Raw genomic sequence first — 57,671 nt, forward strand, 5'->3', positions numbered from 1 at the left:
GGTTGCTACTCCAAACCTCTCATCATAAGGTTTGGAGTGTTGTATCTATTATTTCATCGCTTCTTCTAGCAATTTGATTGTTTCTGTATAATCTGTTCCTGCATAATATTTTTTGTTTGCAAAATCTAGTGCTGTTTCTCCAGATGCAGATTGAATCGTTGTATCAGCACCTGCTTCTAATAAGATTTTCACTATATCCTCATCACCAGAACGTGCAGCGTGTATGAGTCTCGTCCATCCGTCATTATCTTGTGTATCAACAGTTGCACCTGCATTAATGAGCATCGTTAATGTATCTGCATCATATGTTTTAAAAATAGCTGTTTCTCCATTTACATCTTTTATATTTACATTTGCCTTCGCAGCGATCAATGATGGAATGATTTCTTCATTTTCCATCATTATTGCATAGGTTAATGCTGTTTCACCTTGCACGTCCTGTAGATCCATATTTACGCCTTGCTCAATCAAGTATGATATGATTTCCTCATCTTCATCTTGTAGAGCCAAAATCAGAGGAGTCTCTTTATCATTATTTTGTAGATCTTTGTTTGCTCCACCTTCAACCAATATTTTTACAATGTCAACATTCACATCCATTGCGGCACTATGGAGAGCACTGTTATTAGATCCATTTTGCAAGTCAAGATTGACTCCTTGTGTTACTAAATACTGTACTACTTCCAACTCTGAGCGATCAGTGGCTTCTATTAAAGGTGTGATGCCTTTAGCATTTTGTATATTTTTGTCTGCTCCAGATTGTAACAATACTTTTACCGCTTCTAACGCTCCGTCACCCGCAGCATGATGTAGCGCCGTATTTCCTTTTTTATCTGTTGCATTGACGTCGGAACCTTTTTCTATTAACAGCTTCGTTGTTTCCATAGAGGTAGCAAGATGTAATGCATAAACGCCATTATTATTTGCGATATCCACTTTCGCTCCAGCCTTTACTAGTGCTAGTGCGATGTCCTCACTTTCTTGATTTAATGCTACATGTAGTGCGGTATCACCATCATTATTTTGAAGGTTTATATTCGCTTTTTTCGTCATTAGAGCTTGTACTGCTTCTATGTTGCCGCTGCTTGCAGCACTCATTAAAGGTGTTACTCCTTTATCATTTTGTAAATCTATTTCCGCTCCCTTTTCAATGAAAACTTCCATAGCTTCTTTATCCCATCTAGCGGCGATATTCAATAAGGTTTCACCATATTTATTTTTAGCGTTAACATCATCATTGTTATTCAAGAACTTTAACAATGCTTGCTTATCCTGATCTAAGATAGCTTTTGCTCCAACATAAAACAAAGCATCTTCTTCATCAAATGTTGGATTGGAAGCAAAGATGATATCTACAATTTCTTTATTTCCGATTGAAATTGCTTGGTCTAATGCCGTCATCCCTTGTATCGATCTAGCATTCACATCTGCATCTGCATCTAATAACACTTTTACTATTTCAATATTCTCATTTAAAATTGCACTCAGTAATATCGGACTAGCATTGAATGGATTATGCATATCTGCACTTTGACCTTGTGCTAACAATTGCTTAAATGTAATCACATCATTGTTATATAAAGCATCAAACAAAGCAGGAATTCCATCAGTTAGAAAGATATTTTCATCTTCCCATGAAATTTGTGGAACGTGTCTAATGTTCTGTAACATTTTGATCGAAACATAAATTTTATCATCTAATCGTTGCAGCTTCTCTTCCTTGTTTCTGTAGCCTTGTGCATTAGGATCAGCTGGATAGTTTGACATCAGCAACGTTTCGTCTTTCAACGTTGCTTCAATGATGCCCCCATCCGCTCTTTCATATTTGAGCGTTTGTGTTTGTTCATTCCATTCTGCGTTATCCCCTAATAAAAGGATAAAATCTGAAAATGAAAAAAGTTCAATTTCTGAGTTTTGTTCGAAATATATTGGATCATTGAGTTCTACTTTATAACCATTATCGTAAACCGTAATATCTTTTTTAACCATTTTCTGCTCTGAGGTTGTAATTTCTGTGCGTTGTAAAGTGTTTTCATTAGCGTTACTTGGCACACCTGCCAATACTCCTCCAGATAAAGTAGTAGTTATTAGGAGTGAACCCATAATCACAACCCCTGCTTTTTTCTTTTTTACGTTCATAATCGATACTAATCGCTTCTTCATCTCTTTTTTTCCTCCGTAAAAATTCGTCGTTAAAGTCGTTTGAATTTTTCTATGTTGATCTCTCGCTGTTTTTAATATCATTTCTCCGTATTCTCTTCGTCCGTTCTGATCTATTCTTTTCACCACGGCTTCATCGCAAGAGATCTCACATTGCGAAGAAATCGCTTTGGAAATCATGTAGAGTAATGGGTTGAACCAGTGCATCGCCGTTGCTACCATCGTTAGTGCTTTTACCCACATGTCTTTTCGCTTATAGTGCACGAGTTCATGAGTTAGTACAAAGCGCAGCTCATTTAACTGATAGTTCGTACGCGGTAAGACAATCGTAGGGTTTACGTATCCAATCAGCATTGGTGTATCGATGATGGCAGAATACTTCAACGGTATATTTTTTGTAATCCCCATGTCTTTTTGTAACTGTCTATACACGTAGGTGATCGCTACATCTTCGATGAGCACACTCCAGCGGCGAACGGTTCTACTAAAACTACGGTACGTATGCAATTGGTAAATAAGGTAAGATAGCGCTCCCGTTAGCCATATCGCAAAAACAATAGCAGTCCATCCTACTATGGATGTAATTAGCTTGTTTTGCTCTTCCGTGTTGGAAGTAAGTACGCTGTGGTCTGTAGTAGCTTCACCCGCTCCATTATCCTGTAACGCTGTCGTATAGAATGGTACTTCTCCGTATACATTTGTACCCTCAACATCTTCATCTACGCTATTAGCATCTATTGCTCCTTGCTCCATTGCTTCTCCGTTATGAAAAATGGACTGCTGCTCTTCTCCATTCCTTGCTTGTTGAAATTCCATACTTTGAAAGGAATCATCTCCTGGCGCTACCATTTGCGCTCCATTCTCAGTGGAGGCAAAAGGTAGATTCACCTCGATCAAGGACATATTAATTTCCGGTCTAAACGGAATAATCAAGCCAATAATGATGATGAGCCATGCGTAATACGTCCACTTTGCAGCATATCTTTTTAGTAGAAATGGAGTGATAAATAAGTACATTATCCCTAGTACTGACATCGTGACAGAGCAAAATAGTAGCGTATATAAAAAGTTCTGCATCATGTATCCATTCTCCCTACGTGATTAGAATGTCTAGTAAAAAATATGACCAACATATTTTTATACCGAAGACTTTCATTCGTTCGTATTATCTAGCTATTCTTTCATCGCTTCTTCTAGCAATTTGATTGTTTCATCATAGTTTTTATTCCTATTCATCTGCTGACCTTCCTTCGCCAAATCCAATGCCGTTTTCTCCGGTTCATTATAGTCTGCATTGGCATCTTTCTTCGCTGTTACATCGGCATCAGCATCCAACAACACTTTGACCACTTCAGCATTTGCCGATTCCGCTGCTGCCATTAGTGCTGTCAAACCATAACTATTGGACGCGTTCACTTCTGCACCTGCTTCTATCAATAGTTTTGCTACATCCCCGTTGGATGCTGCCATCAGTACTGTATTTCCATACTTATTTTTTAGTTTTACATCCGCTCCTTTGTTTAATAACATGTTGACCACTTCAGTTTGCCTTTTTTGTTCTTGTGGATCATTTTCGTATATCGGGCTGTTCAATATTTCCTTTAATGGTGTTTCTCCGTCTTCATTCTGTTTATTTACGTCCGCACCTTTATCTAGTAAAAATTTCACCATATTGAAGTTTTTCAAGAACTCTTCTTCATCTTCCAATAAGTTTCTTCCTAAATTTACTACTGCTCTATGAAGTGCTGTATCTCCATACTCTGTTTGACTATTGACATCTGCACCTTGCTCTAGTAAGAATGTAACAAATGCTTGTTCACCATCAAAACCGAAAGCAGCATTGTGTAAAGCATCATTCAAACCTTCTTTATTTGCTCCTTGCTGTATTAAATAAGTCATGATATCCATATCTCGGACTACAGCTAGTGGACTGCTTCCTTCATCATCTTTTTCATCCAAATTTGCCCCGGCGTCTACTAATGCTTTTGCTACTGCAACAGATGGTGCGTGATGTAATGCTGTTTTTCCTAAACGATCTTTTAGATTAACGTCTGCGTTGGCATTAATTAAAGCGAAAAATACTTTCTCTGCATTTTCATTCCATCCTGATCCCCACTCTCTCATTAATTTTAAAAGAGCAGTAACCTTATCATCAGCTTGTATGTTAACATCCGCACCTGCTTCAATAAGTGCTAATGCTGTATCTACTTTTTCAGCTGTAAATTCATCATTTCCTGTAAAATATAAAGAGAACATCAGTGCCGTATTTTGATACTCATTCTGCAAATCCAAATTCGCATCTTTCTCTATAAGTAGTTTCACCGCATCCACATTACTATTTAAAGCAGCATACATTAGAGCCGTTTTTCCTTCTGCATTTTTCGCATCAACGTCTGCACCTGCATCTAATACCACTTTCAAAGCTGCGTTATCCCAGTTTACTGCTGTAGTAAGTAACGTTAATCCCGCTTTGTTTTGCTCATTCATCTTCAATCCTTTTTGTATCGTTTGTTGTAGGGAAGATGAATTATTTGTTAGTATCGCCTCTACTGCTTCATAAAATAGTTGATCTTGTTCTTCTATGGCTGGATTTTTGGCCAATATGAGTTGTGCAATTTCTTTATTTCCACGTTTCACTGCATAATCTAGTGGTGTGACAGGTTCAGGCTCTTCCCAGTTAGATATAAGCGTGTTAGGATCAGCACCTGCATCCAACAATAATTTCACATTGTCCACGTTATTTCTTGCTATCGCTAGTTGTAATAGTGTATCCCCCATTCCACTTCTGACAGTTACATCTGCACCGTCAGCAAGGAGTTGTTTCACTTTGTTGTTATCATTGGATTTCAGCGCTTCCGCTAACGGTACTTCCTCTGTCATAAAATAAGAATGATGGGTGATAGGATTACTATGCTTCAACCCACCTCCATTTTCAATCATGACTAGCTGATCAATTGGTACATAGATCTCATCTTCTTTTGATTGCATAGGAATAAGGATTGGAACTGCTGCACCTTTGAAGTCCGTCAGCGTCACATTTTCCTCTCCAATGACGATGTTTACCGTCATATCATCATAGGTATAAGCAAATGCTTTGTCTCCATTCCACTCTATCGTGCCCCCAACGGTTTGCAACATTTCAATAAAGGGAATATATACTTCTTCTCCCACATAAAATGCAGCATGTTCAAACGCTGATTCTTTTCCGTTAATAAACACGATAGGATCTTGATTGACATTTTGCTGCGCATTGGCTAATATGCCTTCATTCGCTTCGTTGGTGTAAGCTGTTTCTCCTAATATTGCTGGTTTCGTTACTTCCGCTACAGCAAAAATTCCGCCCGTTAAGCTTGTCACCAACAGCATGCTACTTGCAATGACAACCCCTGCTTTTTTCTTTTTTACGTTCATAATCGATACTAATCGCTTCTTCATTTCCCTTTTTCCTCCGTAAAAGTTAGTCGTCAATGTCGTTTGAATTTTTCTATGTTGATCTCTTGCTGTTTTTAATATCATTTCTCCGTATTCTCTTCGTCCGTTCTGATCTATCCTTTTCACTACAGCTTCATCGCAAGAGATCTCACATTGCGAAGAAATCGCTTTGGAAATCACATAAAGTAATGGATTGAACCAGTGCATCGCGGTCGCTACCATCGTTAGTGCTTTCACCCACATATCTTTTCGCTTATAGTGTACGAGTTCATGGGTCAGTACAAAACGCAGCTCATGTGAGTTGTAGTTACGATGCGGCAACACGATAGTGGACTTCGTCATCCCTATTAACATCGGTGTATCTATAACATACGATTGTTTCAACGATACATTTGTTTTAATATCCATGGTTTTTTTAATGTTTTCAAACGTGTACTTGATATTGGTGTCGAGAATGTCGTCACTCCATCGATATAGTGTCTTTTTAAATCTATAGTAAGTGTGAATCTGATACATGAAATACGCCATGACTCCTGTAAGCCAAATCGCAAAGATCATGTAACTCCACAAGACATTGGATGTAAAAAGTTTGCCTTGCTCTTCCGTATACACCGATGCTACGCTACCATCAGCTAACTCACTAGCCGTTTCATTTTGTGTCACTACTTGGGTATTTAGATCGCTTGCAAGATCTAAACTGCTGTCGGTAGCACGTCCTTCTTCAAATGAAACTGCTTGAAAGCTTTCTTCCTGCTTATCTGCATTGGGTTGCATCATTTGCTGTTCATTCATACTGGAGAGGGTGTTGTCGTTCCTTGCTTCTTCTGTAAGCAACGCTTCATCTCCATTTGCAAATGGCAATGTTACTTCGATCAAGGACATATTCATCTCTGGTCTAAATGGAATGATCAAACCTATAATGACAATAAGCCAAGCATAGTATGTCCATTTTGCAGCATATCTTTTTAACAAAAAAGGAGTGATGAATAAATAGATCATGCCTAATGCCGACATCGTGATGGAGCAAAATAATAGCGTATATAAAAAGTTCTGCATCATGTATCCGTTCTCCCTACGTGAATATACTAATGTATCCGTACTATTTTTAGTAAAAATAACTGGGGCGTGAACTTGTATTTCATTATTTCTTCATCCGGTACTGTTTATGTTCTATTCGTCTCTATCTTTCAACCAAGAGGACAAATCATCTAAATCTGCGTCTCTTAATTTCTTTCCACGGTGCAGGGTATTAATTAAACTCATAAAAGAGTTCTCATGAAATCGTTCCATAAAATTTCCTGTTTCAAATTTGATGTATGTTTCCTCTGTAATCAGTGGGTAATACGTTCGTTCTTTTCCTTTTTTCTCTGTACGTAAAAATTCACGTTCTACTAACCTTTTCAATAGCGAGATCAATGTCTGCGCTTCCCATTCTTTATCTTCACCTAGTTGTTTCATAAGCAAACTTGTTGTGATAGGGGGATCGTGTTTCCAGATAACTTTCATGATTTCAAATTCAGCATCTGGCAATCTTTTCATTTTACTCATTTCAACATCTCCAATATTCACTTCTATTTTCTACGTTTGTCTATTATATGAGTATAATATATCTTGTTCTTTTTGTCACGCATCACTCCTCAACCATTTTCTACATTTGCCTATATTCATATTCTACGATTGTCTAAAATGATTGTCAACCCTTTTTATGGAATGTCACTATTTTTCTGCTCACTCCATAATTCCATCAGCTCACCAAATAATACCGTCGCTTCATGCGTAGACGTTTGCACCGTGTCTCTGACCATAACAGCAATCGCATACTTAGGGTTATTCACCGGGCCATAACCGATAAACCATTCATTCACTTCGTTCGTTTCTGCCACTTGTGCTGTACCAGACTTGCCCGCTACATCCCAATTTAAATACTGTAATGCACTTCCCGTCCCATTCGTCACCACAGCCTGCATCGCCTGTTGCATAAATTGAACTGTTTTGGGGGAAAGGGTTGAATCATACAACATTTCATCTTCTTCCTGAACCGTACTGCCATTTTTAAACGTTATTTTCTTTATGATTTGAGGTTGTTTTACGTTCCCCTCATGCAGAAATGTGACCATTAAGTTAGCCGCTTGCAATGGGGTCATCAGCACATCTCGCTGTCCTATAGCCGTTTGAATTTTTACTCCTTCATCGTCCCCATTTGTTCCTGCTGCGAATACTTGCCCGTTCTCTTCTTCGTCCACATCATTCCCAACTTTGGATAGCACACCAAGTTTCTGGGCAAATCCCTCTATCTCTGTTGCAGTCAATCGGTTTGCCATTTCTGCAAAGGCAATATTGCAAGATTGAGCTATGGCTTGCTCTACATCGATTACACCATGCCCATCTCGCTTCCAGCAAACAAAACCATACTTTCCGTATGCTCCATCACACTGGAACGTATCTTCTTCGTTCACCACCCCATTTTCCAATGCTGCCGCGGCGACAATGAGTTTGAAAATAGAACCTGGGATCTCTGCTTTTACGGCGTGGTTACTCCACGTGTCTCCTGTAATATGTTCGGGGTTAAAAGATGGCCGACTGACCATCGCAACGATTTCTTGTTCTTCTACATCCATCACGACAGCCGCAGTCTTTGTAATGAACGGACGATGTTGCAAGTATAGATCGATGACAGCTTCCACTTCCGCTTGTACATCGTACTGAACGCTCATGGTCAATTCTACAGGATAATATTTATGATTTGGCATGCTTAATGTCATGCCTATCTCTTCCATGGGGTTACCTCTTCCATCTACAAACGTAGAAATTTCCGTCGCACCAACACTTTTCAAATATGTATTCATACTTTTCTCCAGCCCCGAAGCTCCTATCTCACTATATACATCGATGTGATGGTGTTGCTGTCCATGAGCGTACGTATCCAATACGGCTTCAGGATGTTCACTAACAAAACCAACGAGATGTGAAGCAATATAAGGAGGACGATACCTTTTTTCATACGGAACGACCAGGAGGCCAGGGAAATAAATCCCTTCCAGTTGCTGCACTTGCTCACTGCTTAAGCTTACCGGGTCCCCATGTTCATCTGACCACAAAAAAGGATACACTTCACCGCTCCACTCTTCTTTTAATGACTGTGTTGACGACTGTAAAATGGACGCTAGTGTATCCCATTGTAGCACTTCCTCTGTTGTGGATTGTGTGTTTATATGAGCCATATGAGCAGGAAAAACAGCAAGACTTTGTATCGTTTCTCCTGTAAAAGGAACACCGTTAGGGTCTACAATATGACCTCTTCCAGACATAATTTGCACACTTTGCTTACGCTGTGCAACAGCTTGCTTTGTCAATGAATCCCCACTAAACATCGGCATGACTTGCAGCCAAAATAATCTCGTTATCAAAATGGATATAAGAAAAGTAATACTGATGAGAACAATAAAAATACGGTGCTTCACGTTAAAACTCCTTTATGTAAAGATTTCTATTCTTATCATCCCCTTTTCTGACATGATTTAACACTAAAAACACTCCTCTCATCATAAACAGTTTTCGTATTTACACTGTTTATCATTTGGGGAGCGTCACATTGCTTGTAAGCGCAAAACTACTTCTTAAGCATAGGGATAAAAAAGGCTTTACACAAAGTGTAAAGCTCTTGTTTATCGTATTCAACCTAGTTTTTTCCTCATTATATCCATCGGCTTTAGTGGCTGATTGACTTTAAATTTAACGACTTGCAGCGGATGTCTTGCTGCGTCTAGTTCATTACCTTTATCATCCCATATCGTCTCTACTTTTTGATGGAACAGGGTATGATTCGGGCCGAAAAATTCTACTTCATACTCGGGCTTAAAGTAGTTTCTTTGTTGTATCGTTGCTATTTTCGTATCTGCATCATAATCCAACACTAATCCTGCAAAGTCATACGATACCAGCTTGTCTTCTGGACCAAAGATATGGTCTTTTGCCGCTGGTGAATCAAAGAAAAAGCCATCGTTCAACGGGCGGTTCGCTGCCTTGTAAATTTCTTCTAACCATTCTTGTTTTAGTACATAACGATCTGGATTATCTAAATACGAATCAATAGCTTGACGATACGCATTGACGACCGTCGCCACATAATGGACCGTTTTCATACGTCCTTCAATTTTAAAACTATCGACTCCAGATTCAATGAGTGCAGGTACGTTCTGAATCATGAATAAATCTTTTGCACTCATGGAAAAAGCAGGATCGTCCTCTGCGAACAACGGAATGTCAGCCGCAACAGGGTTTCCATTTTTCTGATAGAGATCATACTGCCAACGACAGGATTGACAACATCCACCGCGATTAGAATCCCGATCTGTAAAGTGATTGGATAATACGCAACGACCAGAATAAGAAGAGCACATCGCACCATGGATAAACACTTCGATTTCAACGTCCACACGTTTTTTTATTTCTATAATTTCTTGCATCGATGTCTCTCTGCCAAGTACGACACGTGGGGCTCCTTCTTCTTTCCAGTACTGAACGGTTCTCCAGTTCACAGAAGATTGCTGTGTGCTGACGTGCACTTCCACTTTCGGTGCCACTTGTTTCGCTGTTTCCATAATAATCGGATCTGCGGCAATGATTGCGGATATACCTGCTTCTTGCAATTGTTCCAAGTAAGCCGCTATGCCTTCTATATCTTCATTATGTGCAAAAATATTGGTCGCTACAAACACTTTTGCATCGTATCTACTTGCATATTCCACCGCTTGCTTCATTTCATCAAAGGAGAAATTATCTGCATTGGAGCGAAGACCATATTTTTGTCCGCCAATGTACACTGCATCCGCACCGTAGTGCACCGCCATTTTCAACTTTTCCAGATTACCGGCAGGAGCAAGCAATTCGGGTTTATGCAGTTTTCTTCGATGTGCAGCAGATTTGTCTATGCTTTGCTGTAAAGTCATATGTTAGATTCCCTCCTATTCTTATCATTTAATACACTTGTTCCTTAAATAGGAAACCAAATGTTAATTCTCTATGCTCGTCTTGCACTTTTTTTATTCGTTCTAACCATGCTGGATTACATTCGTATTCCTCTGGGTTAGCATAATATTGATCTATCGCTTCACGATAACAAGCAATAACGACTTCGTTATACGCAGCAGATTTCATTATACCTTCAATTTTCAAACTATCAAGATCTACTTCCAGCAATTCGTCCAACACTTCGATGAGACAAATATCTTCCGCACTCATGACATGTGTGCCATTATCGTCTTCAAAAATAGGGAATTGCAATCCTTCACGTTCTTCTTCCACTAAATACATCTCTTTTTCCATCGAAAAGTCATCTTGTTTCACAGATGATTTACCTTGATGAGCAGCATAGTTTTGCAATAACTCTCTTCTGGAGTGATAAATATTGGTCATGCCGTGCACTTGCACTTGTACTTCCATGCTTTGCAAGTTGCGTTTCGTATCATGAATTTCTTCCAAATTCAATTCTCTTGCCAACACGACGCGATTCGCACCTTTACGCTCCCAATACGTTGCTGTCGCATAATTCGTAGATAGCATTTCCGCATTCCAATGAAGTGGAATCTGAATATTTAGCTCTTTCATTAACATGATAATAGCTGGATCACCAAAAACGACAGCATCTACTTTCCATTCACTTAGTTGCTGTAAATAAACAGACAGCGCTTCTAGATCATCATTGTGATACAGGTTATTAATCGAAACATATACTTTCGCATGAAGTCTGTGCGCCGTTTCTATCGCTTCTTTTATATCTAAAGTCGTAAAGTTACCGGGCATGCGAACGCCGAAGTTATTTTCTCCTATGTTAACGGCATCTGCGCCAGCTTTTACGTACATTTGTATTTCTTCTAATGAACCTGCTGTAACAAGCAATTCTGGTTTGTTACGATTCAATTACATTTCACTCCTCTTTCATTCTTTAATACACTCACCGCTACCCCATCACCAATAGGTAATATATTTGTTTCTAGCTGTGGGTGTTCTATAAGAAATTGGTTATACTGTTTTAATTTTTGTACCATGCGACGATAACGTTTTGGGACATTTTCCAATGGTTCAGGCTCAGCCACATAACCACGGAATAAGACGTTATCTGTTACGATAACCGCTCCGTCATTTAATTTTGGAAAAGATAAATCGAAGAAAGAACGATATTGTCCTTTCGCGGCATCGATAAACACAAAATCAAATGTCCCTTCTACGGAAGCAATGAGATCCAATGCGTCCCCTTGTATACAAGTTACCGTATGAGAGACATCCCCCGCTATGAAATTTTGCTTGGCTTGTTCTGCCCGTCCTTCATCCAATTCTAGCGTGATGATGTTTGCCTCTGGTAGTACACTAGCCATTTGCAAAGCCGAATAACCAATAGCAGAACCAATCTCCAGTATACGCTTTGGTCTGTGTACAGACAATAGCATTTTTAGACAGGAGATGCCATCCCACTGCATAATAGGGATATGTTCTTGCTCTGCTTGTGCTTCTAATTGAGATAGAAGTGTTTTAGTTTTATTTGATGTAGATGTAGATAAAGTAGAAAGTGTAGATACATACTCCATCACTTCTGGTTGATTCATATTTAATACTTCTCTTTGCTTCATTCCATACTCCTTATTGCTGCTTACTAATGGCGATGTTGTTTAAGTGGTCATTATACGTTTCAGCGAATAAATGCTCTTGCGTGCCATCTTTCTTCGTCACGTAAAATAAATAGTTCGTTTCATCCGGGTACAGTGCTGCCTCTATGGACGCATAACCTGGTGCAGCAATGGGTCCTGGTGGTATACCATCAATGGCATACGTATTATAAGGGCTATCGATTTGCAAATCCACTTCAAACAATCTTTCCTTTTGTTCTCCAAGCGCATACTGTACGGTTGCATCAATTTGCAGACGCATCGGAATAGCCAAACGATTGTATATCACACTTGCAACGATAGGACGTTCTGCATCCACAATCACTTCACGCTCAATGAGTGAAGCGATCGTCATCATTTCATGAAAGGTTATACCGAGTTTGTCCAATTGTTGTTCCCAATCTGCTGGCAATGTATTTAATTTATTGTTTAATTCCTCCAGCATACGTAAAACAATATCTTGTTCATTGCTTGTAGCTAGCAATGCATACGTCTCTGGAAATAAATATCCTTCCAAGTCGTAACTGTAGTACTCACTTTGTGGGATGTTTTCAATCCATTTCAACGTAGATATATACGCTGTAGGATCTTGCAATGCTTCGACAAATGCTGCTGTATCAATGAGTCCATCTTCCCCTAAAGCAGTCATCATTTGGTCGATGGTCCATCCTTCAGGTATCGTAAATTCGATCATATCTTCCTGTACGACGTCACCGCTATTTAACTTATATATAATGTTATCCAGCGTGATACCTGGTTTCATTGCATATGTTCCCGCTTGGAACTGACTGCCAATCCCTTTATATTTCAAATAATAATTAAATATGGTTGCATTTTTCACGAGCCCTGCTTCTTCCAGCGTGGTTGTCATTTGCGCAACAGACATTCCAGGCAATATTTCTACTTCCACTATCTCATCTTTCGCTTCTACAGGCTGCAACCCTTGTGCCACATATAGTAATGCACTTCCAGCTAAACCTACGATTAAAAAGAAAGCGATCAACATCGTTATCCCTATTTTTTTCTTCCCTGATTTTTTTGCTGACATCTAAAAAAGTCCCCCCGCATGTCACTTATTTTTATCTATGGCATGATTAAATCACAAAAAGTACTATTTTTGCAAACTTAATTTTATATACAATATAGAAGAAGATGATAATATGCAGGAAATGCTCTGAGATGACAACAAAAAAATAAGGACAAACAAGGTTGTCCTTTTCATCATTTCTTCATCTTAAAAATGCTTTATTTCAGTTTTACTTACGCTTCGTCCTCTTCGTCAAACTCTGCTAAAATAGTGTTGAATGTTTCTTCGACGATTTCCCATTCTTTCTCATCGTCAATCGTAAACAATTTCAACTCTTCTCCTTCGTCTTCAGAGCGGAATACGAATACTTCTTCTTGCTCTTCTTCATCTGTATCTTCTTGATCTAGTGGAACCAGCATAATGTAGTTCTTCCCTGTTTGATCCACTTCGAATTCCATAATGACTTCGTAATGCTCTTCGTTTCCATTTTCATCTGGAATAATAATTACTTCAGTTTCTTGTTCTGTTTGATTGTTGTTAGTCATTTCTACACCTCATTTTTTAGAATCCAAGTAACCTTGGAGTATAAACGTTGCAGCAATTTTGTCTACAACTTTTTTTCTTTTTTTACGACTCATATCCGCCTCAATGAGCGTCTTTTCCGCAGATACTGTTGTTAATCGCTCATCCCACATGTGAACAGGCAATTGTAACTTTTGCTTCAATCTATCTGCGAATGCAATACATAATTCAGCACGCTCTCCTATTGTACCATTCATGTTCTTCGGTAATCCAACCACGATTTCTTCAATAGTATATGCAAGCACAAGTTCTCTCAACCGTTTCATCTCTTGTTTTTGGCCCAATCGCTGAATGACTTCGATTCCTTGTGCAGTAAACCCTAGTTCGTCACAGATTGCAACTCCTATGGTTTTATCTCCTACATCTAGTCCCATAATCCGCATGCTTATTCTCCTACTAACGCCGGGTTTGTTTTACGTTTGCCGATGTTGTTTTAAATATGATTTTACGAGCTCTTCAATCAATTCGTCACGTTCTCTTTTTCCAATGAGCGCACGTGCATTGTTGTGTCTTGGAATATAGGCAGGATCTCCAGAAAGCAAGTACCCTACAATTTGATTGATCGGATTATATCCTTTTTGTTCCAGTGCTTCATATACCGATAATATAATGTCTTGTGGCGATGTGTCTATACTATCATTTTTAAAATTGAATTTCATCGTCTTGTCAAATGAACTCATCCGCCAAAACCTCCCATATTATGGCAATGTGATGGTTGCCATACATTATACGCTGAAACTTTTATACGCTTGCGCTACTTTATTTTTCTTCCCGTTATATCCACTGCTGAACGGCTTGCAATGCTTCTTGCATTTTAGCAGGATCTTTCCCTCCGGCTTGCGCCATATCTGGGCGACCACCACCGCCACCTCCGCAAATTTGCGCGGTTGCTTTTACCAATTTACCAGCGTGATATCCTTTCTGTACTAAATCAGGCGTCACCGCAGCAACGAAGTTGACTTTTTCCCCTTGTACAGCACCTAGAACAATGATAGCCGATTGCAACTTCACTTTTAGCTCATCTGCCATCTGTCTCAGTCCGTCCATATCTTGCCCATCAATTTCCGCTGTTAACAAAGGTATGTCGTTGACCTTAGTTACTTTTTCGTGCAGGGATGCACCTTCTATGCTGCTCAATTTTGATTTCAAAGACTCATTTTCTCTTGTTAATTCTTTCAGCTGTGCTTGTAAAAGTTCCACTCGCTGCATAACGTCCTGACTTGATTTGGTCTTTAACTGATGTCCTACTTGTCCCAGTATATTAAGCTGCTGTTCATTATATTCATACGCATGCTGTCCCGTAGCCGCTTCTATTCTTCTTACACCAGAACCAATACCAGCTTCACTTAAAATTTTAAACGTACCTATTTCTCCCGTGCTAGTGACATGACATCCACCACATAATTCCAGACTGTAGTCACCAATTTGAACGACTCTTACGATATCACCATATTTTTCACCGAAAAGTGCCATCGCCCCCATCTCTTTTGCTTCGTCTATATTTTTATACGAAATAGAAAGGGTTGTGTTGCTCCAAATTTGCTCATTTACTTTTCTTTCAATCTGTTTAAGCTGCTCTGGCTCGATTCCACCAAAATGAGAGAAGTCAAAGCGAAGTCTATCTACTGCGACTAAAGAGCCCGCTTGATTCACATGATCACCTAACGTCTCCTTTAATGCTTGATGCAGCAAATGAGTCGCCGTATGATTTTTAATAATGCCTTCTCTGTTGCTACGATCTACTTCTGCATGCAATGTGTCCCCAACTGTAATACTGCCATGTTCCAGTGAAACATGATGCACATGCTGTCCTTTTGGAGCTTTAAATACGTCGGAAACCGTTGCTTGCACGCCCTCCGCACTTAACGTACCGTGATCGCTAACCTGCCCTCCACTTTCTGCATAGAACGGAGTCTGATCTAGAATCACGTAGACGTTCATACCTTCTTTCGCTTCTTCCAATAACTGATCATCATGCAATATAGCCAATACTTTTGCAGATGTCGTTAAGGTCTCGTATCCAGTAAACTTGCTTTCTTCACTAAAGTCTGCAAGGGGTCCACCTTGTATTTTCATGCTGCCCGTATCTTGCCTTGCTGCCCGTGCTCTTTCACGTTGTTTGTCCATTGCTTTGTCAAAGCCATCACGGTCCACTGTCATTTCATTTTCTACAGCATAATCTTCCGTTAAATCAAGTGGAAAACCATACGTATCATACAATTTAAACGCTTCTTCTCCTGTAATTTGAGTGCGTCCTTCTTGTTTTGCTTTTAATTCTATTTGAGATAAGATGTCCAATCCATCGGATAATGTCTCATGAAAACGTTCTTCCTCTGTTTTAATGACTTTCTCAATGATTTCAACCTTTTCTTTTACGTTCGTATAGTAAACGCCCATAATATCTGCAACCACATCTACTAATTCAAACATAAACGGTCTATCAATGCCTAATATTTTTCCGTACCTTACTGCTCTGCGCAATAAGCGACGAATGACATAACCGCGACCTTCATTCGAAGGCAACACATCATCCGCAACGGCAAAAATTACTGTACGAACATGATCGGCAATTACTTTCAGGGCTGTATCGACCTGTACATCTTTTCCATATGTAACATCTGCAATACGACAAGTTTTTTGTATAATCGGTTGAAACAAATCCGTATCAAAATTAGATTCAACATGCTGCAATATGGAGGCAAATCTTTCAAGTCCCGCACCTGTATCAATATTTTTCTTCGGCAAAGGCGTGTAAGAGCCATCTTTATTTTTATTATATTGCGTAAATACCAAGTTCCACACTTCTAAATATCGTTCGTTCTCTCCACCTGGATAACATTCAGGATCACTAGTATCTCCGAAAGCTTCGCCACGGTCATAAAAAATTTCTGAGCAAGGGCCACATGGACCTTCTCCTATTTCCCAGAAGTTACCTTCTCTTAGGCGAACAATTCTTTCTTTCGGTAGACCTATCTTTTCATTCCAGATCGCAAATGCTTCATCATCCTCTTCATGAATAGTTACAGATAATAAGTCCTTATCGAATCCTATCCACTTTTTATCCGTTAAAAATTCCCACGCCCATGAAATGGTTTCTTCTTTAAAATAATCTCCAATAGAGAAATTACCTAGCATCTCAAAAAAAGTTTGATGTCTTTTTGTTTTACCCACATTTTCAATATCATTCGTACGAATACATTTTTGTGCATTGGCAATGCGTGGATTATCTGGTATGATACTTCCATCAAAATACAATTTCAGTGGTGCCATCCCAGCGTTAATCCATAGTAAAGATGGGTCATTATGTGGAACTAATGGTGCACTAGGCTCAATTTTGTGGCCTTTCGTCGCAAAAAATTCTAGCCATTTCTGGCGAATTTCACTAGATTTCATTTATCATTTCCTCCATGTATAGCACGATAGTTTGTCCGTAGTATCTCGTTTACTGTTCACGTATTTCATTCTCACAATGCAAGCTATGTGAGGGAGTAAACGCACACTCTTTTTTCATCCAATATCATGAAAATTATAACGGTACAATGCTTGCTATGTCAAGGCAAGAGGGCTTCTGAAGCTAACACATTTTCATGCATCACACCTGCTATGTTCGCATCATGTTCTGCGATGAATAATATAGATAGCAAAGTGATGAACGACAACTTTCATTGCGGCGAAGAATGGTACAGCTAAGATGAGACCAACGATACCAGCAAGTTGTCCTCCGACAAGAAGGGCAAAAATGATAAGCAATGGATGCATATGTAAACTTTTACCTACAATTTGTGGGGATATCACGTTGCCTTCGAGCGTTTGTATGATCGTATTGACCAAAACAACAAACAGCACCATTTTCAGCGATACAGTGGATGCCATAATGACCGCAGGCGCTGCGCCAAAAAAAGGACCTAAATACGGTATGATATTAAACACAGCCACAATGCTAGACATGAGTAGAGGATAAGGCATACCAATCAACCAGTATCCTACATAAGCTAAAAAACCGATAACGATACACACGAGAAATTGACCTCTTACGTAATTCCCAAGTGCAGCATCGATTTCACTCCATAACTTGGTCAATCCTTTGCGTTTCGTTTTAGGTACGACTGGTAAAAAAGCCCGTTGTAACAGCTTCACGTCCTTTAACATATAGAAAGCTAAAAAAGGGATAATAAAGGCGATAAACAGCTTATTTATCGTATTTCCGATGTCATTAATAAAATTGGAAATCGTATTTTGAATCGACTGTTCAAGCCGAATAAGGGATTGGTGTAAAGCTTCTCTAATCGTACCGGGTACATTTTTATTATTATCTAAGATGCGAAAATATTGCTGTGCTTTTGATGACATTTCAGGAAATTGCTCATTTAACTGCTTCAACTGCTCCATAAACATCGGAATCACATTCATGACGATCACGATGAGCGAAAAAATAAATACAGCATAAATGAGAAGTACCGAAATGGTTCTAGGCACTTTTCGTTGTTGTAGTAAATTCACCACTGGATTGAGGACATAAGAAATAATAACAGCAAATAAAAACGGGGCTAATATGGCCTTTGAAAAGTCATATATCCCTTTGAGCATCGGTGAAATTTGTTGCAGGAAATATAAAATTAAAATAATGAGCAATGTATAAATAAAAAAAAGCAACCATTTGTGGTTGAGCCACTTCTCCATATTAACCACCTTATTGTTATCCATTGTTCAAGAAAAAATTTCAATGTAAATATGGCAAAACTATTGTCTGATACAGTATATGTACAACCCTGTGAAAATATAAAAGCTTTTCGAAGAAAAGCTATCTTCGTAAGGATAAAGGGGAAAAAGCTAAACAAAGTTTAGCTGGACCCTACAAGCTTTTCGAAGAAAACCCTCATCGTAAGCATAAAGCACAAAAACACAAAAAAAAGGTCAGTTGAGAAAGCAATATACTTTCTCAGCTGACCTTTTTGACATACCATTTATGTTGCTTGGTGAAAATGCACCACTTCTTCATCCATAAATAAATCATCCAAAGAACTTAATGTCCCGTCTTCTTCCACTTGAAAAACGGACATTTTCTCTCCTTGTACCGTTAATTCTATAAAACATCCCCAACAATAAAATTGAGTTGAACCGATTTTACCAATATCTTTTGAATTACAATTTGGACATCGTATCACTTCCAGCTCACCCTTACCTACAATGTAGTAACGACTTCCTTCACAGTATGTTCACTCCCAGCTGGAACGATAACTGCTTCCTCACCAACATTAATTTCATCCATTAGCGGTAGAAATTTGCGTCCATCTTGAAGATCTGAAAGAAAACCGTCCGATAATTCAAATCCTGTTACTTTTTTTCCCATGTTTTTTTCTAAATATACATCTTCGATCGTCCCTAAGCTGCGACCGTTTGTTGTTAATACCTGCATACCAGCTAAACGTGCTTGTTCATTTTTTATCCATATATACGAATTTTCTTCTATTTGTTCTTCTACATGTTCCATAACCTCTTCACTTGGGATTGTTAGCGCATCATCACCTATTGCGACAATGTGTTTCCAAGCTATCCATTTAGAATGAGTAAACCAGCGTTTACTATCTAATATGACACCCTCAGCATACCATTGCTGATTGATGATTATATCTTGGACTTGTCCAATGTGCTTACCGGTATCGATGGCTACAACACTTAAACCGACAACGTGATTAGATTTCAAGCGAAGTCAATCCCCTTTCCTATTATTTACGTATTCTTTGAACAATGGTTGCAGTTTTTTTTGCGGCTTTTGAAATTTGTTCAATATTTAGTCCGTAACCAAAACTAAATCGGACGGCAGAATGCATTACATTTGTAGGTAAATTCATCGCTTGGAGAACATGGGAAACTTCAAGCGAGCCAGAAGTACAAGCAGAACCACCGGAAGCGGCAATGCCTGCTAAATCTAAGTTCATCAACAATGTCTCTGTATCACATGATAAAAAACTGACGTTAAGAATGTGTGGAAGAACGAACGTTGGATGACCATTAAGAACAACGTTATTTTCACCACATTGTTGATAGAATATTTCAAGCATCGTATTTCGCATGTCGGTGCACATCTTATTTTTCTCATCTAATCTGTTTATGGTCATTTCTAACGACTGAACAAACCCTGCGATAGCTGGAATGTTTTCCGTCCCTGGACGTTTTTTCGCTTCTTGATTACCTCCATAAAGGAGAGGCGTAAGCTTACTGTTGTCAGCAGCATAAAGCAAACCAACACCTTTGGGACCATTTATTTTATGAGAAGAAAAGCTTACAAGGTCAGCAGGAATGCTTTTTAAATGAAAAGGAATTACGCCTAATGCTTGTACAGCATCAATATGAAAAAGAATGCCTCTCTCCTTGGCAAATTGTCCGACTTGTTCAAACGGATGAAGCGTACCCGTCTCGTTATTTCCTGCCATTAATGTAATGAGAAAAGTATCTTCCGTTATACTTGCTTTTAACGATTCCAATGAAATACGTCCATCATGATCCACAGGCAAATAAGTAACAGAAAACCCTTCATCTTCTAGATGTTGAAGGGTTTCAAGTACTGCTTTATGTTCCGTTTTACAAGATATAATATGACGTTTCTTATTATTAGCATGAAGTGCTGTCCCTAAAATAGCTACATTATCGCTCTCGGTTCCACCGCTCGTAAACAACAGTTGCTGTGGTGAACAACCTAACAACGCGGCTGCCTGCTCTCTTGCATCATCTAGTGCGTGCTTTGCTTTTCGACCAGCATAATGCAAGCTCGAAGCGTTACCATAATCAGAATGAAAATAAGGCAGCATACTCTCTAATGATTCAGGGAATATAGGGGTAGATGCAGCATGATCTAAATAAATATTTTCCATTTCATCACCTTTATCAAATATAGAACATATAGTCATCTTGCATGTCATCATCTTTATACTCAATAAGATGACGTAAGGTTGTAGAATTTAACACTTCTGAAATACTATCGCGTATCCGTATCCAAAGATCCCGTTTAGCTGGATCATCTTCTTCCGTAAAATCCACTGGGCTTAACGGACCTTCTAACACTCTGATGACATCACCACAAGTAATCAGTTCCGGCTCCTTGGATAAAATATATCCTCCATACGCCCCTCGTATACTTTTCACTAAGCCTTGATTACGCAATGGAGATACAAGTTGTTCTAAATAATGTTCGGAAAGCTGATGCTTTTCCGCTATACTCTTTAAAGAGGTTGGACCCTCGCCGAATTTTTTCGCTAATTCCATCATAATGGTTAAGCCATAACGCCCTTTTGTTGATATTTTCACCAAATTTCACCTTCTCAATCAATTTTCTAATCTGAATAGTATGTATCATTACATATTCAACATCTGTATTATTTCCTCAATTTATGTTAACATATAAGAACTTTTTTGCTAAGTCATAATTTATAATAATTATTCTTTGTAGATTTGTTCATTAATGTATACTATATACTATGGAGAAATAATGCGTTTCAAGTTTACGTTTGCTAGGCGTAAAGATGAGTATAGAAATTTCTCCATCTTATGCTTAGTGGTAATCAGTAGTATTAACAAGTTAATTCAACTTATATAGATTAAATTAAATTTTAACAATAGATAGGATGAGAAGGATGGACAATTCAAATACACGTGTTGTCGTCGGCATGTCGGGAGGCGTAGACTCTTCCGTTACCGCTTTGCTATTAAAACAGCAAGGATACGAAGTCATCGGTATTTTTATGAAAAATTGGGATGACACCGATGAAGATGGCGTTTGTACCGCAGAGGAAGATGCAAAAGATGTAAGAAGAGTGTGTCAACAACTCGATATCCCTTATTACACTGTAAATTTTGAGAAAGAATATAGTGAAAAAGTATTCCAATACTTTTTAGATGAATATAAAAGTGGCAGAACGCCTAATCCGGATGTAATGTGCAACCGTGAAATTAAGTTTGGGGAGTTTTTGGATAAAGCACTCTCACTAGGAGCAGAAAAAATTGCAACGGGTCATTATGCTCGCGTCGTTGAAGAAGATGGCAAATATCAGTTGCTCAGAGGTGTAGATGACAACAAAGATCAAACGTATTTTCTTAGCAAATTAAATCAATACCAGTTGTCGAAAGCGATGTTTCCGATTGGCCACTTGCCTAAAAAAGAAGTACGAAAGATAGCAGAAGAAGCAGGCTTGTACACAGCGAAGAAGAAAGACAGTACAGGCGTATGTTTCATTGGAGAGCGAAACTTCAAGGAGTTTCTTAGTCAGTTTTTACCCGCACAATCTGGCGAAATTCAAACGTTAGATGGGGAAGTAAAAGGGCGCCACGATGGACTCATGTACTACACTTTAGGGCAAAGACAAGGACTTGGCATCGGTGGCTCGGGTTCTGGTGAACCTTGGTTTGTAGCAGGAAAAGATCTGAAAAACAATGTATTACATGTCGTGCAAGGCGGCAAACATCCCGCACTCTTTTCCAATCATTTGTTAGCGGAAGATTTCGTTTGGATTAGCGATGAGGCGCCTACAACGACATTCACATGTACGGCTAAGTTCCGTTATCGTCAAAAAGATCAACAAGTTACCGTCATTCCAAATGAAGACGGCACATGTAGAATTGAATTTGCAGAGCCACAGAAAGCCATAACACCCGGACAAGCTGTCGTATTGTACGATGGGGACATCTGTCTAGGCGGCGGTACAATTGACAAAGTGGATTATTGATATTTTAAAATGAAGGAAAGTTGAATACGTACTGCATGGATGCTATGCCCATGCAGTACTTTTTTTGTTATTTTACAGCATTTGTGAAAAGATGAGTTCCGATTGTACTGTCATGTCATGTTCTTCAGCATATTGCTCAATATCGGTAACGAACTGTTGTAATAGTTGTTTTCCATTATTCGAATTTTGGTGCAACTGTTGGATTTCAGCAGTCAATTGTGAAACGTCAGTGTCCTCTGTAATGGGTTGATTCATCAACGTGAATATCCCTTCTATGGAAGAAAAGCACATGTTCATACTCTCGGAAAGCAATGAATGGATGTCATTTAGCTTTGTTTGTCCGCCAAGTATGCTGCTATCTACTTGCACTTCATTCAGTGCTGTCAGCAAAGCTGTCTTTTCTTCTGAAAACTGCTGTAATAATGCGGTATCTTCAAAGTTCTCATCTAGTTGATCCAACAGTAGCATTAACTGCTCCGTTTGTTCACTCCACGCATAAACGTATTCTAGATAAGCTTTGATTTCATTCCGTTTTATGACATAGTCCCTTAACTTACTCGTCGCAGATTGTACATTCATTACGTGTTCTTCTATCGCACTTATCGATGATTGTATACTTTTAGAAGGTATTTCATATGTAGTCGTTATTTCGTTCATATCATTTGAAAAAACTATTAATGCATTAACCCCTTCTCCTAGTTCATCTTGCGCTTCCTGTATCATAGTTGGATCTTCTTTCTCCAAACCATCCAACAAAGACAAGAAGGAAACACTTAATCCTTGGACTGCTCCATGATACTGATCTTGTAACGTCTTCACTTCCTCTGTGATCCAAGTAGAAGAAGACGCTTCTTCCTCTACTTGCTCTAACATATATTGCATTTCCTGCTGGATTTCACTTCGTTGTTCTTCCTCTATAATTGTCTCCTCCATGGCTGCTACTTCCTCCAAAATGTGCTCAAGTTCCATCATAGATACGTGTAAAAACTGATCCTGCTGTAATGCTTCCTGTACTTCTTCTTCTACTGGATCAGAACATGCCGCTACAAATAGCAACATTCCTAAAAAAATGACAATAAAACCTTTTCTATTCATGCTTTACTCCCCTTGTTGTGATAGTAAATGACTTATTTATGGTTTATTTTTCAGTCATTGTTTATTTTTACATCGTTAACAAAGGAAAGTTGTGGTGTGGAGTAGGAATCAACAAAAAATACAGCGAACAACACTATTTCTAAAGCAATAGCAAATCAAGCCTGTCTTCTTCTGCAAACAATTTAATGTGGTATATTTTAACATATTATGTTACGATTTTACTTATTCAGACTATTATGATTTATTAAAAGATAGAGTTAAGAAACTATGATTGGAGATGTACATAATGAAAAAAGTGGTGCACATCATCGTTGTTTTCACAATTGCTATGTCCATGTTGGCAGCTTGTAATAATACGCTTGAAGAAGCAGAAGAAAATAAAATTACACTAAAAGTTTTATTTAGATCAGAGGAATCATTTTTTCAGCAATATGGTGGATATTACTCAGCGGCAAATTCAAATGTTGATTTCGAAGTGATAGAGACAGATCATTTGAGCGAATACGATGAAGAAAATGATGGTATGCACGTACTAAACTATGACGAAAAAATAAAAAAACTAATAGAAGATGAAAAACCAGATATTATGATTTTAGATGAAATCATATTCAAGCAGTTCATTGAGGAGAATCGTTTATACAGTTTAGATGAATTAATGGTGAAAGATAACTTCGATATTGATAATATAGAAGATTCAGTGTTAGAATCTCTCAGATATTTAGGAGACGGTATGCTGTACGGATTAGCTCCACATTTTATAAGCCAAGCCTTGTTTTACAATAAAGATCTTTTCGATGAAAAGGATGTACAATATCCAACTGACTTCATGACATGGGAAGAAGTGTTTGATGTAGCCAAACTTTTCAGTACTGAACATGAAAAAGGAGCTGGTTTACTTCCATATTCAAATATGTCCATATCTGAGCTTATTATGATGATGGGTAATGTAAATGAGTTATATATTGTCGATGAAGACTCACTTGAAGTGACAATGAATACCGAACCATGGACAGAAATATTTGAAACTGTAATCAAAGCGTATCAATCAGGAGCAGTCTATACAAAAGATCAGGTGGACGACGATGAGCATGAACAATCAACCCATAGCATAGAGGGCGATTTCGCAAAGGGTAATATTGCAATGACCATAGGTGATTACTGGATGGTAGATGATTTAAAACGTGCTGATTACAATCCAGAAGTTGAAAGATTTAATTGGGATATCGTTACTGCACCTGTGGATGCAGAACAGAGAAAAAGCGGAGGAAGCATACACATATATGACATCTTTTCTATTAACTCTCAAACAGAGCATATTGACGCAGCTTGGGACTTCATACAATATGTGAATGGAAATGAACAAGCTCAAATTATGGCAAAGGCAAATAGTTCTAACCTATTATCTAGAAAGACAAATAGCTTTATTGAATCTAGTGATGTTAATTTAGATGCTTTTTACAAAGTATCTGCTGGCCCTACTTTATCTTACGATTTCAATAAATTTCCCGGCATGTTTCTAATAACATTCGATGAAATTTTCGAACAAGAGGTTCAATTAGCCTACGAAGGAGAAAAGACAATAGAAGAAGCTTTACAATCTATCCAAGAACGAGGACAAGAGGCATTGGATCAGGAAAAAAGGAATGAAAATCAGTAATATGAAGTCCATCTGTAATACATTCCTAAGCAGACTATACGAACGATATCGTTTCATTTAAAATAAATTGTTGCATTTTTCCCGCAAGTTCAATCGCCTTGCGGTCTTTTCTATGTTCTGAATCCAATTTATTGACGATGGCATTCGCCTTAGTTTTATAAGTCCAGTAAAACAAAAAAAGAAGTAGGGCAGTACTGTGAAACAGACAAGTTGATGTTAAACAATTTTAAAATTTGACATACTTAACCTAAGTGATATAAAATAAATATTTGATATTATTTAAGTAATACATTGCTCTACCTTCCACATTGTATTGTAGAGATTTCAGCACACGAGAGACGCATGTAAACAGTTTTATATCCATATCTATACTAAAGTTTTTTCCGTACAATTCAGTTTCTAAGCAAAAAAGATCCTCATCCATCTAAAGATCTTTTTTGCTTATTTTTTATATATGTTCTTTCTTTTCTTTTGATTAAGCTTTATTTTTTGTTCCATCCCCTGTTCTGTTGCCTCATAAAATATTTCGTGCTGTATTGCACTCGGTAAATATTGCTGATGCACATAGTGTCCTGGAAAATCATGCGGATATTGATACCCTGTGTGGTTTAACTTTTCCGCTCCGCTATAATGTGTGTCTCTTAAGTGGTGAGGAACATCTGCCTCTTTTATGGCATTCATACTATCCATGGCTTTATGAATGGCTTTAGGTATGGCATTAGATTTCGGGCTTTCCACAGCAAACAAAATAGCTTGGGCAATAACATATTTGGATTCAGGCCAACCAATTTTTTCATACGCTTGTTGTGCACTCACCGCCTGCACCATCGCTTGTGGATTAGCAAGTCCAATATCCTCACTACATGCCACGATAAGGCGACGAATGAACGTCATGGGGTCCATGCCTAGTTTCTCTACTGCATATAAAAACCAAAACAGAGCAGCATCACTAGATCCCCTCACGCTTTTATGAAATGCAGATAACACATCGTATTGTGTGGACTTATCTCCTTTACGTGCGGGCTGTCTGATAGACTGCTCTACTTCTCTGTATGTGATTTTTATGATTCCATCGCTACCATAAGCAGTTGTATTGACCGCTACTTCTAATGCATGTAATGCTCTACGAATGTCCCCATTAGACATATCCGCAAGGTGCTGCAACGCTTCCTCTTCCATTTCAATTGGCAGTTGCCCTAGTCCCTTGTCTTTGTCTGTTAAAGCTCTTTGCAAAGCAATCAAACTGTGTTCTGATGTCAATTTATATAATTCAAATAACGTTGATCTAGACATTAAAGCACCATTAACATGATGAAATGGATTTTCTGTTGTGGCACCAATGAATACAATCGTCCCTTTTTCCACGGCCGGCAACAACGCATCTTGCCTTGCACTATTAAAACGATGCACCTCATCCAAAAACAACGTCGTTTTCGTCCCATACATAGACTGTTTCATTTCCGCTTGTTCAATGACGTTACGCACATCTTTGACAGAAGCATCCACTGCATTTAACTTTACAAATTCACCACTTGTTTGCTTGGAAATAATATGTGCCAATGTTGTTTTGCCACAACCAGGAGGGCCATATAAAATGATAGAAGTAACTTGATCTGTTTCAATCGCTTTCCTTAATAATTGCCCTTCACCTACAATATGTGTTTGTCCGATGTATTCATCCAGACTTTCGGGTCGCATACGATCTGCTAACAACTTCTTTTTTTGTGGTTGTACGTCTTCATATGAAAACAAATCCATTGGGTTTATTCCGTCCTAATCATTTAATTTTAACCGTGCTTTTTTTCAACAAAAGCTTGTTGTAAAACTTGCCTCAAAAATTGTTCGTTTTTGTCCATATCATCAGAGTAAAAATAATTAACATTATTAATTGCGCATAAATTTAAAAAGCGACTTTTAAATGATAAATCGTATACAAAGTCTTTCTTTTGTAATACTTTGTCAAATAGTAAACTAAACTTATCATACAAAACATTTTCCCAAGCATGGTTCCAAAATTGATATCTCCCCTCGGGTGACAGCTTATTATCTTCGAAATTAAAAACATCTGTATATAATAAATATACTTGTTGAGATAGTAATACAATTTTATCTATTTCTTCAATATTTTTTTCTAAAATTAACTCAAATTTAGGTTGGATATCATATAGTCTATTTTTTAAAGTAACGAGAAATATATCTTCTTTACTAGAAAAGTAATAGTACAATGTACCTACTGCAATGTTTAACGAAGCGGCAATCATTCTCATGTCTGTTTTTTCATATCCGTATTGTTTAAATGCTTGTGCTGCTGCATCTAGTATCTCAGCTCGCACATTCCTTTTTTTCATTCATTATTCCACCTTTTTATGTGGTATTAGTTTAACATGGATTAATCCAAATATTAAGTACGATCTAGTTCGAACTACATATTGAAAAACTGAACATGGTTCAGTATAATGGAGCGTAAATTGAACATTGTTCAGTTTTGTCGAAAGTTTAACAATTGCAACTTGAAAACCAAAGCTTTTAAGCAGGGTAACATAGATTAATATCATTTAATCAATTATTTAATATTAAATTAATAACATTATATCATCTTTACCCTCAAGATAGACAATGAAATATGATTTTTTAAAAAAAATTTCGATAAAATCATTTTTTCACATCTAATTTTTAAATGCAGCAATACATACTTGTGCTTCATGTCATATAAAGCCAGTGAATTTTTTTAAATATATTACTGAAAAATAGGAGCGATGATAGATGAATGTAAACAGTGAATACAAAGTAGAAATGATGGAATTAACAGGAACAAGTCTTGAGCCGGTATATACGAGAAACAATAGCGAGGAACTTGTACAAGTGAATACATCATCTTATGCCATTGTTTCTGATCATCAACAAGATTTACCTTGTATAGCTATGCTTCAATCCAGATCAAATGAGCTAATGAAACAAGATTGGACTTTTAAAATACAAATAGCAGAGCAATTCTTATCGCTGTATAACAGTAACCATGCAGAGAATATGCAATTAAATAGAGGACAGTTTATGGATAAGATAAAACTGGATAGCATTTTGTTTGACACTAATGGATCTGTGCAAATATTTTATGATTGCGATCACTTGTTCAATGGTTACAGCATTATAGTGAATGTAAATGCATTGAATCACATACAGTACACAAAGTTATTTGAATAATGACCGTAATCATTCTCTCTACCCATTCATATTGCTAAATAAATGAAAAAGAATGTTCCTCCTAAAAACACATAGTGTCCACACAAATAACACATGAGATTTTTATACTATGTTTGTACCAACAAATAAAAATATCAGGAGGAACAAAAATGAAAAAGTTAGCAGTAGTTATGGTAGGCGGAGCAATAGTTTTTTCTTCACTAAGTGCATCAGCATTTGCAGATACTTCTATGTTGGAAAGTAAAGTGAATACAGTGGTGCCGGCAGTTGTAGAAACAGTGTCATTGGATCATTCCATGGATACAGTACAAACTTTTGACGACATTGCAAAAGCAGAAGAACTAGCAAATATAGTATCCAATGAGGATATGAAGAAATTAGAGACTCTTTATAATGAGGCATTACAATTAGAAACGTCAGGCGACGAAGATGCAGGAGATATGAAATGGCAAGCGTTTGACTCTATATTAGACAACTATTTTACACCAACTTTTGCAGACTTCGCAAAAGCGGAAGAACTAGCAGAAGTGGTATCAGATGGAGATATGAAGAAACTAGAGGCACTTTATAATGAAGCATTACAATTACAAAAATTAGACGAGGATGCAGCAAATAAAAAATGGCAAGCATTTGACTCTATAATTGATAACTATTTTACACCACCAACTTTTGCGGATTTCGCAAAAGCGGAAGAACTAGCAGAAGTGGTATCAGATGGAGATATGAAGAAACTAGAGGCACTTTATAATGAAGCATTACAATTACAAAAATCAGATGAGGATGTAGCAAACAAGAAATGGCAAGCGTTTGACTCTATATTAGACAACTACTTTCCAGATGAAGATGACCAAGATGATGTAAATGATGATACCAAGAAATAAGTTCAATCAAAATAACTGAATAAAATAACCAAAACACCATTCGACATATATTATTCTTTTATAATAAACACCCTAGTATACTAGGGTGTTTATATTGCGCCTATCTAATGATAAAATGCTTATTCTTTTTAATTTTTTTGAGTGTATTAATTGAACTCTTCTAATAACACTGCTAGAATGGTCTAAACAAAAGGATAGGGCACTATAGGGGAGGATATAGCATTGAAAAATGATTTCATCATGAGAAAAGCAACAGAAAAAGATTTAGATAAGATACTTTATATTTATAATCAAGCGGTGGAAGATAAAATAGCCACATTAGATGAAGAGATTAAAGATATCTCATTTATGAAACAATGGCTAGCAAGACATAACGAACGCTATGTTGTGATGGTAGGGGAATGGAATGGAGAGATCATTAGTTATGCTTCACTTAATCGCTATTCAGAACGAAGCGTATATAATGGCGTAGCAGACTTATCCATTTATATTCAAAGAGATAAAAGAGGTCTTGGCATTGGATCTATCATAATGCAAAAAATGGAACAGATTGCTCAACAAAACGAATTCTATAAAATTTTATTGTTGGTGTTACCATTTAATGAACTTGGAATGAAACTATATGAGAAAAAAGGATATCGAGAAGTTGGTGTATTTCACAATCATGGTATCATGAGCGGAAAGTTTGTAGACGTCGCTATATTAGAAAAAATAATTAGCGATAAGCCTCATCTTCCCACGTAATCATTGAACAAAAATTTGAGATAAGAAAATCCCTAAGGCATTTCTGCTTTAGGGATTTAATGTGTCACTATACATTTTTTCATTTCATGTGCATAGTGAAGCTTTATTTACTTTTGTTTTAATAGTTCCTTTATGGCAACACTCACCATGATTAAACCTGCTACAGGCGGTACAAAAGCATTACTAGAAGGCGGCTGCTGAGCTTTACGTATATCAGGAGCATTTTCAGGGACAATTTTCTCTGTCACTTCTTGCCTTGGCTTTATTGGCTCTTCTGTGGAAAAAACGACCTTTACTCCTTTTTTAATTCCATCTTTTCTAAGTTTTTGACGGATCACTCTGGCAATAGGGTCTACGCTCGTCTTGGAAATGTCCGCAACTTGAAAACGCGTAGGGTCCATCTTGTTCGCCGCACCCATGCTAGAAATGATAGGAATTTTACGCTGCAAACATTGTTTGATGACATGTATTTTGTAAGAAACAGTATCCGATGCATCTAATATATAATCAATGTCATATTGGAATACTTCTTCATATGTCTCTTCCGTGTAAAACATGTTCAAAGCAATAGCTTCACATTCTGGGTTTATTAATTTTATTCTATCTACCATTAACTCTGCTTTTTTCTCACCAACTGTAGTCGTCAACGCATGAATTTGTCTGTTAATGTTCGTAATATCGACCGTATCTTTATCAATCATAATAATACGTCCAACACCAGTACGAGCCAATGCTTCCGCTGCGATAGAACCTACACCACCGATGCCCAATACAACCACCGTGCTGTTTTTTAAAATATCTAGTCCTTCTTGTCCAATCGCTAATTCCGTTCTTGAGAATTGGTGTAGCATATGTTCACTTCCTCAACTTTACGTAAAAATTATTCTACTTCCTGTTTCACTTTTACATCAATATGCAAATCGTGTAATTGTCTGCTGCTTACAGTAGACGGGGCTTGACTGAGCAAGTCCGCAGCATTTGCCGTCTTTGGAAATGCAATCGTCTCACGTAAATTACTACTCTTGGTAAGCAACATTACTAAACGATCAAATCCAAATGCAACTCCCCCGTGCGGTGGTGTACCGTATTCAAATGCATCCAGTAAAAATCCAAATTGTTCGTGCGCTTCCTCCATAGAGAATCCTAACGCTTTGAACATTTTTTCCTGAACGTCACGCTTGAAAATACGCATGGACCCTCCACCAACTTCAAATCCATTGAGCACTAAATCGTAAGCTTGTGCGCGAATTTGACCAGGATCACTGTCAAAAAGAGCAAGATCTTCATCCGCAGGACGGGTAAATGGGTGATGGTTTGCTACATAACGCTGTTCTGCATCATCGTAACTTAATAATGGGAAATCAACGACCCAAGCGAACTTGTACTGTGACTCATCAATTAAGCCAAGCTGTTTACCAATTTTCAAGCGAAGATTTCCTAGTACGTCAGCAACGACTTGTGCTTTGTCTGCAGAGAATAGTAATAAATCTCCGTCTTCCGCCTCTGTTAATGCTTTGACTTGTGCTAATTCTTCTTCTGTAAAGAATTTAACAATCGGCCCTTTCATTTGCCCATCTTTTACTTGAATCCAAGCCAAACCTTTCGCACCATAGCGAGCTGCAAATGGACCTAGATCATCGATTTCTTTTCTACTCCACGTTCCGCAACCTTTAGCATTGAGTACTTTAACTTGTCCGCCACCTTTAATGACGTTAGCAAATACTTTCACACCGGAGTTAACTAATAGGTCGGACAAGTCTTTTAGCTCTAATCCGAATCGTAAATCTGGTTTATCTGAACCGTATTTATCCATCGCCTCAGCATAAGTAAGCTGCTGGAAGTTCCCCTCTAAATCGACACCAATCGTTTCTTTGAAAAGACGAATCATCAATTTTTCGACCATTTCTATCAACATTTCCTGGGTAATAAATGACATTTCAATGTCGACTTGTGTAAATTCAGGTTGCCTATCCGCACGAAGATCTTCATCACGGAAACAACGTGCGATCTGATAGTACTTCTCAATTCCACCGACCATCAACATCTGTTTGAACAACTGTGGAGATTGTGGTAGCGCAAAAAATGATCCTTCATGTACACGACTCGGTACTAAATAATCTCTAGCTCCTTCTGGTGTACTTTTCGTTAATATTGGTGTCTCTACTTCCATGAATCCTTGCTCATCAAGAAAATCGCGGAAAATTTTAGCCGCTTTGGAGCGAAGCATTAAATTGCTTTGCATTTCTGGTCTTCTTAAATCTAAATAACGATATTTTAAGCGAAGCGCCTCATCTACATCTACTCCATCTTCAATAAAGAACGGTGGTGTTTTTGCTGCATTTAATACTTCTATGTCTGAGATTTGTATTTCCAACATGCCTGTAGCAAGATTTGGATTTACCGCTTCTGCATCACGCTCTATTACTTTCCCTTTTACTGCTAATACATATTCATTTCGGGATTTATCTGCTGCTTTGAAAACATCTTCGCTAGAGAAATCTGGGTTGAAAACAATTTGTACCATACCACTTCTATCACGTAAATCAATAAAGATAACCCCACCTAAATCACGGCGACGCTGCACCCAACCGTTTAAGGTTACTTCTTGTCCAATATGCGCTTTCGTTAACGTTCCACATTGATGTGTTCTGATCATGTTTGAAACTCCTTTCACCATGCACTTCGATGGTCATTAGATTAATGTAATATATTCACTTTGAATGGTTGCTACGGATTTAAGTACGTTTTACATGCTCGATAAGTGAAGCAATAGGAACGATCTCCTGCTCCCCAGTGGATAGATTTTTCAACATAATGTTTCCTTGTAGTAATTCATCTTCTCCCAAGATAGCCGCATACCTAGCTTGATTTCGATCTGCCGCTTTCATCTGTGCTTTCATTTTGCGCTGCATGTAGTCTTTATCTACTCTTAACCCTGCATTTCTTGCTTTATAAAGTAACCTGGTCACTTCTTTATCGGCTTGTTCTCCGAGTCCGATGAAATAAATATCCAAAGGATTTTTATTTGGTAGCGCCACTTCTTGTATATCCATCATGAGCATAATGCGCTCCATACCCAGTCCGAATCCAATACCTGGTTTATCAGGACCACCAATATCACCAACTAATCCGTTGTAGCGTCCTCCTCCACCAATCGTATGAATGGCCCCAATTCCTTCACATGTATATTCAAACGCCGTTAGCGTGTAATAGTCTAATCCTCTTACCATATTGGGGTTGACTTTAAAAGGGATGTCCATTGCCATCAAGGCATCTTGTACTGCTGTAAAGTGAGAAAGACATGCTTCATCCAAACTATCTAAAATAGAAGGAGCATCGTGAAATTTATCTCCATCTATTTTACAGTCTAAAATCCGCATTGGATTTTTTTCAAATCGACTTTGACAATCTTTACACAATCCTTCTTTCATCGGTTGAAGATAAGTTTTTAGTTTCTCTTTGTATGCTGCTCGACTTTCAGCATTACCTACTGAATTTAATTCAATGGTGACATCACGAATACCTAAATCGGTAATGATGTAATACCCTAGTGCGATGGCTTCCGCATCAATAGTAGGATCAACGGAACCAAACGCCTCAATGCCAAACTGATGAAATTGACGGTATCTTCCTGCTTGCGGCTGTTCATAGCGAAACATCGGGCCTGTATAGTACAGCTTCGTAACATCTGGTTCTGCGTACAATTTATTTTCCACAAACGATCTTACAACTCCCGCTGTCCCTTCAGGGCGCAGTGTCATACTTCGCTTTCCTTTGTCTTCGAACGTGTACATTTCTTTGGATACAACGTCTGTCGTTTCCCCTACTCCACGTATAAATAAGTCCGTATTTTCGAATATGGGTACTCGAATTTCTTTGTAATTAAAACGTCTGCACCATTCTCTTGCTGTTTGCTCAAAATACTGCCATTTCTCTACTTCTTGTGGCAAAATATCTTGTGTTCCTTTTGGCTTCTGATAACTCATTACCCATCCTCCTTTAATTCATCACTGTGTCTGTATCAAAAAATCTCCCGCCCCTGAAAAATATCAGGGACGAGAGATTGAATAAACTTTCCCGTGGTACCACCCAAATTTAGAGCAAAATAATGCTGCTCTACACTTTACGGATAACGCCCGTTACTACGCCGAACGGCTACTATTGTTTCGCCGCTGGTTCTCCAGGATGTCTTTTATTCAATCTTCACAAGTTTGCTTCCAGCCTATGACAAACCTCTCTAAATATGAAGGCATTGAATTACTTTTTCCTATCAACAAATCATTTTTTATCCATCATATGTATCAATCATATGAGTAAGATTGTAATATGTGGTTTTTGGAAAGTCAAGCTATAATCCAGATATATATTGTTTCATATTAGATCTCTTTAGTCATCTATCCTTTTATTCTGCCATAGCCTTGTCCAGAGCCTGCATCGCGTGAATTATCGTCGTATCGAAAATTGGAATTTCACTATCTTCCTCTTTTATGAGCAGGCCAATCTCTGTACATCCTAATATAATGCCTTCGGCCCCTTTATTTACTAGACTATGGATCACTTTTTGATAATCTGCTTTGGATGATGGTTTTATTTCTCCTAAACAAAGCTCTTTGAAAATAATACGATTTACGGTCTCCATATCTTTTTTATCGGGAACCACTACTGTTATTCCGTTAGCTTCCATTCTAGATTTATAGAAATCCTGTTCCATCGTATACATCGTGCCTAATAAACCGACCTTATTCAGCTTGCACTTTTGGATTTGTTTTGCCGTTGCATCTGCAATATGAAGAATAGGAATCGTTAGTTTTTCTTCCATAAAAGGAACGACTTTATGCATCGTATTCGTACAAATAACGATAAAGTCAGCGCCCGCCTTTTCTAAAGCAAGAGCAGCATCTCGCAGCACAGTGCCCGCCTGCTCCCAGTCTCCTTGTTTTTGATATTGCTCAATTTCAGCAAAATCAACATTATATAAAATGCATTTAGCGGAGTGTAGCCCCCCTAATTTCTTTTTTACTGCCTCATTCAAAATACGATAATATTGCGCAGAGGACTCCCAACTCATGCCACCGATCAGGCCAATTGTTTTCATGTGTATTTCTCCCATCGTTCATTTTCATACGATAAAATAGTGTTTTTATGTTTAATATGTTATAGCCTTTGTTTCTATTTTAAACAGCTTCTCCTGTATTATTCAAGTTATTACTTGTTTTGTTCCCTCTATGGAAGAAATCTGAATATGGTAGTAGAACGAGAGATTAGGCACTAATATTTTAAATGTAATTCCCCATCTTTATTGCTCCATTGCAGCTGTGGGAATGTTTGTTGTACAACTGCTACATCGATAAAATAGGTTTCATTATACGCTTGAAAAACTTCCGAATTCATGTCATATATTGTGCTTTGTTCGCCTTGAATAAATTGTACTGTTTCTTTTTCGTAATCATATACGATCTCTGCATTCATTAATGCGCCAAGTATGGTATAAGGAATGTAGATGGTTCCCTCATTTTCTACCATATTGAACGTTGCTTGCAAGTCATGTCCATTTACCTCTACACCGTAAGGTGTTCTTTTTAATTCCATTTGTTTTACTCCTGCTGTATGTAGTGCAGTGATAAACTGCGGAATTTCCTCATACACGTAAACATCTGGGAGCAAGCCAATATAGTTAATATCTCTCTTGTTCGGTGTTAAATAGTGTTGTATCGTAAGGCCAAATACACTTCCATCAGACAGTGGGAAATATTGTTGTATTCTTGCCTTTCCGTACGTCCAATTTCCCACCACCGTTGCTACTTCATGATCTTGTAAAGCACCTGTCAATAACTCCGAAGCACTAGCCGATTCCTCATTAACCAAAATAACGACAGGGAAATCTGCATTTTTCCCATCAATAATGGTAGCAGGAATGGTGATACCACTAGCATCTGTCGTATACATCACCACCGCTTTATCCATAAAGTTTTTCACGATATTCATCGCTGTATCCACAAATCCGCCTGGATTGTTTCTGAGATCAAAGACCAATTTTTCCATACCCTGCTCTTTTAATCGATCTAAATGCTGCTTAAACGATTCATCCGCATCTTCACTAAATTGTTTCATCTTGATATAGCCGATATCATGTATCATTGTACTTTCGATGGAAGAAAAATCATATGGGGTTAACGTCAGTTTAATCTCTCTTTCTTCACCGTTACGTAACACCGTTACGGTAATCTCATCGCCATCACTGCCCGACAACCAATATGCTGCATACACCGCACCATATGCTGTGATGTCCTCAACATCTATTTTTGTAATGATGTCTCCTAATTCGAGTTTCCCATCTGAAGCAGAGTTTTCTAACGTATCAATGACAATGACATTGCCATCCAGATCATCATGTAAAACCAATCCGCTATCTACATACCCTTCCTCAAAAAGTTGTGTAATTTGTTCTGCATCTTTCTGGGAGTAATAGCTCGCATATGGGTCATCTAACCCATTCACTATACCGTCTATTGCATCATCAATGATGTCTTTTTCTTCTACTTGCTCTAAATGGTACTGATCTATAATTTGTTTTACTTCTTCAATTTTTTGATAGGAACTTACATCTACCCCACTTGCAGCTACTTGTGAACTAGATAATAATAAACTAGCAATCACTACTGTTGCTAACCGTTTGACACTTACTTTTTTCCAATCTAGCATGTCCTTAGCTCCATTCTCGTTTCCATTTACTTTATTGTCATGTTTATGTCTTATTGATCTTTATTCATGTCATGCTTGTGGATACATTTACTATATGGTTCCTTCATTCGTTTGCTATATGTTTTCTGTACCCTTACTTTATCGCTTCTGTAGTAATCGGTGTAGTAGAAACTATTTTCCATTCATTCTCTTCGTTTTTTTGTAACACAAGGATGGCTTTCGTGCGAGCATCTGTAAACGGCGGTCCGTCTAATTTAGACGTTGTACTTACCGTATATACATAAGCCTCTCCCTCATCTTCATCCACGTACACTAAAACATTTTCTTCTAAGCTATATTTTAAATCATATGTCGCAAACATAAATTTCGCTTGCTGCTCTAACATATCGTATGTGGGAGCTTGCTCATGTATGGTGTCCATGAAAGCCTCAATGTCCTCATCTTCAGACGCTTTCACATTATTCTCTATTACATCCGTTACTTTACGCTTTAATGAAGAACGATACTTTGGAGGATTGGTTACTAATGCTTCTAAGTTTGTAAAGGTGACATCTTTTAATTCTTCATTTACTATTTCCCATGTTCCCTTGTCATTTTGCACAATAAAGTACACTATTTCACTTTTATTATCCAAATAAAAAGCATCATTCGTATTGACATTGTTTATTGTAGTATGAACTACCGCTTCTCCGTCTTTCATTTGAATAAAATCCATATATTCTATTGTGCTATTGATATCATAATGCTTAAATTTTTCCTCTAAAGAAGCAGATAAACTAAAATACAAAGGAGTATAATCTGCAAAATGACGTAGCACTGCTTCTGCATCTTCTTTAGCAAAATCCGCAAAAGTTTGCTCTAGCACTTCTTTTACCTGTGCTTCCATCCATGCCATCTCATTCATTTTTATACTTTGCGTCTCATCATCCCATAACACTTCATATCCTACTAATTCGGCAACCCAGCGCAAAGGTATGTATACATAACCATCTACTAATTTTGGCGACCATAGTAATTCCATTTGCTCGTTATTCCATTGAGCGGTTTGTCGTTCGACCCACATATGAAGCGTGTTTTCCTCATTTGTAGCTGTTACTTTCTGTTCCGTTGCTTCCCATGTTAGTTCGTAATCTAGTGCTTCTAGTAATGTTCTCGCTTGAATAAATGAAGTCCCATTTTCTACGATCGGTGATAATGCAAGATCAAGCTTCTCTTCATTCACAAATATGTTTAGCATTTCCTCTTCAGCCGAAGCTGGCGAACATACCATCAGTGATAAAGATAGTACAATAAATATGGCTGTAATTTTTTTCAATGTTGCTCCTCCTAATATAAAAAATATCTTCCATTGTAACGAAATTTTGGATATCACTCAACTTTTAATATTTTCATATATTTAGTTATATTTTATAAAAGAACAAAAAACGGACATATCGTATGGACATGTCACATTTTTGTTTGAATTTCAAAAAAAAATAGTCTTTTCAATTAAAAAAAGTCGGATAAGTACGTTGTCTGCGATGGAATAACTTGCTTTAATACTTCTATCGTATTTTTTGGTCCTTGTAGTCTATTCGTTTTCGTTAACATATCCACAGTTTGGTAACCCATCATCATAGACGTTAACGACTGGATAGATACCGTTATGATATCTTTTTGTTCAGCAACATCCACCACTTGCTCTATTTGTGCTACACCATTTTCCGAAATATGAATGTCAAATACATGATCATTCCATGATGCAACATCGTCCTCTATTTTTATTGTAATATCGTGTGATTTACCCGTTTTTTCAAATGGATATTGCGTCACAAATTGCTCCACATCCACAATACGAGCCATGAAGTACGGTTTCACTTCTTGTTTGATTCTAGGATTATCGATAAGTTGGGTAAAGTAATCATCGATTGGAGCAGACCACTCTATTTCTTTGACCATAGAATCGTGTTGACATATGTATTTCCATAGTTGCTCACGTGCTTCTTCATCTAAAAAGATCATCTCATCTACGATAAACTTAGACTTTTCTATTTTATATAGGATGTACCCTCTCTGCTCACCTGCATCATTACGATACACCGCCGCATGCAAACCCTTATCCTCCAACACATTGAACTTCCAAATAGGCTCGGGACGAACAAGCATACCGGTGTAATGCTGTATGTATGTTGCATAGATGTTATTCAAACTTGCCCATTCATCCAACGGTTTCATGATTCTTTCCATACTGCCCTTGATCTGCTTGATCTTAGGCAATTCCTGCGTGGACATCCCATACTGTTTGTATTCAATATACGTTTCCCAACCATATCGACGATAAAACGCGAATGAAAAAGGATGCAACATAGAAATAGATTGTTTTTTATTTCTCATTTCTTGCAATCCATGTTGTAATAGCTGTGCTACATATCCTTTACGACGGTACTCTGGCCATGTTGAAACGGAAGCCACTCCTCCCATGGCAAATGCTTTACCCGCTATCATCACTTCAAAGTCCAGCAAGTTCATTTTTGCAGCTAGCTGTTCCTTCTCATCAAATACTCCCCACACCTCTGCAAGCTGTTTCGTTCTCTCCAAATATGTATCTCTTTCCTCTTCTGACATACTAGCAGCTTGAAAAGCATACATACTTAGCTCCAGCGCAGCTTTATATTCATGTGACTCTACTATACGTAATGTAGTCATGACACCCCTCCTTATCTTTTTTTATTTTACTGTAAAAAAGAGAACGTGTATACAAGCATCAATTAAAAAATTAAACAAAAGATTAGCATCAATCGTCAAGAATTTAATCCACATTCTTTTTATAGTAAAAACACACGAGGAGGAGGAATGAAGATGAAATCTATTGTATTTCAATCCGCATTACAAATTGGTGAATCGATACACAGTGGTGCAACAAGTGCTGTAGAAGTAGCGGAAGCGGTATTAAATCATATACAAACACACAACGACAGCGTCAATGCCATTGTTGCCATGAATGAACATGACATACGAGAGGCTGCGAAACAAGCAGATCGTGAAGTGCAAGCTGGTCATATTCGAAGCCCACTGCACGGCGTTCCCATTACGATCAAAGATTCTTATGCCGTCGAAGGTTTAACGACTACGATCGGCTATGAACCACTGAAGCATTACATCCCGAATTTTGATGCCACCATAGTACAAAGACTAAAAGAAGCAGGAGCCATCATTGTCGGCAAAACGAATGTGCCTGCACTCTTAATGGACTTACAAACAAACAACACGATTTTTGGTAGAACAAATAATCCATGGGATGTCACACGCACTTGTGGAGGGAGTAGCGGAGGAGGAGCTGCTGCAGTGGCAGCTGGCTTCAGTTACCTTGACATTGGAAGCGATATCGGAGGGTCGTTACGCATCCCAGCTCATTACTGCGGCGTATATAGTTTAAGAGCCACAGAGCACGCGATATCATCTTTTGGACATATGCCGGGCTTAGATACTAATGCGAAGTACAGATCTTCCCGTCATTTAGCTTCATACGGACCACTAACGCGCAGTATCGATGACTTAATAGCTGCCTATGCTATTATCGCTGGATATGATGGAAAAGATATACGTGTTCCACGCGTGAACGTAAAGGATACGAAAATAGAAATAAAACAAGAAGTAAGGCAAAAAGCAAAAGCGCTCAACATCGCATGGATGGATGCTCTACCGGGAGTACCTGTCAGCCAAGAAACGAAAGATAGCATTCACACCTGGATTCACAAATTAAAAGCCAAAGGAGTGAAGACGACCAAACTAAGTCAATTTCCTGTAGATACAGAACAAGTTTGGGAAACGTGGGGAAAGATGATCAGCGCAGAACTGTATAGTGAAACACCCGCCTTGGCGAGATTTTTAAAGCATATACTTACAAAAAAGAAACAAAAACAAGTACCAACATTAAGAGGAACGTTTCCCTTAACATTCAAAAATTATATGGTAGCTTGGACCAAAAGAGAAGATCTCATTACAGCATTCGATACATTTATCGCAGATTACGATATGCTCATCTTACCCGTAAGTTCGACCGTTGCATTTCCACATATGAAGATGGATAAAATCATTGGCGGCCAACCGATGTATACTAAAGACATCTACATTGATGAGCAACCAGTAAATTATTGGCAAGCCACAACTGCACATGCAAATTTATTTAACGTACTCCAAAACCCAGTTCTCACCATGCCCATACAGTTAACGAAAGCAGGATTGCCCTTAGGTATACAATGCGTGGGAAGAAAGTGGAGTGATATGGAACTTTTGCAAAAAGCAAAGGAGCTAAAGCAATTAGTAAATTTCGAGTTACCACAATGCCCGATATAAAACATTATCTTTTTTTCTCATATTGCAGGATAAAGCATGGGCAGCTAGAATGAAATGGTATAGCAAGATAGAGTATATAGAAAACAAAACACAATTGCTATATCTGTTTCAGAGAGGATGAGTCTAGTGCCCTATATCCATTTGCAAATCACGAAAGGCGCATCACGCGCACAGAAAGAAAAAGTGGTGCAGGAATTTACAACCACATTAGTGAATGTGTTAGGTAAACATCCAGAACATATTCATATCGTTATTGATGAAGTAGAAGAAGAAAACTGGGGATTTGCTGGCATGTTAACAGACGACTACCGCAAACAAAACTAGACATGCTTGAAACCGTGCAGCACGCTATAGAAGTCTTACCATATCTCTTACAATGATATTACTTTGATTGAACTGGGATGAGCAACTGTATCACATCATGACTTCCTTTATGCTCAGACCAGTTCGGCCCATAAACTTCTATATTGTAAGTATGGTTAAGTATATAGTTAGAAGACGGTATGAAGGCGCCATATATGTATGGATAAGAATGTAAGATATCAGCTACGGAACCACGATGATAAAACACAACATACTTTGATCCAGGAACAGTAACGGAAGACAGCGTATCATTTGCTCTTGTCTGTAAAGGTTGGCTTACTCCTGCTGTATATTCAAATTCGAGCTCTAGCTTAAATTCATTCGGATATTGAATGATTCCATAACGAGGCAGCGTCTCACTGTCTTTTTCAACTTTCATTCTATCCCCAAATTGCTTCCAGCACTGTCTAATATCACTTTGATCTTTAGATTGTACCGTCATCCCCCACACTTCTTTTTGCTCCATGTACACTTCGTCTACTTTATCTAGTAAATGGTGTTGTTTGTTATACAAGTAAGATAATTGTATAGGATACTTGGTAAAGTATTTAGACAAACTTCCGCTTTTTCGAAATGAAGAAGGACTTTTGTGGAAATTTCTTTGAAATGCCCGTGTAAACACTTCATGAGATTGAAATCCTGTGTCCATAGCAATAGAAACCACACTCTTATTACTTTCAAGTAATAATGTTGCTGCCTCTGTAAGACGGCGATTCATCATATAGTGACCTATCGTCTCGCCCGTCACCGCATAAAACAATCTTTGAAAATGATACTTCGAATAACCGCTATATTGACAAATATCATCCACAGATAATTGCTCATCTAAATGTTGCTCTATATAATCTATCACTTCTTGCATCAATTCAATATATTCCATTGACTCACCACTATCTCAAAAAAATGTACATCCTATCATGCTATTATGCTCATCTTATCACATCTACCTTATCACAGCATAAAGGGTATGATTGTAATTTCTCCATCTTATGTTTAGCGGTAATAAGTTGTTGAACAAGTTCATCCAACTTATATATAAGATGCAGAAAAATTTAAAATATAAGTTTACGCCTCAGTTGCCAGGCGTAAAGGTTATCATATTGATATTTCTCCATCTTATGTTTAGCGGTAATAAGTTGTTGAACAAGTTCATCCAACTTATATATTGTATACAATTAAATAACATAAAATGTTTATGATATAATAACGTATAAATGACATGATTTTACTTTATTTACGTCATCAATACGTAGTGAGAGGGAGATGTGTAATGAGCAAAATGACAGAAAAAGAAATAAACACCATTATGCTAGATGGTAATGATTTGACGATTGAAGACATAACAAAAATAGCAAGATGTGATGATATGCAAAACGAATACAAGATTGCGGATACAGCCTTAGAACGCATCCATAAAAGTAACATGGTGAAACAAGACATTATACATAAACAACTTCCTATTTACGGTGTTTCTACTGGCTTTGGAGACAGTGCGTTCAGACAAATCTCACCTGAAAAAACATTACAATTACAAAAAAATTTGATTCAATTCCTGTCGTGTGGGATAGGTCCGGTTGCACACCGTGATGTGGCACGTGCCACGATGATTATTCGTGCAAATTGTTTAATTAAAGGTAACTCCGCTGTAAGTATGGAAGTGATTGAGCAAATTTTGACGTTATTAGAACGTGATATTACCCCTATTATTCCTGAAAAAGGGTCGGTAGGTGCAAGTGGTGATTTAGTTCCTTTAAGCTATTTGGCATCTATTTTAATTGGAGAAGGAAAAGTCAATATTCGGGGAGAAGAACGGAGTACAAAAGACGTCTTTGCAGAAGAGAAAATACAACCTATCGTATTAGAAGCTAAAGATGGTTTAGCTTTAGTAAACGGAACATCGTTCATGTCCGCATTTGCTTGTCTCGCCCACAGTGATGCAAAACAACTAGCAGCTATTGCTGATATTTGTACAGCTTTAACTTCTGAATCATTACTCGGCAATAGAGGACACTTTTACCCTTTCATTCATGAACAAAAACCACACCCAGGACAACAAAAAAGTGCCGCCCTTATCTATTCCCTATTACAACATTCACAACTCTCGAAAGAATACTCGCAAATTCTTCAAGACAATGAAAAAATAGATTCGCGTTCCTTCGTAGAATTAAAACAAAGCATACAAGATCGGTATTCCGTTCGCTGTGCCCCTCACATTACAGGCGTTCTATACGATACGTTAGATTGGACTTCACAATGGCTTGAAATCGAAGTCAACTCTACCAATGACAATCCTATCTTTGATACGGAAACGAATGAAGTGTACAACGGAGGCAATTTTTATGGTGGACACGTCGTTCAAGCGATGGACGCACTGAAAGTCGCTGTTGCTAATATTGCAGATCTACTCGATCGCCAATTACAACTCATCGTAGATGAAAAGTTTAATAACGACTTGACGGCTAACTTAATTCCCGTATTCCATGAAAGTGACTATGAAAATGGATTACACCATGGTTTTAAAGGGATGCAAATCGCCTGTTCCGCATTGACTGCCGAAGCGCTTAAATTTAGTAGCCCTGCTAGTATATTTTCACGCTCCACTGAATCTCATAACCAAGACAAAGTAAGCATGGGGACGATTGCTGCTCGGGATGCGAGAACGATTGTTGAATTAACCCAAAACGTAGCAGCCATTCACCTCATCGCCCTATGCCAAGCTTTAGACTTACGCGGTATAGATAAAATGTCACCAAATACGTTAAAAATGTATCAACTCGTCAGAGATAAAGTTCCTTTCGTCGATCGGGATCGTGCATTAGAACAAGATATTCAATCTATCGTTGCTCTTATCCGGTCTGGGGAATGGAATAAGCACTTGCCATAATGTTCATGTATAGTTGACTATTATATTTTATTCCTTCTCGTCTCTAATAACATGAGTGCATAAGATGAACTAACTTTGGAAAAAGTTTAGTTCATCTTTTAAATCAAACTTGTGCGAAACTTTACGATGAAACAGACATAGCTACACGTGAACCTATTCCCTTTCTCATGGGCAATACTGTGAGCAACAATAATGCAATACTAGCAGCTCCATACCACATTGCGGATGACATGGTTCCTCCAATAAAATCTAGAAACATCATCCCCGAATAAGGCCCCATATACCACCAAATCGCATAGATGACTTCAAACGGTTTTCTACTTTTACTCATTCTATTCAGCCAAAAAGCGAACGTTGGAATAAACACACTTCCTATCAACCATATTGCAATAGCGGTCACGTCATTTGTTAAAAACAACTTTATACATACGCCAGTAGACATGACTAAACTAATAAAAATACCCGCTACCCATGCTATAATGTGCATACTAAAAGGAGAACAACTTGATGTTAACATTTGATGCGTTCGATATACATGCTCTTTTATGCCAATTTGGGACCAGAATCTAATCGGCCAGATCATAACAAAAGGCCATACATATACTGCTGCTTCTATCGGCAAAAATACACTTAGTGCAATGAGGATAAAAGCGATGATATACCACCATCGTGACATTTCTTTGAGCATCACATGAATTTCGGCAAACAGCATTGCCAACACATTACGCTTTCGATGCTTTACTAGGGTCAACACGATATCATGGGATAACGCACTCTTTTTCCCCTTATGTACGAATGGATTAGAGCTTTCTTTTGTTATACTTTTTGCATGTTGTTTTTTCTCTTTCCCTGTGACAGCAAAACGATTAAAAATGAAAGAAGATAAAAAGATGATGATCATCGCAAAGATAACCCAAGGTAATTTGTAAACCAACATCGTTAAGTTCCAATCTACCCCTTGCCATTCAAACGTTTGTATATTTTCATACGTATAATAACCGATGCTTATATCTTCTAATGCACCTTGTTGATCATAAGCTGGAAAATGTACAGCCGCTTCTTGTACAATATCGGAAACCATCATATTAAATCCTATTAAATCAAACATAGCATGCTCATTAGTAATGGAAAAGGTAAACAACAATGACCATAAGAAAAAATAAATGATATGACCCACAATCCCTTTCAAAAAAGGAACAACATCAAAAAATATCGTGAGTGCTGCAAGTAGAAAATAGGAAGGTACAGAAATAACTAAAATCGGAAAGATAAAATCCCATACATCCAGCACATCACTTTCACCTCGAATGAATTGCATGACCATAAAACTGGCTACAAGTACACACTGAATGATCATAAGCACAACGAAGTTGGACATCGTTTTTGTCAAAATATAACGCAAGTTTCCAATTGGAGATGATGCAATGAACTGTCCCATTCTTACGTTTTCATCAGAAGTAATTTGACCTCGCAACAAATAAAATCCGAATAACCACAATAGTATACTCGACATCAATGTGACCATTGCGCTGAGCCATGCCGAGTTATAAATACCTCTTATCCCCTCACTGCCGATTCTCATTACTTCATAACCAGCCGAGCTTGCTGGCACACTAGCATAGCTGATAAATAACGTTAAACCGATTACAATAAGAAAAGGATAGCTCCTCATCTGCCTGATTGCATTCAAAAGGATAAGTTGCCAAGTAGAAGAAAGGCTACGCATCGCGTCTCCCCTCCTGACTAGAAGAAACATAATACAAATACGCATCTTCCATAGAAGCCGGAATCAGCTCAGCATCTATACTAGGAGCAGTATCTGACACAATGCGCGCATAAATTCCATCACTGCGATGAACAAAACTACTTACCATAAATTGTTGCTGCACTTGCGAAAAATGAGCACTGTCCATTTTCCATTGCCATACTTTTTTATCTACTTGTTTCAATAACGCTTCAGGTGAGGTATTCATTAGTAATGTTCCTTTTGACATCAAAACGATTTGACTCGCTATCGATTCAATGTCGCTTACAATATGCGTAGATAAAATAACGATCACGTCTTTAGATAAACTGGAAAGTAGATTTCGAAAGCGAATGCGTTCTTCGGGATCTAATCCAACGGTAGGTTCATCCACAATGAGCAGAGAAGGATCATTAAGCAAAGCCTGTGCTATCCCCACTCTTTGTTTCATACCACCTGAAAAACTTCCTATTGCCCTTTTACGAACATCACTCAAATTTAATGCTTCCAGCAATGGATGAATGCGTTGTTTTGCTTCCCTCCGATTCAATCCTTTCATTGCTGCCATGTAGTGTAGAAATTCAACTGGATTTAGATTATGATATACGCCAAACTCCTGTGGTAAGTAGCCTAGCACACGTCGGACCACATCAGGTTGTTTAACTATATTATGACCATTCCAATATATGTTTCCGTTTGTTGGTTGTTCTACTGTAGTTAACATACGCATTAATGTTGATTTTCCAGCACCATTAGGACCTAACAACCCTATCACACCGGGAGTTAACTCCATTGCAAGTGAATCAATCGCTGTTTTTGCTCCATATTGTTTACTCACATTGTCTATCGTTAGTTTGGTCATCCTCATTTCTCCTCCCACTAATTCCATAAAATGACTACTATCATTTTAATCATTTTAAAGCGGGTGGAAAACGGGCTTAAGTTATAATAGATGCTAGACAAAAGAAGAGACGTTTCCCTAGACTTTAGTCTTGGAAACGCCTCTATCTCAACACTGTACATATTAACACATTATTGCATACCTCATCCCCACAGCAGACACAGACCACATGAGCAACCCCCGCAAAAACTGTCTCTAGTAAACATTAGATATGGTCTAAATTTAATATGCTAGGTTTAATATGCTTGTGTTTACTGCTTCTTATTCAACAGCGTTCACTGTATCCGGTATTGCCTTTTTGATGATCACATCATCTACGCCTGCTTCTACTAAACTACCACTTCCTCCATCCGCTGCTTCAAATTGTATATGAATCGTTTTCCCAGCGTAGGAGCTTACATCAATAGATTGTTTCAACCATGTGGCCTGAATGTTTGTAGCTGATCCAAACCGTTCAAATACCGTAGCGTTACCATTTTCATCTGCAATACTCACTTTGAAAAAGTCCGCATTACTCGCATTCGAATAATGGGCGAAATAATAAGAAAATTCAAGCGTTAACGCTCCATCAGTCGGCAAAGGAATAGCTGGGGATTTAACTGTAGTTGCACCACCGTCTATATCATTACTCCCAGCGGAAAATCCTGAACTTGCACCCGTTACTAAATCTTGACTACCACTTGTCGTTGTACCTAATTGTTTCGCTCCTGAATAGCTCGTAGCACTAGGATCTGCAATCTCCCAGTTTCCAGTTGATGCTGTGTCCAATCCATCTGGATCTACCACCCATCCACTGTTAGATTCGAAATCATCTTGGAAAATGATCTCACCATCTCCACCGCCGCCATCATCTCCGCAATATTGGCTTCCCTTACCTATAGCATCGTATGGACAAGCTGCGATATCCGTCAAGTAAACAATAGCCTCTCTATTTCGCTCTGTTTCTCTATCAATCACTTCATCAGGTGGGTAAAAGCCAGGATTAGAGCCTTTTGGATACATTTCAAATGTAAATGCAAAAATGTTATGCTCACCGTATGCCCAATCCGTCATATCTCCATCTACGATATATAAGTCACTGGACTGCTCTGGTGTGTATCCGTTACTGCTAGCCATCTCATTTGCCAGTGCCACAAACACGTTGTGATCATCCTGTGTCATATCACCCGGTACATCTGTATACGTATAACCGTAAGGATATAGGATGAGTTCACTATACGTATGGAATGATATTGCAGTCGTGATTTGTTGCTTACCATCTACTACTCTACTATTGATGTAATCTCTTAATGCAGCCGTTTCTGGAGCAGAAAATGGAGACGTACCTCGATACGTATCACTTCCCGTACTTCCACTTGAACCGCCACAGCACCCCCAATTGTAACCATAATTTCGATTTAAATCTGTTCCTATGTTAGAAGAGCCACTGTTAGGCTGCCTATTTTTTCTCCAAAAACTGTAGCTGCCATCTTCCACATCGTACTCCGCTCCATCGGGATTAAGCGAAAATACAATAATAATCTCACGACTATTTACAAGTTCCGTGATTTTGCTATCTGTCCCATAATTATCAGTGAACAACGATAATAAATACAATGCCATCTCTACTGTTAAATGTTCACGAGCGTGATGCATACTAACATAAAGCACCTCTGCTTCATCTTCATCTACCTCAGGATTATCGCTAATTTTAACTGCCCACAACTCTCTACCCTCATACGACTGTCCTATACTGAATTTCTCCACAATATCTGCGTGATCTTGTGCAGCCGCATTAATCTTCTCTACCATTTCTGTATAATTATGATATCCTGAATCCGCAGAAGGAAAATCCAAATCCATCACTAATCCTTCTACGTTAAATGACAATGCCTCAATTTGCTTCACTTCATCAGGCATTGCGAAAACAACAACATAATCTTCTCCAATCTCTTCAATAACTGCACCTGTACTAGCAATCGCACTACGCTGTTCCTTCGTTACGATACCTTCAATCATAAACATACCTGGCGTTTCTTGTATCTCCGATTCTACTTCCGCATCCGTTTCTAGTTCCAATTCTAAATCCACATCCACTTCAACTTCTGATCCAATCTCATTTTCAGTCGTAGTCTCGTCGTGTTCATTCTCTATTCCCTCATCTACTTCCATGTTAATATTAGCTATACCCGCTGTCGTGCTTAATAAAAATATTAAAAAAGCTATGAAACTTACTTTCATGTTCTTCTTCATTACATCACTCCCTTTCATATTTGTAAAAACTTGAAACTTTCATTTCTGGTATAAACCTTTCTCCCTCCTTTTTGATGTGGATAATAAATAAAACAACATAATCAAAAACAGTTCAGGCAACGAAGGATTGTTTTACAGTACATCATTTTGTTTTACACCATATTATTTATCTAACTATTTAGAATATTTTAGTTGCAAACTGTTTTTTTTAGTATAATACATTAAAATATTTACTTTCAATACAAATATATGTATTTTTATGATTTTTTTGATATTTTTATATATTGTTTTTCATTGCGAAAAGTCACTGTGAAATGAAATAAATAAAAAGATATAAGATACAGAAATAATGAGAGATAGTTTACGCCTCAGTTGCCAGACGTAAAGGTTATGATATGTAATTTCTGTATCTTATGTTTAGCGGTAATAAGTTGTTGAACAAGTTCATTCAACAACTTAGATATAAGATGCAGAAATAATAAAAATATAAGTTTACGCCTCAGTTGCCAGACGTAAAGGTTATGATATGTAATTTCTGCATCTTATGTTTAACGGTAATAAGTTGTTGAACAAGTTCATTCAACAACTTAGATATAAGATACAGAAATAATAAAAATATAAGTTTACGCCTCAGTTGCCAGACGTAAAGGTTATGATATTGTAATTTCTGCATCTTATGTTTAGCGGTAATAAGTTGTTGAACAAGTTCATTCAACAACTTATTTATACAAGAAAAAAGCCTACAGCCACGCTGCAGACGGATCAAAATTTATATCAAATTAAAAGGGGGTCATATGGTTATTATAGGAGTGTTTTGTTATCGGAACATGAAAAAAACATTACAAACATATTACATTTATGTAAGCGCTTTAATTATGTGTGAATACATATATCTTATCCACACGTTACTATTGCCATCACTATCTCAATGAGGCTTGAAAAATGTACGCCCCCACTAAGACCAAATTGATGCATGTACCTATAGCAATTCTATCCTTCTCCTATTATAAATAAGTTAGAACTAAAAATGAGGTGGATAACTTGTCTAGTAAAAATTTAATTCAAAACGGAAATTTTTCCAATGAGCTAGCATATTGGAAGTCCATTAATAGCACTGTTGTTCCATCCCCTAGCGATCCCAGTGCTCATTGTGCTCAATTGGCCGGTACAGTAAACTCGTATATTTATCAAGAATTCGCTATTCAACCTGATGAAAGCTATTCCATTCAACTGATGATTGCCAAACAAGGAGCCGGTATGGGGCCAAACGTGCTTATCCAATTACAGTGGATTCAAGATCATTTGGTTTTAGAAACTGGTATGAGTGACCTTATCCCTATCAATGTATTACCTAATGGAGAACTACAACCTTTCCTGTTTATCAATACAGATGCTACTTTATCTCCAAAGAAAGCGAACAAAGCTCGACTACTTATTAACAAATTACCTTTGTCGAATACCATGCCAGTGCTGATTAGTAATGTGGAAGTTGCAACACAGTGCAGCTTGAACGAATTGGAATGCGGTAGTGACTGCACGATTGGGCCACTATCTCCATTGCAGCGTAGACAAGAGGCATTTAAAGTTCGAACAGATGCAGCACTTTTTGAAAAAAATAAACCTGTTCCAAATCATCCTTGTAACCATGATGAACAAAGATTTGCTAATAAAATTGCCAGCTTTTCGAAAGCACTTCCACATAACCAGCTTGGTGAGGTTGATTTATCTGCTTACAATCAATTGACGCAAGCATTAACGACTGGAAATACAGCATTATTCGAACAGCTGAAGTTAGGTGGTACCGTAAAACTTGTCAATCCACAAGCTTCCTACGCTTATCAATTAGTCGGCCCAGATATGCAACAAGTCGCCATGCCCGCTGCACCTGAATTTAGCAGTGCGTGGCAAGCAAGTGAAACAGCTGAGGTGTATTGGCAAGCACTTGCTCGTGACGTGAATTTTTCTCAATATCATGTCAATCCTATTACGAATGAAGCAGCAGCAGATCTTTCAACTTTCTCTGATTTCAGAGGCCCTAAAGAAAACGGGAAAGTAACTACGAATACACTTTTCCGCGGTAGTACCCCTGGTGACTTAAAAGGACCTTACATTTCACAATTTTTATTTCAAGACATCCCGATGGGGTCTGCTACTTTTGAACAACGTTACCGAACGACACTCCCAGGAACAAATTTCTTAACAGACTACAAGGAATGGCTAAATGTACAAAATGGTGAGCCTCCTTCCTTTCCTGAACAATTTGATCCCACTCCTCGTTATATTCGCAACGGTCGTGACTTAGCCAACTACGTTCATATCGATTACCCTTTCCAAGAATATGTTAATGCCTGCTTATTATTATTATCCTACGGCTCCAATGCGCTTGATCCAGCGGACCCTTATATTGATTCCAAAACACAATACGGGTTTGTTACATTTGGAGCTGCGCATTATCTTGACTTTGCAGCAAGAGCATCCAGAGTAGGGCTCATACAAGCTTGGTTCCAAAAATGGAGAGTTCACAGACGTTTGCGTCCGGAAGCATTTGGTGGTGCGGTACAAAATAAATTGACTGGTGCTGCAAATTACCCTATTAACGAGGAATTATTGAATTCACCAGTATTGAAAAAGATTTTCAATATGTACTACACGTATTTACTTCCAACATCCTACCCAGAAGGTTCACCTACTCATCCATCTTACCCAGCAGGTCATGCTACCAATGTAGGAGCAGGAGCAACGATTTTAAAAGCATTATTTAACGAATATTTTATTATCCCTAACCCTGTCGTTCCTACCCCTGACGGACTCTATTTGGTACCATATGAAGGCCCTCCTCTTACCGTAGGTGGGGAATTAGATAAACTTGCTTACAATGTAGCAATAGGTAGGGATTTCGCAGGGATTCATTATCGTTCAGATGCGGAAGGGTTAGAAATTGGAGAAGAAGCTGCTATTGGCATCTTGCAAGATTACCGAGAAACGTATAATGAAGGATTTGAAGGGTTTAAACTTACTAAGTTCGACGGCACAACCATAACGATCTAACAGTATGAAATATAATATTACTATGGATGGTCATTTGATTATAAAATCAATACAAAAAGATGAAAAAAATGACATCTTGCCCACCGTACATTTTTTTCATCTTTATTTTATTTATGTTTAGCTTTTAACTTATTGGACTGCTGTATACAACATATTAATCCAAAAATAGTTGCTTTAAATATTCTATTTTCTTAGCTGTGTAATGCTCGTAATCTTCATTATATTTCTTCGGTTCTTTTGGATTAGCAAAACGAGAGATGTTGCCTGTTTTAGGATGAACCCACTTACTACTAGCTCCACATCCTAATCCAATAATACTCTGCATCTCTTCCATAATCATAATGTTATATAAACTTTCTTTCCCCGGTTTAGCATAGCCAACATTCTCTAAGTTACCCAATATATTTTTCTGACGATATAAGTAATACGGCACATAGCCTTGTGTTTCGCTCCATTGGCTACCTTCACGCATCATCTGCTGTATTTCTTCCCGCTCCGCCACTTTGTATTTATCTCTGTTCTTTGTCATTTCAGAAGCTCGTTTGAATGACAACGTATGAACCGTTAACGATTCCGGCATTAGCGCTTCTGTTTGTGCAAGCGTATGTCTCCATTCTGAAATACCTTCACCAGGTAAACCAATAATGAGATCCATATTGATGTTTTCCATGCCCATCTGTTTGGCCAAATGATATTTATCTATCGTTTCCTGCACCGTATGATGACGACCGATAGCTTTTAACGTCTCTTCCGTATAAGACTGCGGATTAATGCTAATTCGATCAATATGATGCTGATGAAACACTTCTATTTTATCTGGTGTAATCGTATCTGGTCTACCTGCTTCGACAGTGATCTCTCTTACATCATCAACATTTGGAAAGGATGCTTCAACTTGATCATATAGCATATCCATTTGTTCAGCCGTAATGCTGGTGGGCGTTCCTCCTCCAAAGTAAATGGTGGTGATAGGAATGTGATGCTTTTTCAAAAAGGCTCCAATATGTTCAATTTCATAGTGCAAGCCAGCTAAAAATGGATCAACCGTTCCTTGTTTTCCTTGAATTGCATAAGCTGGAAAAGTACAATATGCACATTTCGTTGGGCAAAAAGGAATACCAATGTAAATACTAACTTCCTGTTTAAGATCATAAAGATCAGGAACTGCCGTCAACTGCCGCTCTACAATATGTTGCATCAATTTTATTTTCTCATCGTCAATACGATAATACGAAGCTAACGTTTGACTTATTTGTTCATTGTCATATCCTTGCTGTTTCATCACATGGAAAAGCTTCGTTGGGCGAATACCAGTCAACACTCCCCAAGGCTGCTTCATATTACTATATTGTTCCATCACCTGTAAAATAGCACCATTGATGACATGCTTTATTGCTGACTTCCCCTTGCCTGGAGACATATCGCTTTTCTTCCAAGTAAATTCTGCTTGAAATTGCTTCTGATTTGTAGTGTGCAGTGTCGCAGTGCTTCTCCAATCATGCTCCGTTTCAAACGACTGAATATGAAGTTGATTCCTATCATCGTCTGCATGTTCATCAAAAGATACATCCATATCTTCAGCAAACAATTGTAATACATGTTCTACACTTCGGTAATTTTTCTCCTCAATTCCGCAAACATTCATTTTCATCACAAAAAACCCTTTCAACTGTTACGTTAATAGGATTACTTTATCGTCAACCATGATATGAAGAATGACATTATCATCACTCAATAAAGTTTTCCTTGCCTTTCTTACTTTCATAAATTCTATTGCTCGGCTTACTTCTAAATCAATTTTCCTCTGACTTCTGCTACTACTATTGCTCCTATTACTTCTTCAAAGCTTTCTTCAGATTTTTTCCTCAACATCTCATAAAGGATGTTAAGGAAATTTAGGAGCATTTATTTTTGCTTCAAACCATACGTGACTGTCCCTTACACCATGCATAGGTGTGTCTTCAGTAAATTGTAATGATTCATGTATATTGGCTGCTAACGGCAAAGGAAATTGGTGCATGGCTTGCATTTTATAAGACTGACGCATTGGAAAACCATCCTATCTATTTTCCATTAGAGTGCCCCCTCTTAAAAAATTTAAGCATGTTTTGTCTTTTTTAATAAGTTGAATGAACTTGTTCAACCAACTTACTAACCATAATCATAAGATGGAGAAATTTCCACATCGCAACCTTTACGCTTGGCTACTGAGGCGTAAACTTGTTTCTCATTATTTCTTCAACTTATTTAGTATCTAACTTACTGTCCAAAATGAGTGTAACAGGTCCATCATTTATGAAAGCAATATCCATCATCGCTCCAAACACACCCGTTTCCACATGGACACCTCTTTCTCTTAATGCATCATTGAAAGTATCATATAACGATTTCGCCATTTCAGGTTTTGCAGCAGCAGTGAAATTTGGCCTTCTTCCTTTACGAGTATCTCCATAAAGCGTAAATTGGGAGACAGACAAAATATGACCTCCCGTTTGTTTTACAGACACATTCATTTTTCCACTTTCATCTTCAAATACTCTGAGATTGACAATTTTATCTGCTAGATAAGCAATATCCTCTTCATTATCCTCATGGGTAATGCCTACAAGCAATAATAAGCCTTGCTGTATTTGACCAACGACTTGTCCATCGACGGTAACCGAACCTTCCTTACAGCGCTGTAAAACAACTTTCATATCCACCGCTCCTGTTTATGATTGCATAATTCGCTGTACACAATATACATCTTGCAGTCTTTTTATTTTATCTACTACGGATTGCAGATGATCACGATGACGTATGAGAATGGTCATGTGAATTTCAACCATTTTATTTTTCGTTGATTTACCAGATACAGCAGAAATAAACGTTTTCGATTCCGATACTGCCTGCATCACATCATTCAATAATCCTCTTCGGTCATAACCGGTTATTTCAATCATCACAGAGTAATTTGCTTCCACTTGGGAAACCCACTCTACAGCAATCAAACGATGTTGTTCATCACTTTCTTCCAATGGGATATTATTGCAATCACTGCGGTGTACAGAAACCCCTCTGCCTTTAGTGATATACCCTACGATTTCATCTCCAGGAACCGGATTACAACAACGTGCGAAACGAATAAGTAAATTTTCTACTCCTTTTACCCTGACACCTTGAGTAGAGTGTCCCTTTTTCTTTGCATCAGGTCTCGTTTCGTTGATCTCGTTCGTTAGTTGGCTTTCTTCCAATTCTTTACGGAGTTTTTCTGTCAACTTCATGCTAACTTGAGTTGCGGTCACCCCGCCCGTTCCGACAGCAGAAAGTAAGTCCGGAATATCTTGAAAATTAAATTTTTCAGCTGCTTCCATCAAGTGATCGTCATCTAGTACTAAAACGGGTTCAAATCCTAGCTTTCTCACACTTCGTTCTACTTCTTCTTTCCCTTTCGCAATGTTTTCTTGCTTCTTCTCTCTTTTAAACCATTGCTTTATTTTCGATCTAGCCTGTGATGATTGCGCAATATTCACCCAGTCTTGACTTGGACCATAGGAATGCTTCGAAGTCATAATTTCAACGATATCCCCAGTGACTAGTGCATGATCCAGAGGAACAATCCTACCATTAACTTTCGCACCTATAGTACGATTCCCGACTTCTGTATGAATTCTATACGAAAAATCAATAGGAACTGAACCTGCAGGCAATTCAATAACCTCGCCTTTAGGGGTGAATACGAACACTTCATCTGAAAAGAAATCCATCTTTAATGATTCAATAAATTCAGCTGCGTCTGTTGTTTCTTTTTGTAATTCCATTATTTCTCGAAAAAAACGAATACCGTCCATTGTATCTGTAGCTATCGCTTTACCTTGTTTATACGCCCAGTGTGCAGCTACACCATATTCACTCGTTCTGTGCATTTCCATCGTACGTATTTGCACTTCCAAAGGCTCACCATTTGGACCAATCACTGTCGTATGCAAGGACTGATACATGTTCGTTTTAGGCATAGCAATGTAATCTTTAAACCTTCTAGGCATGGGTTTCCATAACGTATGAATAATACCAAGCGATGCATAACAATCTTTAATATTATCCACGATGACGCGGATAGCTAACAAATCATAAATTTCATTAATCTGTTTGTTTTGCATTTGCATTTTACGATAAATGCTATAAATATGTTTTGGGCGACCAGATATATCTGCTTTTAAGCCCATTGCATCTAATTTTTCTTTGATGTTTCCCATCACATCTTCAATATATTGTTCACGTTCGATCCGTTTATTTTTCATCAAATTAGCTATACGATAATATTGTTGAGGATTGAGGAAACGTAGTGCGATATCTTCCATTTCCCATTTTATTGCTGAGATCCCTAACCGATGTGCAATAGGACAGAAAATTTCTAATGTCTCACGAGCAATGCGTCGCTGACTTTCTTCTTTTTGAAATTTCAACGTGCGCATGTTGTGCAATCTATCTGCAAGCTTTATTAATATGACACGAATATCATTCGCCATAGCAACAAACATTTTACGATAATTTTCATTTTGATGTTCTTCTTTAGATTTATATCTAATTTTCTCTAATTTCGTTACACCATCAACTAATTTAGAGCACGTTTCTCCAAACTGCTCTGTTATCATTTCTAATGTTATTTCTGTATCTTCGACGACATCATGAAGCAATGCAGCAACAATAGTCGTAACATCCATCTGCATATTCATGATGATTTCAGAAACTGCAAGTGGATGTTGAATGTATGGCTCACCGGACTTTCGCACTTGTCCTTGATGGGCTTTTTCGGCAAAATCATATGCTTCACGAATCAGTTCCAACTCTTCTTCATTCAAGTATGAGCCTGCCTTGTTCAATACTTCTTCTATGCCCATGATTCTACCCTTTCTAATTTGATTTTCTCTCATTATGCCTTCGATTAAGCCAAACGTCAACTATTTGCATGATAAATTTCTACATATAATCGACAGCATTTGAGAAAGGAAAAATCTGTACAATAAAAATGATGCTTCACCAGCATTTACAGCTGTCAGATCTATCACTTTATTCCGTATAAAAAGGATAATTTTTACATTTATTATTGTTCCATTTTTGAAACAGCAAGTAGTTTTTGGAAATTACGGTTCTAGGATCGCCATGAGCCCGACCACCAAACTAAATACAAAAACATTTTGGGAAGTGTTAGCTTTAATTGCAAACTCTTTAGTATTTCTAATGGTCGGATTAGAAATTGCCAGAATTGATTTGACTGGAAAATGGATGATGATTCTTTTTGCCATTGTCATTGTGCTAGTA

45 protein-coding genes and 1 other annotated feature (1 of these 46 running past the window's edge) are annotated in these 57,671 nt (G+C 37.9%); of the genes, 10 read left to right on the forward strand and 35 right to left on the reverse strand.

What is annotated here, in order from left to right; translation table 11 throughout:
- Window positions 1-48: 48 nt before the first annotated feature.
- The 17 genes from D1Z92_RS15165 to cymR all read right to left on the reverse strand — a co-directional run bounded on the left by D1Z92_RS15165 (window position 49) and on the right by cymR (window position 21,168).
- Window positions 49-3,240: an ankyrin repeat domain-containing protein gene (locus tag D1Z92_RS15165; protein ID WP_128896524.1), complete on the reverse strand. Its 3,192-nt coding sequence runs from the start codon at window positions 3,238-3,240 to the stop codon at window positions 49-51.
- 93 nt (window positions 3,241-3,333) lie between these two features.
- Window positions 3,334-6,651 (reverse strand): M56 family metallopeptidase, encoded by a 3,318-nt coding sequence (locus D1Z92_RS15170; RefSeq protein WP_128896525.1) that lies wholly within the window; start codon window positions 6,649-6,651, stop codon window positions 3,334-3,336.
- A gap of 111 nt (window positions 6,652-6,762) precedes the next feature.
- Window positions 6,763-7,140, reverse strand: coding sequence for a BlaI/MecI/CopY family transcriptional regulator (locus D1Z92_RS15175; protein WP_128896526.1), 378 nt, complete (start codon window positions 7,138-7,140; stop codon window positions 6,763-6,765).
- A 155-nt stretch (window positions 7,141-7,295) separates the two neighbouring features.
- Complete coding sequence (locus D1Z92_RS15180; protein ID WP_128896527.1) at window positions 7,296-9,053, reverse strand: peptidoglycan D,D-transpeptidase FtsI family protein; 1,758 nt, start codon at window positions 9,051-9,053, stop codon at window positions 7,296-7,298.
- A 213-nt stretch (window positions 9,054-9,266) separates the two neighbouring features.
- Window positions 9,267-10,541, reverse strand: a complete 1,275-nt coding sequence (locus D1Z92_RS15185) for a peptidase U32 family protein (RefSeq protein ID WP_128896528.1) — start codon at window positions 10,539-10,541, stop codon at window positions 9,267-9,269.
- 28 nt (window positions 10,542-10,569) lie between these two features.
- Window positions 10,570-11,511 (reverse strand): peptidase U32 family protein, encoded by a 942-nt coding sequence (locus D1Z92_RS15190; protein WP_240666769.1) that lies wholly within the window; start codon window positions 11,509-11,511, stop codon window positions 10,570-10,572.
- Complete coding sequence (locus tag D1Z92_RS15195) at window positions 11,508-12,218, reverse strand: O-methyltransferase (RefSeq protein WP_240666770.1); 711 nt, start codon at window positions 12,216-12,218, stop codon at window positions 11,508-11,510. Before D1Z92_RS15195 ends, D1Z92_RS15190 begins: the two co-directional genes overlap by 4 nt.
- A gap of 10 nt (window positions 12,219-12,228) precedes the next feature.
- The gene (mltG, locus tag D1Z92_RS15200; protein ID WP_128896529.1) at window positions 12,229-13,302 is read right to left on the reverse strand and encodes an endolytic transglycosylase MltG; all 1,074 of its coding nucleotides are present in this window, start codon (window positions 13,300-13,302) and stop codon (window positions 12,229-12,231) included.
- 212 nt (window positions 13,303-13,514) lie between these two features.
- Complete coding sequence (locus tag D1Z92_RS15205; protein ID WP_128896530.1) at window positions 13,515-13,826, reverse strand: DUF1292 domain-containing protein; 312 nt, start codon at window positions 13,824-13,826, stop codon at window positions 13,515-13,517.
- A gap of 9 nt (window positions 13,827-13,835) precedes the next feature.
- Window positions 13,836-14,246, reverse strand: coding sequence for a Holliday junction resolvase RuvX (ruvX, locus tag D1Z92_RS15210; protein WP_128896531.1), 411 nt, complete (start codon window positions 14,244-14,246; stop codon window positions 13,836-13,838).
- Window positions 14,247-14,276: 30 nt separating this feature from the next.
- Window positions 14,277-14,543 (reverse strand): IreB family regulatory phosphoprotein, encoded by a 267-nt coding sequence (locus tag D1Z92_RS15215; RefSeq protein WP_128896532.1) that lies wholly within the window; start codon window positions 14,541-14,543, stop codon window positions 14,277-14,279.
- Between the two features lie 94 nt (window positions 14,544-14,637).
- Complete coding sequence (gene alaS / locus D1Z92_RS15220; RefSeq protein WP_128896533.1) at window positions 14,638-17,256, reverse strand: alanine--tRNA ligase; 2,619 nt, start codon at window positions 17,254-17,256, stop codon at window positions 14,638-14,640.
- A 219-nt stretch (window positions 17,257-17,475) separates the two neighbouring features.
- The gene (locus D1Z92_RS15225) at window positions 17,476-18,543 is read right to left on the reverse strand and encodes an AI-2E family transporter (protein WP_128896534.1); all 1,068 of its coding nucleotides are present in this window, start codon (window positions 18,541-18,543) and stop codon (window positions 17,476-17,478) included.
- A gap of 284 nt (window positions 18,544-18,827) precedes the next feature.
- Window positions 18,828-19,028, reverse strand: coding sequence for a YrzR-like zinc ribbon domain (locus D1Z92_RS15230; RefSeq protein WP_128896535.1), 201 nt, complete (start codon window positions 19,026-19,028; stop codon window positions 18,828-18,830).
- Between the two features lie 17 nt (window positions 19,029-19,045).
- Entirely contained in the window at window positions 19,046-19,567 is a 522-nt protein-coding gene (locus D1Z92_RS15235) for a PRC-barrel domain-containing protein (protein WP_128896536.1), read from the reverse strand.
- A 22-nt stretch (window positions 19,568-19,589) separates the two neighbouring features.
- Window positions 19,590-20,735, reverse strand: a complete 1,146-nt coding sequence (locus D1Z92_RS15240) for a cysteine desulfurase family protein (protein WP_128896537.1) — start codon at window positions 20,733-20,735, stop codon at window positions 19,590-19,592.
- Window positions 20,736-20,748: 13 nt separating this feature from the next.
- Entirely contained in the window at window positions 20,749-21,168 is a 420-nt protein-coding gene (gene cymR, locus D1Z92_RS15245) for a cysteine metabolism transcriptional regulator CymR (RefSeq protein WP_128896538.1), read from the reverse strand.
- Window positions 21,169-21,485: 317 nt separating this feature from the next.
- Between cymR and mnmA the strand changes: the two genes are divergently transcribed.
- Window positions 21,486-22,583 carry a tRNA 2-thiouridine(34) synthase MnmA gene (gene mnmA / locus D1Z92_RS15250; RefSeq protein ID WP_206099767.1) on the forward strand — a complete coding sequence of 366 codons (1,098 nt, stop codon included), beginning with the start codon at window positions 21,486-21,488 and terminating at the stop codon, window positions 22,581-22,583.
- Between the two features lie 72 nt (window positions 22,584-22,655).
- Here mnmA and D1Z92_RS15255 read toward each other — a convergent pair whose 3' ends face one another.
- Window positions 22,656-23,678, reverse strand: coding sequence for a hypothetical protein (locus D1Z92_RS15255; RefSeq protein ID WP_128896540.1), 1,023 nt, complete (start codon window positions 23,676-23,678; stop codon window positions 22,656-22,658).
- Window positions 23,679-23,964: 286 nt separating this feature from the next.
- On the opposite strand from D1Z92_RS15255, the gene D1Z92_RS15260 reads away from it, so the two are divergent.
- The gene (locus D1Z92_RS15260; RefSeq protein ID WP_164931652.1) at window positions 23,965-25,335 is read left to right on the forward strand and encodes an ABC transporter substrate-binding protein; all 1,371 of its coding nucleotides are present in this window, start codon (window positions 23,965-23,967) and stop codon (window positions 25,333-25,335) included.
- A gap of 441 nt (window positions 25,336-25,776) precedes the next feature.
- On the opposite strand, the gene D1Z92_RS15265 is transcribed toward D1Z92_RS15260, so the two are convergent.
- Both D1Z92_RS15265 and D1Z92_RS15270 read right to left on the reverse strand, forming a co-directional pair.
- The gene (locus D1Z92_RS15265) at window positions 25,777-27,093 is read right to left on the reverse strand and encodes a replication-associated recombination protein A (protein ID WP_128896542.1); all 1,317 of its coding nucleotides are present in this window, start codon (window positions 27,091-27,093) and stop codon (window positions 25,777-25,779) included.
- A 29-nt stretch (window positions 27,094-27,122) separates the two neighbouring features.
- Window positions 27,123-27,683, reverse strand: coding sequence for a TetR/AcrR family transcriptional regulator (locus D1Z92_RS15270; RefSeq protein WP_128896543.1), 561 nt, complete (start codon window positions 27,681-27,683; stop codon window positions 27,123-27,125).
- Between the two features lie 415 nt (window positions 27,684-28,098).
- Between D1Z92_RS15270 and D1Z92_RS15275 the strand changes: the two genes are divergently transcribed.
- The 3 genes from D1Z92_RS15275 (at window position 28,099) to D1Z92_RS15285 (ending at window position 30,161) form a co-directional block, all read left to right on the forward strand.
- Window positions 28,099-28,536, forward strand: a complete 438-nt coding sequence (locus D1Z92_RS15275; protein WP_128896544.1) for a DUF2262 domain-containing protein — start codon at window positions 28,099-28,101, stop codon at window positions 28,534-28,536.
- 149 nt (window positions 28,537-28,685) lie between these two features.
- Window positions 28,686-29,417, forward strand: a complete 732-nt coding sequence (locus D1Z92_RS15280; protein ID WP_128896545.1) for a hypothetical protein — start codon at window positions 28,686-28,688, stop codon at window positions 29,415-29,417.
- 222 nt (window positions 29,418-29,639) lie between these two features.
- Window positions 29,640-30,161, forward strand: a complete 522-nt coding sequence (locus D1Z92_RS15285; RefSeq protein WP_240666771.1) for an arsinothricin resistance N-acetyltransferase ArsN1 family A — start codon at window positions 29,640-29,642, stop codon at window positions 30,159-30,161.
- Between the two features lie 107 nt (window positions 30,162-30,268).
- Here D1Z92_RS15285 and D1Z92_RS15290 read toward each other — a convergent pair whose 3' ends face one another.
- From D1Z92_RS15290 to D1Z92_RS15320, 7 genes are all read right to left on the reverse strand, one after another.
- Window positions 30,269-31,012 carry a tRNA threonylcarbamoyladenosine dehydratase gene (locus D1Z92_RS15290; RefSeq protein ID WP_128896546.1) on the reverse strand — a complete coding sequence of 248 codons (744 nt, stop codon included), beginning with the start codon at window positions 31,010-31,012 and terminating at the stop codon, window positions 30,269-30,271.
- Window positions 31,013-31,041: 29 nt separating this feature from the next.
- The gene (aspS, locus tag D1Z92_RS15295; RefSeq protein ID WP_128896547.1) at window positions 31,042-32,817 is read right to left on the reverse strand and encodes an aspartate--tRNA ligase; all 1,776 of its coding nucleotides are present in this window, start codon (window positions 32,815-32,817) and stop codon (window positions 31,042-31,044) included.
- Window positions 32,818-32,896: 79 nt separating this feature from the next.
- On the reverse strand, window positions 32,897-34,147 hold the full coding sequence (gene hisS / locus D1Z92_RS15300) for a histidine--tRNA ligase (RefSeq protein WP_128896548.1): 1,251 nt from the start codon (window positions 34,145-34,147) through the stop codon (window positions 32,897-32,899).
- A gap of 62 nt (window positions 34,148-34,209) precedes the next feature.
- Window positions 34,210-34,444 (reverse strand) — a binding site (T-box leader).
- Window positions 34,445-34,563: 119 nt separating this feature from the next.
- Complete coding sequence (locus tag D1Z92_RS15305; protein ID WP_128896549.1) at window positions 34,564-35,256, reverse strand: aspartate/glutamate racemase family protein; 693 nt, start codon at window positions 35,254-35,256, stop codon at window positions 34,564-34,566.
- A gap of 173 nt (window positions 35,257-35,429) precedes the next feature.
- The gene (locus D1Z92_RS15310; protein WP_128896550.1) at window positions 35,430-36,863 is read right to left on the reverse strand and encodes a S41 family peptidase; all 1,434 of its coding nucleotides are present in this window, start codon (window positions 36,861-36,863) and stop codon (window positions 35,430-35,432) included.
- 133 nt (window positions 36,864-36,996) lie between these two features.
- Window positions 36,997-38,178 (reverse strand): copper amine oxidase N-terminal domain-containing protein, encoded by a 1,182-nt coding sequence (locus tag D1Z92_RS15315; RefSeq protein ID WP_128896551.1) that lies wholly within the window; start codon window positions 38,176-38,178, stop codon window positions 36,997-36,999.
- 173 nt (window positions 38,179-38,351) lie between these two features.
- Window positions 38,352-39,548 (reverse strand): GNAT family N-acetyltransferase, encoded by a 1,197-nt coding sequence (locus tag D1Z92_RS15320; RefSeq protein ID WP_128896552.1) that lies wholly within the window; start codon window positions 39,546-39,548, stop codon window positions 38,352-38,354.
- 153 nt (window positions 39,549-39,701) lie between these two features.
- On the opposite strand from D1Z92_RS15320, the gene D1Z92_RS15325 reads away from it, so the two are divergent.
- Both D1Z92_RS15325 and D1Z92_RS15330 read left to right on the forward strand, forming a co-directional pair.
- On the forward strand, window positions 39,702-41,198 hold the full coding sequence (locus tag D1Z92_RS15325) for an amidase (protein WP_128896553.1): 1,497 nt from the start codon (window positions 39,702-39,704) through the stop codon (window positions 41,196-41,198).
- Window positions 41,199-41,315: 117 nt separating this feature from the next.
- Complete coding sequence (locus D1Z92_RS15330; RefSeq protein WP_276318883.1) at window positions 41,316-41,522, forward strand: tautomerase family protein; 207 nt, start codon at window positions 41,316-41,318, stop codon at window positions 41,520-41,522.
- A 58-nt stretch (window positions 41,523-41,580) separates the two neighbouring features.
- Here D1Z92_RS15330 and D1Z92_RS15335 read toward each other — a convergent pair whose 3' ends face one another.
- Entirely contained in the window at window positions 41,581-42,441 is an 861-nt protein-coding gene (locus D1Z92_RS15335; RefSeq protein WP_128896555.1) for a helix-turn-helix domain-containing protein, read from the reverse strand.
- Window positions 42,442-42,831: 390 nt separating this feature from the next.
- On the opposite strand from D1Z92_RS15335, the gene D1Z92_RS15340 reads away from it, so the two are divergent.
- On the forward strand, window positions 42,832-44,445 hold the full coding sequence (locus D1Z92_RS15340; protein WP_128896556.1) for an aromatic amino acid ammonia-lyase: 1,614 nt from the start codon (window positions 42,832-42,834) through the stop codon (window positions 44,443-44,445).
- Window positions 44,446-44,566: 121 nt separating this feature from the next.
- Here D1Z92_RS15340 and D1Z92_RS15345 read toward each other — a convergent pair whose 3' ends face one another.
- The 3 genes from D1Z92_RS15345 to D1Z92_RS15355 all read right to left on the reverse strand — a co-directional run bounded on the left by D1Z92_RS15345 (window position 44,567) and on the right by D1Z92_RS15355 (window position 49,322).
- A complete protein-coding gene (locus tag D1Z92_RS15345; RefSeq protein ID WP_128896557.1) occupies window positions 44,567-46,171 on the reverse strand; it encodes a hypothetical protein in 1,605 nt (534 codons plus the stop codon).
- Window positions 46,164-47,051 carry an ABC transporter ATP-binding protein gene (locus D1Z92_RS15350; RefSeq protein ID WP_128896558.1) on the reverse strand — a complete coding sequence of 296 codons (888 nt, stop codon included), beginning with the start codon at window positions 47,049-47,051 and terminating at the stop codon, window positions 46,164-46,166. The genes D1Z92_RS15345 and D1Z92_RS15350 overlap by 8 nt, the downstream gene beginning before the upstream one ends.
- Window positions 47,052-47,351: 300 nt before the next feature.
- The gene (locus tag D1Z92_RS15355) at window positions 47,352-49,322 is read right to left on the reverse strand and encodes a M14 family metallopeptidase (RefSeq protein ID WP_206099768.1); all 1,971 of its coding nucleotides are present in this window, start codon (window positions 49,320-49,322) and stop codon (window positions 47,352-47,354) included.
- 1,041 nt (window positions 49,323-50,363) lie between these two features.
- On the opposite strand from D1Z92_RS15355, the gene D1Z92_RS15360 reads away from it, so the two are divergent.
- Entirely contained in the window at window positions 50,364-52,370 is a 2,007-nt protein-coding gene (locus D1Z92_RS15360; RefSeq protein WP_164931653.1) for an NTTRR-F1 domain, read from the forward strand.
- Window positions 52,371-52,524: 154 nt separating this feature from the next.
- On the opposite strand, the gene D1Z92_RS15365 is transcribed toward D1Z92_RS15360, so the two are convergent.
- The 4 genes from D1Z92_RS15365 to D1Z92_RS15375 form a co-directional block, all read right to left on the reverse strand.
- Window positions 52,525-54,021 carry a coproporphyrinogen III oxidase gene (locus tag D1Z92_RS15365; RefSeq protein WP_128896560.1) on the reverse strand — a complete coding sequence of 499 codons (1,497 nt, stop codon included), beginning with the start codon at window positions 54,019-54,021 and terminating at the stop codon, window positions 52,525-52,527.
- A 234-nt stretch (window positions 54,022-54,255) separates the two neighbouring features.
- Entirely contained in the window at window positions 54,256-54,417 is a 162-nt protein-coding gene (locus D1Z92_RS17375) for a hypothetical protein (RefSeq protein ID WP_164931654.1), read from the reverse strand.
- A gap of 196 nt (window positions 54,418-54,613) precedes the next feature.
- Window positions 54,614-55,066, reverse strand: coding sequence for a D-aminoacyl-tRNA deacylase (gene dtd, locus D1Z92_RS15370; RefSeq protein ID WP_128896561.1), 453 nt, complete (start codon window positions 55,064-55,066; stop codon window positions 54,614-54,616).
- Between the two features lie 15 nt (window positions 55,067-55,081).
- A complete protein-coding gene (locus D1Z92_RS15375; protein ID WP_128896566.1) occupies window positions 55,082-57,250 on the reverse strand; it encodes a RelA/SpoT family protein in 2,169 nt (722 codons plus the stop codon).
- A 217-nt stretch (window positions 57,251-57,467) separates the two neighbouring features.
- Here D1Z92_RS15375 and D1Z92_RS15380 point away from each other — a divergent pair, with 217 nt between their 5' ends.
- Window positions 57,468-57,671, forward strand: the 5' portion of a protein-coding gene (locus D1Z92_RS15380) for a cation:proton antiporter domain-containing protein (RefSeq protein ID WP_306438822.1). Its footprint extends 147 nt past the window's final position; the window shows 204 of its 351 coding nt (coding positions 1-204); it begins with the start codon at window positions 57,468-57,470; the stop codon falls past the right edge of the window.

Origin of the sequence: Longirhabdus pacifica (assembly GCF_004115085.1) — a bacterium.
GTDB classification, from domain to species: Bacteria; Bacillota; Bacilli; order Paenibacillales; family DSM-105158; genus Longirhabdus; species Longirhabdus pacifica.

Excerpts from the sequence above, each read along its gene's own strand:
- D1Z92_RS15165 (WP_128896524.1), bottom strand. The coding sequence starts at position 3,240 with ATGATGCAGAACTTTTTATATACGCTACTATTTTGCTCTGTCACGATG.
- D1Z92_RS15170 (WP_128896525.1), bottom strand. The coding sequence starts at position 6,651 with ATGATGCAGAACTTTTTATATACGCTATTATTTTGCTCCATCACGATG.
- D1Z92_RS15175 (WP_128896526.1), bottom strand. The coding sequence starts at position 7,140 with ATGAGTAAAATGAAAAGATTGCCAGATGCTGAATTTGAAATCATGAAA.
- D1Z92_RS15185 (WP_128896528.1), bottom strand. The coding sequence starts at position 10,541 with ATGACTTTACAGCAAAGCATAGACAAATCTGCTGCACATCGAAGAAAA.
- D1Z92_RS15195 (WP_240666770.1), bottom strand. The coding sequence starts at position 12,218 with ATGAAGCAAAGAGAAGTATTAAATATGAATCAACCAGAAGTGATGGAG.
- mltG (WP_128896529.1), bottom strand. The coding sequence starts at position 13,302 with ATGTCAGCAAAAAAATCAGGGAAGAAAAAAATAGGGATAACGATGTTG.
- D1Z92_RS15205 (WP_128896530.1), bottom strand. The coding sequence starts at position 13,826 with ATGACTAACAACAATCAAACAGAACAAGAAACTGAAGTAATTATTATT.
- ruvX (WP_128896531.1), bottom strand. The coding sequence starts at position 14,246 with ATGCGGATTATGGGACTAGATGTAGGAGATAAAACCATAGGAGTTGCA.
- D1Z92_RS15215 (WP_128896532.1), bottom strand. The coding sequence starts at position 14,543 with ATGAGTTCATTTGACAAGACGATGAAATTCAATTTTAAAAATGATAGT.
- alaS (WP_128896533.1), bottom strand. The coding sequence starts at position 17,256 with ATGAAATCTAGTGAAATTCGCCAGAAATGGCTAGAATTTTTTGCGACG.
- D1Z92_RS15225 (WP_128896534.1), bottom strand. The coding sequence starts at position 18,543 with ATGGAGAAGTGGCTCAACCACAAATGGTTGCTTTTTTTTATTTATACA.
- D1Z92_RS15240 (WP_128896537.1), bottom strand. The coding sequence starts at position 20,735 with ATGGAAAATATTTATTTAGATCATGCTGCATCTACCCCTATATTCCCT.
- mnmA (WP_206099767.1), top strand. The coding sequence starts at position 21,486 with ATGAGAAGGATGGACAATTCAAATACACGTGTTGTCGTCGGCATGTCG.
- D1Z92_RS15255 (WP_128896540.1), bottom strand. The coding sequence starts at position 23,678 with ATGAATAGAAAAGGTTTTATTGTCATTTTTTTAGGAATGTTGCTATTT.
- D1Z92_RS15260 (WP_164931652.1), top strand. The coding sequence starts at position 23,965 with ATGAAAAAAGTGGTGCACATCATCGTTGTTTTCACAATTGCTATGTCC.
- D1Z92_RS15265 (WP_128896542.1), bottom strand. The coding sequence starts at position 27,093 with ATGGATTTGTTTTCATATGAAGACGTACAACCACAAAAAAAGAAGTTG.
- D1Z92_RS15270 (WP_128896543.1), bottom strand. The coding sequence starts at position 27,683 with ATGAAAAAAAGGAATGTGCGAGCTGAGATACTAGATGCAGCAGCACAA.
- D1Z92_RS15275 (WP_128896544.1), top strand. The coding sequence starts at position 28,099 with ATGAATGTAAACAGTGAATACAAAGTAGAAATGATGGAATTAACAGGA.
- D1Z92_RS15280 (WP_128896545.1), top strand. The coding sequence starts at position 28,686 with ATGAAAAAGTTAGCAGTAGTTATGGTAGGCGGAGCAATAGTTTTTTCT.
- D1Z92_RS15290 (WP_128896546.1), bottom strand. The coding sequence starts at position 31,012 with ATGCTACACCAATTCTCAAGAACGGAATTAGCGATTGGACAAGAAGGA.
- aspS (WP_128896547.1), bottom strand. The coding sequence starts at position 32,817 with ATGATCAGAACACATCAATGTGGAACGTTAACGAAAGCGCATATTGGA.
- hisS (WP_128896548.1), bottom strand. The coding sequence starts at position 34,147 with ATGAGTTATCAGAAGCCAAAAGGAACACAAGATATTTTGCCACAAGAA.
- D1Z92_RS15305 (WP_128896549.1), bottom strand. The coding sequence starts at position 35,256 with ATGAAAACAATTGGCCTGATCGGTGGCATGAGTTGGGAGTCCTCTGCG.
- D1Z92_RS15310 (WP_128896550.1), bottom strand. The coding sequence starts at position 36,863 with ATGCTAGATTGGAAAAAAGTAAGTGTCAAACGGTTAGCAACAGTAGTG.
- D1Z92_RS15320 (WP_128896552.1), bottom strand. The coding sequence starts at position 39,548 with ATGACTACATTACGTATAGTAGAGTCACATGAATATAAAGCTGCGCTG.
- D1Z92_RS15325 (WP_128896553.1), top strand. The coding sequence starts at position 39,702 with ATGAAATCTATTGTATTTCAATCCGCATTACAAATTGGTGAATCGATA.
- D1Z92_RS15330 (WP_276318883.1), top strand. The coding sequence starts at position 41,316 with ATGAGTCTAGTGCCCTATATCCATTTGCAAATCACGAAAGGCGCATCA.
- D1Z92_RS15335 (WP_128896555.1), bottom strand. The coding sequence starts at position 42,441 with ATGGAATATATTGAATTGATGCAAGAAGTGATAGATTATATAGAGCAA.
- D1Z92_RS15340 (WP_128896556.1), top strand. The coding sequence starts at position 42,832 with ATGAGCAAAATGACAGAAAAAGAAATAAACACCATTATGCTAGATGGT.
- D1Z92_RS15345 (WP_128896557.1), bottom strand. The coding sequence starts at position 46,171 with ATGCGTAGCCTTTCTTCTACTTGGCAACTTATCCTTTTGAATGCAATC.
- D1Z92_RS15350 (WP_128896558.1), bottom strand. The coding sequence starts at position 47,051 with ATGACCAAACTAACGATAGACAATGTGAGTAAACAATATGGAGCAAAA.
- D1Z92_RS15355 (WP_206099768.1), bottom strand. The coding sequence starts at position 49,322 with ATGAAGAAGAACATGAAAGTAAGTTTCATAGCTTTTTTAATATTTTTA.
- D1Z92_RS15365 (WP_128896560.1), bottom strand. The coding sequence starts at position 54,021 with ATGAAAATGAATGTTTGCGGAATTGAGGAGAAAAATTACCGAAGTGTA.
- D1Z92_RS17375 (WP_164931654.1), bottom strand. The coding sequence starts at position 54,417 with ATGCGTCAGTCTTATAAAATGCAAGCCATGCACCAATTTCCTTTGCCG.
- dtd (WP_128896561.1), bottom strand. The coding sequence starts at position 55,066 with ATGAAAGTTGTTTTACAGCGCTGTAAGGAAGGTTCGGTTACCGTCGAT.
- D1Z92_RS15375 (WP_128896566.1), bottom strand. The coding sequence starts at position 57,250 with ATGGGCATAGAAGAAGTATTGAACAAGGCAGGCTCATACTTGAATGAA.